The organism is Sphingobium ummariense RL-3 (assembly GCF_000447205.1).
In the GTDB taxonomy this organism is placed as follows: domain Bacteria; phylum Pseudomonadota; class Alphaproteobacteria; order Sphingomonadales; family Sphingomonadaceae; genus Sphingobium; species Sphingobium ummariense.
The window spans coordinates 57672-115342 of sequence record NZ_AUWY01000136.1 but is presented as its reverse complement, the minus strand read 5'-3'; the positions used below and the strand labels follow the sequence as shown (position 1 = coordinate 115342).

General features: G+C 63.3%; 51 protein-coding genes and 1 pseudogene (2 of these 52 cut by a window edge). 26 read left to right on the top strand and 26 right to left on the bottom strand.

The genetic code is table 11. The features are described 5' to 3' along the window. Both M529_RS47075 and M529_RS47070 read left to right on the top strand, forming a co-directional pair. Nucleotides 1-85, top strand: partial view of a sulfatase family protein gene (locus M529_RS47075; protein ID WP_021320126.1) — the final stretch only. It extends 1406 nt beyond the left edge of the window; the window shows 85 of its 1491 coding nt (coding positions 1407-1491); the start codon falls outside the window, past its left edge; the stop codon is at nt 83-85. A 100-nt stretch (nt 86-185) separates the two neighbouring features. Further along, complete coding sequence (locus M529_RS47070; RefSeq protein WP_031295837.1) at nt 186-1235, top strand: LacI family DNA-binding transcriptional regulator; 1050 nt, start codon at nt 186-188, stop codon at nt 1233-1235. A 7-nt stretch (nt 1236-1242) separates the two neighbouring features. On the opposite strand, the gene maiA is transcribed toward M529_RS47070, so the two are convergent. The 5 genes from maiA to M529_RS47045 form a co-directional block, all read right to left on the bottom strand. Then, complete coding sequence (gene maiA / locus M529_RS47065) at nt 1243-1878, bottom strand: maleylacetoacetate isomerase (protein WP_031295835.1); 636 nt, start codon at nt 1876-1878, stop codon at nt 1243-1245. Further along, nucleotides 1871-2566: a fumarylacetoacetate hydrolase family protein gene (locus M529_RS47060; RefSeq protein WP_021320123.1), complete on the bottom strand. Its 696-nt coding sequence runs from the start codon at nt 2564-2566 to the stop codon at nt 1871-1873. Before M529_RS47060 ends, maiA begins: the two co-directional genes overlap by 8 nt. Beyond that, nucleotides 2563-3627 (bottom strand): gentisate 1,2-dioxygenase, encoded by a 1065-nt coding sequence (gtdA, locus tag M529_RS47055; RefSeq protein WP_021320122.1) that lies wholly within the window; start codon nt 3625-3627, stop codon nt 2563-2565. Before gtdA ends, M529_RS47060 begins: the two co-directional genes overlap by 4 nt. A gap of 10 nt (nt 3628-3637) precedes the next feature. After that, nucleotides 3638-5332 (bottom strand): glycoside hydrolase family 3 protein, encoded by a 1695-nt coding sequence (locus M529_RS47050; protein ID WP_021320121.1) that lies wholly within the window; start codon nt 5330-5332, stop codon nt 3638-3640. A gap of 63 nt (nt 5333-5395) precedes the next feature. Further along, entirely contained in the window at nt 5396-7771 is a 2376-nt protein-coding gene (locus tag M529_RS47045; protein WP_021320120.1) for a TonB-dependent receptor, read from the bottom strand. A gap of 264 nt (nt 7772-8035) precedes the next feature. Between M529_RS47045 and M529_RS47040 the strand changes: the two genes are divergently transcribed. The 5 genes from M529_RS47040 (at nt 8036) to M529_RS47020 (ending at nt 15551) form a co-directional block, all read left to right on the top strand. Further along, a complete protein-coding gene (locus M529_RS47040; protein WP_040601417.1) occupies nt 8036-9364 on the top strand; it encodes a spinster family MFS transporter in 1329 nt (442 codons plus the stop codon). Nucleotides 9365-9390: 26 nt separating this feature from the next. Further along, complete coding sequence (locus tag M529_RS47035; RefSeq protein ID WP_021320118.1) at nt 9391-10869, top strand: sulfatase family protein; 1479 nt, start codon at nt 9391-9393, stop codon at nt 10867-10869. A 140-nt stretch (nt 10870-11009) separates the two neighbouring features. Further along, the gene (locus M529_RS47030; protein WP_040601415.1) at nt 11010-12695 is read left to right on the top strand and encodes a sulfatase family protein; all 1686 of its coding nucleotides are present in this window, start codon (nt 11010-11012) and stop codon (nt 12693-12695) included. Further along, complete coding sequence (locus M529_RS47025) at nt 12692-14587, top strand: sulfatase-like hydrolase/transferase (protein WP_021320116.1); 1896 nt, start codon at nt 12692-12694, stop codon at nt 14585-14587. The genes M529_RS47030 and M529_RS47025 overlap by 4 nt, the downstream gene beginning before the upstream one ends. Nucleotides 14588-14633: 46 nt before the next feature. Then, nucleotides 14634-15551 (top strand): formylglycine-generating enzyme family protein, encoded by a 918-nt coding sequence (locus M529_RS47020; protein ID WP_031295830.1) that lies wholly within the window; start codon nt 14634-14636, stop codon nt 15549-15551. 26 nt (nt 15552-15577) lie between these two features. On the opposite strand, the gene M529_RS47015 is transcribed toward M529_RS47020, so the two are convergent. Then, nucleotides 15578-16501, bottom strand: coding sequence for a LysR family transcriptional regulator (locus M529_RS47015; RefSeq protein ID WP_021320114.1), 924 nt, complete (start codon nt 16499-16501; stop codon nt 15578-15580). A 111-nt stretch (nt 16502-16612) separates the two neighbouring features. Here M529_RS47015 and M529_RS47010 point away from each other — a divergent pair, with 111 nt between their 5' ends. Beyond that, nucleotides 16613-17671 (top strand): aromatic ring-hydroxylating oxygenase subunit alpha, encoded by a 1059-nt coding sequence (locus tag M529_RS47010; RefSeq protein ID WP_031295828.1) that lies wholly within the window; start codon nt 16613-16615, stop codon nt 17669-17671. A 267-nt stretch (nt 17672-17938) separates the two neighbouring features. Beyond that, nucleotides 17939-18484: an aldo/keto reductase gene (locus tag M529_RS48870; protein ID WP_236617758.1), complete on the top strand. Its 546-nt coding sequence runs from the start codon at nt 17939-17941 to the stop codon at nt 18482-18484. A 13-nt stretch (nt 18485-18497) separates the two neighbouring features. Here M529_RS48870 and M529_RS47005 read toward each other — a convergent pair whose 3' ends face one another. After that, nucleotides 18498-19379, bottom strand: a complete 882-nt coding sequence (locus M529_RS47005; protein WP_021320111.1) for a helix-turn-helix domain-containing protein — start codon at nt 19377-19379, stop codon at nt 18498-18500. A gap of 110 nt (nt 19380-19489) precedes the next feature. Here M529_RS47005 and pobA point away from each other — a divergent pair, with 110 nt between their 5' ends. Continuing rightward, nucleotides 19490-20659 carry a 4-hydroxybenzoate 3-monooxygenase gene (pobA, locus tag M529_RS47000; protein WP_021320110.1) on the top strand — a complete coding sequence of 390 codons (1170 nt, stop codon included), beginning with the start codon at nt 19490-19492 and terminating at the stop codon, nt 20657-20659. Nucleotides 20660-20758: 99 nt separating this feature from the next. Then, nucleotides 20759-20911, top strand: a pseudogene (locus M529_RS50810) (IS6 family transposase); the annotation flags it as partial. Nucleotides 20912-21487: 576 nt separating this feature from the next. Here the strand turns inward: M529_RS50810 and M529_RS46995 are convergent. Genes M529_RS46995 through M529_RS46975 form a run of 5 tightly spaced genes read right to left on the bottom strand, consistent with a single transcriptional unit; the run spans nt 21488 to nt 25390 of the window. Next, nucleotides 21488-22318, bottom strand: a complete 831-nt coding sequence (locus tag M529_RS46995) for a copper resistance protein B (RefSeq protein ID WP_408021351.1) — start codon at nt 22316-22318, stop codon at nt 21488-21490. A gap of 56 nt (nt 22319-22374) precedes the next feature. Beyond that, nucleotides 22375-24114 carry a copper resistance system multicopper oxidase gene (locus tag M529_RS46990; RefSeq protein WP_021320107.1) on the bottom strand — a complete coding sequence of 580 codons (1740 nt, stop codon included), beginning with the start codon at nt 24112-24114 and terminating at the stop codon, nt 22375-22377. 6 nt (nt 24115-24120) lie between these two features. Beyond that, nucleotides 24121-24696, bottom strand: coding sequence for an RNA polymerase sigma factor (locus tag M529_RS46985; RefSeq protein ID WP_021320106.1), 576 nt, complete (start codon nt 24694-24696; stop codon nt 24121-24123). Continuing rightward, nucleotides 24693-25130 carry a periplasmic heavy metal sensor gene (locus M529_RS46980; RefSeq protein ID WP_021320105.1) on the bottom strand — a complete coding sequence of 146 codons (438 nt, stop codon included), beginning with the start codon at nt 25128-25130 and terminating at the stop codon, nt 24693-24695. Before M529_RS46980 ends, M529_RS46985 begins: the two co-directional genes overlap by 4 nt. Beyond that, the gene (locus M529_RS46975; protein WP_021320104.1) at nt 25127-25390 is read right to left on the bottom strand and encodes a hypothetical protein; all 264 of its coding nucleotides are present in this window, start codon (nt 25388-25390) and stop codon (nt 25127-25129) included. The genes M529_RS46980 and M529_RS46975 overlap by 4 nt, the downstream gene beginning before the upstream one ends. Nucleotides 25391-25526: 136 nt before the next feature. Between M529_RS46975 and copC the strand changes: the two genes are divergently transcribed. Next, on the top strand, nt 25527-25901 hold the full coding sequence (gene copC / locus M529_RS46970) for a copper homeostasis periplasmic binding protein CopC (protein ID WP_031295823.1): 375 nt from the start codon (nt 25527-25529) through the stop codon (nt 25899-25901). Nucleotides 25902-25907: 6 nt separating this feature from the next. Next, on the top strand, nt 25908-26771 hold the full coding sequence (gene copD, locus M529_RS46965; RefSeq protein ID WP_021320102.1) for a copper homeostasis membrane protein CopD: 864 nt from the start codon (nt 25908-25910) through the stop codon (nt 26769-26771). 96 nt (nt 26772-26867) lie between these two features. Here copD and M529_RS46960 read toward each other — a convergent pair whose 3' ends face one another. The 9 genes from M529_RS46960 to M529_RS46925 all read right to left on the bottom strand — a co-directional run bounded on the left by M529_RS46960 (nt 26868) and on the right by M529_RS46925 (nt 38780). Beyond that, on the bottom strand, nt 26868-30089 hold the full coding sequence (locus M529_RS46960) for an efflux RND transporter permease subunit (RefSeq protein WP_021320101.1): 3222 nt from the start codon (nt 30087-30089) through the stop codon (nt 26868-26870). Between the two features lie 3 nt (nt 30090-30092). Beyond that, nucleotides 30093-31256 carry an efflux RND transporter periplasmic adaptor subunit gene (locus M529_RS46955; protein ID WP_021320100.1) on the bottom strand — a complete coding sequence of 388 codons (1164 nt, stop codon included), beginning with the start codon at nt 31254-31256 and terminating at the stop codon, nt 30093-30095. Beyond that, nucleotides 31256-32533, bottom strand: coding sequence for a TolC family protein (locus M529_RS46950; protein ID WP_021320099.1), 1278 nt, complete (start codon nt 32531-32533; stop codon nt 31256-31258). Before M529_RS46950 ends, M529_RS46955 begins: the two co-directional genes overlap by 1 nt. Nucleotides 32534-32590: 57 nt before the next feature. After that, entirely contained in the window at nt 32591-32917 is a 327-nt protein-coding gene (locus M529_RS47930; protein ID WP_021320098.1) for a hypothetical protein, read from the bottom strand. A gap of 443 nt (nt 32918-33360) precedes the next feature. Next, nucleotides 33361-34332, bottom strand: a complete 972-nt coding sequence (locus M529_RS46945) for an AraC family transcriptional regulator (protein WP_051184120.1) — start codon at nt 34330-34332, stop codon at nt 33361-33363. A 23-nt stretch (nt 34333-34355) separates the two neighbouring features. Then, the gene (locus M529_RS46940; protein WP_021320096.1) at nt 34356-36527 is read right to left on the bottom strand and encodes a xanthine dehydrogenase family protein molybdopterin-binding subunit; all 2172 of its coding nucleotides are present in this window, start codon (nt 36525-36527) and stop codon (nt 34356-34358) included. Further along, on the bottom strand, nt 36527-37543 hold the full coding sequence (locus M529_RS46935; protein ID WP_021320095.1) for an FAD binding domain-containing protein: 1017 nt from the start codon (nt 37541-37543) through the stop codon (nt 36527-36529). Before M529_RS46935 ends, M529_RS46940 begins: the two co-directional genes overlap by 1 nt. Then, on the bottom strand, nt 37543-38196 hold the full coding sequence (locus M529_RS46930; RefSeq protein ID WP_021320094.1) for a (2Fe-2S)-binding protein: 654 nt from the start codon (nt 38194-38196) through the stop codon (nt 37543-37545). Before M529_RS46930 ends, M529_RS46935 begins: the two co-directional genes overlap by 1 nt. 176 nt (nt 38197-38372) lie before the next feature. Next, the gene (locus M529_RS46925) at nt 38373-38780 is read right to left on the bottom strand and encodes a DoxX family protein (RefSeq protein WP_021320093.1); all 408 of its coding nucleotides are present in this window, start codon (nt 38778-38780) and stop codon (nt 38373-38375) included. 227 nt (nt 38781-39007) lie between these two features. On the opposite strand from M529_RS46925, the gene M529_RS46920 reads away from it, so the two are divergent. The 3 genes from M529_RS46920 to M529_RS46910 all read left to right on the top strand — a co-directional run bounded on the left by M529_RS46920 (nt 39008) and on the right by M529_RS46910 (nt 42105). Then, entirely contained in the window at nt 39008-39913 is a 906-nt protein-coding gene (locus tag M529_RS46920; protein ID WP_031295817.1) for a LysR family transcriptional regulator, read from the top strand. A gap of 206 nt (nt 39914-40119) precedes the next feature. Then, the gene (locus M529_RS46915; protein ID WP_152522685.1) at nt 40120-40500 is read left to right on the top strand and encodes a Rossmann-fold NAD(P)-binding domain-containing protein; all 381 of its coding nucleotides are present in this window, start codon (nt 40120-40122) and stop codon (nt 40498-40500) included. 297 nt (nt 40501-40797) lie between these two features. Further along, a complete protein-coding gene (locus tag M529_RS46910) occupies nt 40798-42105 on the top strand; it encodes a mechanosensitive ion channel family protein (protein WP_236617756.1) in 1308 nt (435 codons plus the stop codon). Nucleotides 42106-42474: 369 nt separating this feature from the next. On the opposite strand, the gene M529_RS46905 is transcribed toward M529_RS46910, so the two are convergent. Next, on the bottom strand, nt 42475-43095 hold the full coding sequence (locus M529_RS46905; RefSeq protein ID WP_021320089.1) for a LysE/ArgO family amino acid transporter: 621 nt from the start codon (nt 43093-43095) through the stop codon (nt 42475-42477). A 70-nt stretch (nt 43096-43165) separates the two neighbouring features. Between M529_RS46905 and M529_RS46900 the strand changes: the two genes are divergently transcribed. Beyond that, nucleotides 43166-44056 (top strand): LysR family transcriptional regulator ArgP, encoded by an 891-nt coding sequence (locus M529_RS46900; protein ID WP_021320088.1) that lies wholly within the window; start codon nt 43166-43168, stop codon nt 44054-44056. A gap of 147 nt (nt 44057-44203) precedes the next feature. Here the strand turns inward: M529_RS46900 and M529_RS46895 are convergent, their stop codons facing one another. Further along, nucleotides 44204-44950, bottom strand: coding sequence for a class I SAM-dependent methyltransferase (locus M529_RS46895; RefSeq protein WP_021320087.1), 747 nt, complete (start codon nt 44948-44950; stop codon nt 44204-44206). A gap of 121 nt (nt 44951-45071) precedes the next feature. Here M529_RS46895 and M529_RS46890 point away from each other — a divergent pair, with 121 nt between their 5' ends. The 9 genes from M529_RS46890 (at nt 45072) to speD (ending at nt 52551) form a co-directional block, all read left to right on the top strand. Next, nucleotides 45072-45521: an Rrf2 family transcriptional regulator gene (locus M529_RS46890; protein ID WP_031295808.1), complete on the top strand. Its 450-nt coding sequence runs from the start codon at nt 45072-45074 to the stop codon at nt 45519-45521. Nucleotides 45522-45688: 167 nt separating this feature from the next. Then, nucleotides 45689-46678, top strand: coding sequence for an SPFH domain-containing protein (locus tag M529_RS46885; protein WP_021320085.1), 990 nt, complete (start codon nt 45689-45691; stop codon nt 46676-46678). 7 nt (nt 46679-46685) lie between these two features. After that, a complete protein-coding gene (locus M529_RS46880; protein WP_031295807.1) occupies nt 46686-47357 on the top strand; it encodes a DUF4178 domain-containing protein in 672 nt (223 codons plus the stop codon). Then, a complete protein-coding gene (locus tag M529_RS46875; protein WP_021320083.1) occupies nt 47347-48690 on the top strand; it encodes a DUF4178 domain-containing protein in 1344 nt (447 codons plus the stop codon). The genes M529_RS46880 and M529_RS46875 overlap by 11 nt, the downstream gene beginning before the upstream one ends. Then, nucleotides 48687-48833, top strand: a complete 147-nt coding sequence (locus M529_RS50050) for a hypothetical protein (RefSeq protein WP_021320082.1) — start codon at nt 48687-48689, stop codon at nt 48831-48833. The genes M529_RS46875 and M529_RS50050 overlap by 4 nt, the downstream gene beginning before the upstream one ends. 9 nt (nt 48834-48842) lie before the next feature. Then, nucleotides 48843-49055 carry a DUF350 domain-containing protein gene (locus M529_RS46870; protein WP_021320081.1) on the top strand — a complete coding sequence of 71 codons (213 nt, stop codon included), beginning with the start codon at nt 48843-48845 and terminating at the stop codon, nt 49053-49055. Beyond that, entirely contained in the window at nt 49048-50586 is a 1539-nt protein-coding gene (locus M529_RS46865) for a polyamine aminopropyltransferase (protein ID WP_021320080.1), read from the top strand. The genes M529_RS46870 and M529_RS46865 overlap by 8 nt, the downstream gene beginning before the upstream one ends. Then, the gene (locus M529_RS46860) at nt 50576-52171 is read left to right on the top strand and encodes an NAD(P)-binding protein (protein WP_031295804.1); all 1596 of its coding nucleotides are present in this window, start codon (nt 50576-50578) and stop codon (nt 52169-52171) included. The genes M529_RS46865 and M529_RS46860 overlap by 11 nt, the downstream gene beginning before the upstream one ends. Then, on the top strand, nt 52168-52551 hold the full coding sequence (gene speD / locus M529_RS46855) for an adenosylmethionine decarboxylase (protein ID WP_021320078.1): 384 nt from the start codon (nt 52168-52170) through the stop codon (nt 52549-52551). Before M529_RS46860 ends, speD begins: the two co-directional genes overlap by 4 nt. 512 nt (nt 52552-53063) lie before the next feature. On the opposite strand, the gene M529_RS46850 is transcribed toward speD, so the two are convergent. From M529_RS46850 to M529_RS46840, 3 genes are all read right to left on the bottom strand, one after another. Continuing rightward, nucleotides 53064-54209 carry an alkaline phosphatase gene (locus M529_RS46850; RefSeq protein ID WP_021320076.1) on the bottom strand — a complete coding sequence of 382 codons (1146 nt, stop codon included), beginning with the start codon at nt 54207-54209 and terminating at the stop codon, nt 53064-53066. A gap of 82 nt (nt 54210-54291) precedes the next feature. Next, the gene (locus M529_RS46845) at nt 54292-55536 is read right to left on the bottom strand and encodes a hypothetical protein (protein WP_021320075.1); all 1245 of its coding nucleotides are present in this window, start codon (nt 55534-55536) and stop codon (nt 54292-54294) included. A gap of 103 nt (nt 55537-55639) precedes the next feature. Beyond that, nucleotides 55640-57671, bottom strand: the 3' portion of a protein-coding gene (locus M529_RS46840; RefSeq protein WP_021320074.1) for a TonB-dependent receptor. 992 nt of this gene lie beyond the right edge of the window; only the last 2032 of its 3024 coding nucleotides appear in the window; its start codon lies off the right edge, out of view; it ends in the stop codon at nt 55640-55642.

The window sequence follows — 57671 nt, the reverse complement described above, 5'->3', positions numbered from 1 at the left end:
GGAGAATTTCCGTGTCTCCCTCGCAGGTGGCAGGCCGGTGCTGAAGCAGGAACCCGCAAAATATCGCATCCGGGGTGGCGACTGACCATTTGCATGGGTGTCCAACTGCCCCCTCCGCTTGAAGCATGGATTGTCGGCGAATGCGCCGTTATGACGATGATCGCCGACAACCAAGCAAGGACGCCATGACGACGCAGGAGAATGGCCGCAAAAGGCGGCGGGGGTCGAAAGGCCCGACCATCACCGCTGTCGCCCGCCATGCTGGCGTATCGGCGATGACCGTATCCAACGTCCTCAACAACAAAAGCTTCGTCAATCCCGCCACGCGCGAGGTGGTGCTGGAGGCGGTCAAGGCGCTCAACTATACGCCCAATAACGCCGCGCGCAGCCTGGCCGCCGCCAAGACCCTACGCATCGGATTGCTACATCGCGACATAGACAGCGCGTTGCTGAGCGCCATGCTGGTGGGCAGCCTGCGCGCGACATCGCGGCTGGGCGTGCAGCTGGTGCTGGAAATCTACGACTCTACTGATCCGATCGGTAGTATCGAAAAGGTGGCGGAGAACGGAATTGACGGGCTGCTATTGCCTCCGCCTATTTGCGAGCTGGCTAGCGCGGCTGGATTGCCGGAGCGTCATGACGTCCCGATGATAGGCCTCGCGCCGGGAAGCAATCTGCGCAACATGGATTGCGTGCGGATCGACGATGAGCGCGCATCCTATGAACTGACGCGCCTGTTACTGGACATGGGGCATCGGCGGATCGCCATGGTGACTTTGCCGACCGCTCTAGTCGCGGCATCGCGCCTCAGAGGCTATTTGCGCGCACTGGGCGACGCGGGCGTGGTAGCCGACATGGACGTGGTGTGGGAAGCGCCGCCTTCTTTTGAGGCGGGGCTGGGTCTCGCGGAGCGCGTGCTTGCCGACACGCGCAATTTCACGGCGGTAATCGCGGGCAATGACGACATGGCCGCAGCCTTCGTAAACGTCGCGCTGCGCAAGAAGATCGCAGTGCCGGATGCGCTGTCCATCACCGGATTCGACGACACCCCCATCGCCGTCAAGATCTGGCCGGCCCTCACCACCGTCCGCCAGCCGCTGGCGCTGATCGCGGAGAAGGCGACGGAACGGCTGGTCGCCATATTGCGCGACGAGGAGACGGAGCAGCCGCCCCAGGCCATCTATGTCGACTATAGCATGGTGGAGCGTCAATCGACGGGACCGGCACCGCGCTGAAAATGGATTACTCCGCGTCGGGCTGGCGCGCGGGCGTTGCGGCGGCGAAAGCCGGCAGCGCGTTGCAGGCCGCCTCGACTTCCGCGATGCGGGGAAAGTCGATGCGCGCGCCGAAACGCCGAGCGTTGCCAAGCTGCGGGATCAGGACGATATCGGCGAGCGTGACCTGATCCCCAAAGCAATAGGGTCCGTCGCGATCGACAATGAGGCGCGAGCAGGCCTCCAGCCCGCTCTCGATCACCTCGCGCGCCCACCCCTGCACCGCGTCCTCGTCCAGGCCGCGCTGCCCTAACATGCGCAGAATTTTGAGATTCTGAATGGGGTGGATGTCGCAGGCTATAGCCTGCGCGAAGCCGCGCACCCACGCGCGTTCCAACGGATCGGACGGCAGCAGCGGCGGATCGGGGTAGAGTTCGTCCAGATATTCGCAGATGGCAAGGCTTTGGGTTAACACCGCGCCGTCGACTTCAAGCGCGGGAACCAGCCCCTGCGGATTGAGCGCCAGATAGGCGTCCGACCGCTGTTCGCCCGCGCGCAGACGATAGGTGCGGTCCGACCAATCCAGGCCCTTCAGCCCCAGCGCGATCCGCACCCGCCAGGAGGCTGAGGATCGCCAGAAGCCGTGCAGGATCATGTCAGTCATGCACACTGCCCGTGATTACGACCTTTGTATCGGTGAGCCCGTCGATCGAGACGATAATCTCGTTCCCCGGCACGACCGGGCCGACGCCGGCGGGCGTGCCGGTATAGAGGAGGTCGCCCGGCTCAAGCCGATAGGCGCGTGAGAGGAAAGCGATGAGTTCGGGCACGGGATGGATGAGATCGGCAAGGTCGGCCTGCTGCTTCACTTCGCCATTGACGGTCAGGCGGATGGCTCCGGCCGACATCTCACCCGTCTCGCCGATCGGGTGGATCGTGCCGAGTGGCGAGGATTGTTCGACATTCTTGCCCGCATCCCACGGCCTTCCCTTGTCCCGCGCTTCGAGCTGAAGGTCGCGGCGGGTCATGTCCAGGCCGGTGGCATAGCCATAGATGTGCTCGGCCGCGCGATCGGCGGGAATGTCGCGGCCGCCCTTGCCGATGGCGACGACCAGTTCGGCTTCATAATGATAGTTGCTGGTCATCGCCGGGTAGGCGATGGGGCCGCTTGGCACCACGGTTTCGGCCCATTTGGTGAAATAGAAGGGCGCTTCGCGATCCACTTCCACGCCCATTTCCCTAGCATGGTCGGCATAGTTGCGCCCGATGCAGAAGACGCGGCGGACCGGGAACTGGTGGCCGTCGCTGGTGGCAGCGAGGATGGGAGCCTGAGGGTCGAACAAGAGGGTCAATGATTGCACTCCCGGTAAAGATCGAGCTTCATCTGCGAAGCCTTGTCGGAATAGCCGAATATTATCGTCTGCGAATGCGCCTGGAAGCGGTAGGGGCGCCAAGACGGGACGACAACCATGTCGCGCGCGCCCAGCCGGATTTCCTGATCGCCAAGCAGCAACGTCGCCTCTCCTTCGACCAGCACGAACACCGTGCCGTCGGTCGCCTGCCGCGTCCGCGTTTCGAACCCCGAAGGCAGCAGGCGGACGTGCGCCGACATGGTGGAGAGGATCGGGCCGCCGTCGGCGGGGTTCAGAAATTCCAGCGCATGGCCCAGATGCGGGTCGATCTCGGCGCTCGCCGCCATCGCCTCCAGCGCGGATCGCCAGTCGGTGTAGCGATAATGGAACAGCGGCCGCGTGGCCGGGCGGCGATCTGCGACGCTCCCCCGCAGCGGGCGCATATTATGGCCATAGCGTGCAAGCGTGTCGCCAGCCGGCACCGTTTCTGGATGCGCGGCGACATCGAGCCGCTCGGCGAAGCTGCAGTCGAACAGGCGCACCGTTGGAATATCGAGACCGTCGAGCCAGATCATCGGATGGCCGGTTTCGTTGCCGTGGTCGTGCCATTGACCCGCCGGCGTCAGCACGAGGTCGAAGGGCTGCATGATCGCCTTCTCCCCGTCGAGCGCAGTGAAGGCCCCGCCCCCCTCCATCACAAAGCGCAGCGCGTTCTGAGTATGACGATGGCAGGGGGCAACCTCGCCCGGCAGGATGAGCTGCAATCCGGCATAGAGGCTCGGCGTGATCGCGGAGAGGCCGGGCAACCCCGGATTTTCCATGATGAGGACGCGGCGTTCGGCCTGTTCAGCGCTGATAATGTCGCCCGCGCGCATCAAATAATCGCGCACCTCCGCATAGCCCCAGCGCCACGGCAGGGCCGGGGATTTCGGCTCGGCGAGCACAAGCGCATGCAGGCTTTCCCAGAGCGGCAGCAATCCCTTGGGCGCCATGACCGCGTAGAGCGCCTCCAGCTGCGCGCGCTGGTCGTTGGCGCCATAGCTGTCGGGGCTTGTCGTCATGGCGTTCGCCTCACCACCGCAATTGCTCATGCCCACAAAAAGGATCGACAGGACTGATGCCGGTGAACGGCGCGTCGCCCACCAGCCGGCGCACCGTCTCCCGCTGGACCGGCTCGATCGCGCTGTATGCGTTGATGCAGGTCTTCATGTGCGGCGCGTCATAGAGATAATAAGGCTGGCCGAAGGAAACTAAGGCCGTCGGGATTTCCTGAGGAAATTGCGACATCGCCTTGCGATTGGAGCCGTGCAGCTTCACGAGGTCGAGAAAAATATGCGACGCGCTAGGGGTTGCTTCCTGCCCGACGAGATAAAGGACGAGGTCCGTGTCCTCGCGAGTGGGCCATTGCTCCATGTCGAGCATCCGGGGCTCGAACCCCCGAGCGCGCAGTTCTTCGAGGACAGGCTCGTAGCTGCGCGACAAAGCTCCGTCCCAGAAGCTGAACCCTTCCTCCGCGATGATGACGACGCGCCGATGGGTGACGGGATCGAGAGGGAGGAGCGCCTGCGTGTCCTTGACCAGCGTGACGCCGTGCCCCGCCGCGTGCGTCGCGATGGCGCGATGGTCGGGCGTCTGCAAGGCGTCCCGCATCGCATCGAGCGGCAGCATCCGGTTCGCGGGGTCGACCTGGTGCAGGCCCAGCCGCGCCTTCAGCGTCAAGATGCGGGTCACTGCCTCATAGAGGCGGGATTCGGACAGGCGCCTGTTCCGCAGCCCGTCGAGCATGAAGCTATAATCGCGTTCGGGCGCGCGGCTGAACAGGAACATGTCGCAGCCATTCTCAATCACCGCCGGCACAGTTTCGGACCGCTCCATCCAGCCTGTAAGGCCGCCCATGCCCGTCGCATCCGACACGATGAGGCCCTTGAAGCCCAGTTCTTCGCGCAGCAGCCGCTGGTTCAGCAAGTGCGACACGGTGGCAGGCTGGAACGCCTCCCGCCCGGCATTGGGCATATGCGCGCGGACATAGGCGGGAAAGGCGATATGGGCGGACATGACCGTCATCACACCCTCCCCGATCAACTGACCATAGATGCGACCGAACAGCCCGTGCCATTCCTCGACCGACAGCGGATTAACGCTAGTGACGAGATGCTGGTCGCGGTCGTCGAAGCCATCGCCCGGCCAATGTTTGAGGCAGGCGGCGACGCCTTCCTCCTGTAGCGCGCGAATATAGGCGCTCGCCTGCGCCAGCACGCGCTCCGGTTGCGACCCGAAGGAACGCGTGCCGACGATCGCGCTGCGAAAGGCATGGTTGATGTCGACTACCGGACCGAACGACCAGTCATAGCCCAGCACCCGGCTTTCGCGCGCGACGAGGCGGGCGAGGGCTTCGGTCGTTGCTAGATCGTCGCAGGCGGCAATGCCCATGATGTTGGGAACGGCGGTTGCGAAAGAATAGCTGATTGTGCCGCCCTCGATATCTCCGGTGAAGATCGGCGGCACCGTAGCGGACTCGATCGTGTGGACCGTCGCATCCCGGAAGGCAGCTAGATCCGGCCGGGGAAACCGGTTGATACCGCCCGGCTTCAGCGCCAGCAGCGGTTCGAGTTCATCCCGGCTGTCCTGCACGGTCGAAAAGATGAAGAGTTGCCCGACCATCTCCTCGATGCACATGGCGTCACGCGTGCGCTCCACCCATGCGCGTGCCTGACCGTCGATCTGCAAAGGGCCCGGCGTTGGCGGCGAGGGGCAGTCGGAGAGCATGTTTTTCCTTGGATCGGAGAAAGGAAAAGGAACCGGGCGCGAGCCGCCCGGCTCCTGTCAGGATCAGAAACGGACGCTGAAGATCGCGCCGAAATAACGGCTCGAATCCTTGTTGTAAGTGCCCACCAGATCTAACGGGTTGGCGACGGTCGACATGATCGAATTGTGGCCGATATTGGTGAGATAATTTTCGTCGAACAGGTTCTTCACGAACAGCGATAGGCCATAGCGCTTGTCGGCCGTGGTGACGCCCACGGTGGCATCGACCAGCGTGTAAGCCGGTTGGACCGCCAGCGGATCCAGCTCCGAGGTGAAGTTCTGCGCGCTCGTGAAATTGACGCTGACCTGCGCGAAGGCGCTGAAGCTGTCGCCTTCATAGTCGTAGCGCGGCGTCAAGCCGATGCGCCAGTCGGGACTTGCCTGAAGCGGACGGTTACGCAGATTCTGCTGCGGCGTCATGCCCGGTGCGGTGCGGTAGCAGATGTTGACGGGTGTGCCGGTCAGGACCGGCGCGGCCGCCTGCAACTGAAGCGCGCAATTGAGGCCGTCGATGTTGATGCGCGACTGCGAATAGGTAACGGCCGCGTTGACAGAGAAAGAGTCCGAAGGCCGCATCGTCGCTTCGATTTCAAATCCACGGCTGCGGGACGAGCCCGCGTTGGTGGTCACGAACTGGATGATGCCCGTGGTCGGATCGGATCGGTTGGCCTGCACCTGAAGGTTCGAATAATCGGCCTGGAACAGCGCGGCGGACAGGCTCAGCGTGCGGTCGGCAGTGCTGCCCTTGAACCCGATTTCATAGGCGTTCACATGCTCGGGCTGGATCGCCCTTTGGTTGGCAAGGTCGCCGCCAATCTCCATTTCATATCCCAGCCCCTTATAGCCGCGCGTGTAGCTGGCATAAACTTGGGCATTGCGGCTGAATTCATATTGCAAGCCCGCCTTGCCGGTCACGGCGGTGTCATGCGCGGAGAAGCGACCGCTGTTCGGCGGGTTGCCAGGGAAGATGGCGTCACCTGCAACGATCGGAGCAATGCGGACACCGCTGTTCGTGCCCTTCTCATATTGCACGCGGATCCCGCCGATGGCTCGCAGCCCGCCGACGATGCGATAGTCGGCCTGACCGAACGCGGCGATACTGTCCTGAACCAGGCGGATCCGACTGGCCGATGATTGCCATACGATGTTCGCAGGCGCGCAGGGCTGGCCCACTATACCGGCCGTGCAGCGGGCGCGGCGGCGGTCGAAGGGACGCAGGATGTTGCTGTGCATGTAGAAGACGCCAGCGACGTAGTTGAAGGCGGAATTGCCGTTGTTGGCGATGCGCAGTTCCTGCGACCAGCCCTTCAGATCGACCTGCCCATGGTTCTGATTCCAGAAGGTGTAGGGCGCGAAGGCGGCCGTGCCGAGGAAGATAGGCGACGTCGCCGGGATGCGGTCGATCGGCTGGTTGACGTCCAGGTCGTATTTCTGAAACGCGCTGATCGACGTGATTGTGGCGCTGCCAAGATCCCAGTCTGCCTGGAGCGAGTAGGTCTGGGCCTTGCTGTTGGCGTAGGTGTTAGTGTCGTCGGCAATCTGTCGATTCTCGCGCGTAGCGTTGATCGGTCCTACCAGCGACTGAAGCACCGGGTTCCGGATCTGGATCAGCGTGGAGGCGCAGCAATCCGCATCCGTCTTGCGATATTCCCCCGCGAGCAGCAGCGTAAGATTCTCCGTGGCGTCCCATTCCAGCTTGCCGCGCACACCCCAACTCTTGGTGCCGTTGACCCACTTGTCGGTCGCGATGTTGCGGGTAATGCCCTGCACATCGCTGTAGAAACCGGACACGCGGGCGCGAAGCGTGTCGGTGATTGGCCCAGACACCGTACCGCGCGCGCGATATTCATTGTGCTCGGCGATGGTGATGTCGCCGCGCCCTTCGAAATCGCGGGAGGGACGCGCGGTCGTGACGCTGATAACGCCCGCCGACGCGTTCTTGCCGAACAGCGTGCCCTGCGGACCGCGCAGCACTTCGACCCGCTCCACATCGGCCAGTTCGGAAAAGCCCTGCGCCGAACGAACCGCGACGACGCCGTCGACGACCACCGAAACGGAAGGCTCTACGCCCTGGCCGAACAGCGCGGTGCCGACACCGCGGATACGGAAGCTTGTGTTGGTGGGGTTGGCGCCCTGTTGGAAAGACAGGGAGGGGACCGCCTGAACCAGCGAATTGGTGTCGTTGATCTGGCGCGACGCGAGCGTGTCGGCACCCACCGCAGTCACCGCCAGTGGGACGTCCTGAAGTCGTTCAGCGCGCTTCTGCGCGGTCACGACGATGTCGCCCGGCTGCGGATCGGCGACGGAGTCGTCCTGCGCGAACGCGGGCGCGACTGCGAGTGCGATGCCGAGCGCGATGATGGAGGCGGCGGTGATATGCCGATTTTGATCGATGGCCATTTCGGTCCCCTCTGGCGTTTTCTATTTGGTCGACTGAGCGCCCTCATGCGGCGCAAGCGTGATATGTAACGCTAAATCAAACCGAAGCTCGCTTGTCAATATGATATCGGCTCGCATGATATGGCTCTTGAGGAGTGGCGTTTCGATCATAATTGTCCGGCCAGCAGGCATTCGCCTCTGATGGGAGAGCCAGGCATGCCGGCGGGTGTTGACAGCACGCCTAATTCCCGCTTTGTAGCGTTAAAAGCAATGGGAGAGATCGCAATGGCAGAGTCGGCTTCGCGGGACGGGTGGCCCGCACCAAAGCAGGCCTGGTTCGCAGCGATCATGCTCGCTGCCGCCAACACCCTCGCCTTTGTCGACCGCCAAGCTCTGGCGCTCCTCGTGCAGCCGATCAAGGACGATCTTCAGGTCAGCGATACGGCCATGAGCCTGCTCTATGGCTTGAGCTTCACCATGTTCTACGTGCTGGTCGGCATCCCGGTCGCGCGGCTTGCCGACCGCGCCAACCGCCGCAACATCGTCGGTGCCGCGATCTTCATCTGGAGCTTCGCGACGGCGCTATGCGGCGTCGCACGCAGCTTTGGCACTCTGTTCGTCGCCCGCATCGGCGTGGGCGCAGGCGAAGGCGGCCTTAGCCCCGCCGCCTATTCCATATTGGCCGACTATTTCCCCAAGGAGAAGCTGCCGGCGGCCATGGGCGTCTATCAAATGGGTATCTATGTCGGTGGGGCGGCCGCGCTGCTGTTGGGCGGACTGCTCGCCACCGTCGTGCCACCGTCCAGCATCGTGATCGTCCCGATCATTGGCGCGATCAAGGGCTGGCATCTCGTCTTCCTGATGCTGGGGCTGCCGGGCTTTCTGCTGTCCGCGCTCATGCTGCTGGTACGCGAGCCGACCCGCATGGGCGAAGGCGGCCATCAGCCCAGCCCGCCCTTCTCGCAATTGTTCGCCCATGTCGGCCGCCAGTGGCAGGCCTATGTCGGGATCAGCTTCGGCTTTGCGCTCATGATCCTCGTCGGCAATGCGACCGGCGCGTGGATTCCCGCCTTCCTCGAGCGCAAGTTCGGGCTGACCACGGCGGAGATCGGCGGCCTCTACGGTTCGATCACGGCAGTCTGCGGCGTCAGCGGGACATTGATCGGCGGGTTCGCCGCCACCGCGCTGCGCCGCCGAGGGATAGCGCGCGGCAATCTCTACGCGGCGCTGTTCGGCTTCGTCAGCCTCATCCCCGTGACCACGCTGTTCCCACAGATGCCGACGGTCGCGCTGTCGCTGGCGCTGATCGGCGCGATGAACTTCCTTGCCGGATTCAATTTCGGCGGAGGCCTTGCCGCATTGCAGGAAATCACCCCGAATCGGATGCGCGCGTCCGTGTCGGCAGGCTATATGCTTATGGTGAATTTGATCGGTGCGGCGGGCGGCCCATTCGCCATCGCCCTTGTCACCGACTATTGGTATGGCGATCCGCAGGCGCTGCCTGACGCGATCACATTGGTGTGCGCTATCGCGTCGCCCCTGTCAGTGGTCGCGTTGCTGCTTGGCCTCAGAGGCTATAGCCGCGCCATCTCCTCCGCCCCTGCCGCCACCTGATTCACCGTATCGAGGAAGGCCCTGTCATGTCTCGCCGATCCCGCCGCCTCCTGTTCGCTCTGGCCGCCAGCGCCTTGTCCCTGGGCTATGCCGGCACCAATGTGGGGACGGCCGCCCCTCGCCCGTCCGCCCGAGCCATCACTCCGGTAACAGCAGCCAAGCCCAACGTAGTCGTCATCCTGGCGGACGATCTCGACTGGGCGGATGTGTCGACTTACGGCCGCCGCGATGCGCCCACCCCCAATATCGATCGCATCGCGCAAAGCGGCGTCGCCTTTTCGGACGGCTATGTTGCAGCGTCGGTCTGCGCCGTGAGCCGGGCGGCGCTGCTGACCGGGCGGATGCCGCAGCGCTTCGGCTTCACATACAACATCAATGATGAAGGCGATCGTGGTGCAGGCTTGCCGGTCGATCAGAAGACGCTGGCCGACCGGCTGCGGCCGCTGGGCTACCGCACGGCGGCGTTCGGTAAATGGCATTTGGGCGCGGAGCCGCAATTCTATCCCACGCGCCGGGGGTTCGATGAGTTTTTCGGCTTCCTCGCCGGCGAAACCAACTATGTCGATCCGGCGACGCCCGGTATCGTGACGACGCCGACGAAGGAAGATAAATATGCCATCGGCCCGCGGACCGGCAATCATGCCATGGTCGAGGGGTGGGACGCCAGGCCGGCAGACGACTTCAGCCGCTACCTCACCGACCAGATCACCGACCGCGCCGTCGACTTCATCAATCGGGTATCTCATGCGAAGGACAGGCCCTTCTTCGCTTATGTCGCCTATAATGCGCCGCACTGGCCGCTCCAAGTGCCACAGGCCTATTATGACCGGTTCTCGCACATCAAGGATCCGGTGCGTCGCACCTATGTAGCGATGATCGCGGCTATGGACGATGGTGTAGGCCGCATTCTCGACACGCTCGAGAAGCGTGGGGTACGCAATAATACTCTGGTGGTCTTCCTGTCCGACAATGGTTGTCCGCATCGCTTCGGCTTCTGCAATCCCGATCATCCATTTGGCGCAGGTAAGTTCACCTATCTGGAGGGTGGGACGCGCGTGCCGTTCATGCTGTCATGGCCCGCGGGCATGAAGACGCGCGGCCTCAGCGCCAGCCCGGTATCATCGCTCGACATCGCCGCCACGGTAATGCACGCGGCTGATCCGGCACATGCGTTGCCAGAAGAATTGGAAGGGCGAGACCTTATAGCGACGGCGCGCCGACCGCAGCCGGACCGCCTGCTGGTCTGGGGACAGGAGCCCGTCTACGCCGCTCGCCAAGGTGACAAGAAGCTGTGGCTCTCGCGCGACTGGGATCAGTCGCATCTTCATGACCTGAAGGACGACTATGCCGAAAACCGCGACCTGTCTGCCGGTGATCCGGCCAGTGCGAAACGGTTGCGCGAGGCGATCGACCGCTTCCGTACTTCTCTGCCCGCCCCCCTTTGGAAGCTGCATTCGACCCGCAAGGTGACGGTGAACGGACGCGAAACAGAGATGGTCTATTGATGACGAAGTCGCATGAGCCGACACGGCGGCGGTCGCCCCTACCGCGTACGGCTGAGAATAGGCTGCCTTCCCCGAAACGAGACCAAGAGGATTACACCGTGTCGGAAAAGAAGAAATCGCTATCCATCCTGCGCCGGGCGATGGCCGGCGCCGCTTGCATCGTCGCATGCATGGCCGCAGTCCCCGCTCCTGCCTTGGCAGCGCCGAAGGAGACCGCAGCGCCGGCCCCGCAACAGACGCGCCACCGCAACATCATCTTCGTGCTGGTTGATGACCTGCGCTACGACGGCATGGGTTTCCTTCAGCCCGGCTTGCTCAAAACACCGAACATCGATCGCATGGCGAAGGAAGGCAGTTATTTCCCCAATGCTGTCGTTACCTCATCGCTGTGCAGTCCGAGCCGCGCCACAATCCTGACGGGACAGACTGCGCGCAACCATGGTATCGTCGATAACAACGACAGCAGTGAAGCGGGCCTGACCTACTTCCCCAGCTATCTGCAGCAGGCAGGTTATAACACCGCCTTCTTCGGGAAATGGCACATGGGCAGCGAAGCTGATGGTCCCCGGCCCGGCTTTGACAAGTGGGTCAGCTTCAAGGGCCAGGGGAATTACTGGCCGGCGAAGGCGGAAAGTGCCCATAGCTCGCCCAACCTCAATGTCGATGGCAAGGCGGTACCGCAGCAAGGCTATATCACCGACGAACTGACCGACTATGCGATGAACTGGCTGCAGAAGGAGCGCGATCCGAACAAACCCTTCTTTCTCTACCTCAGTCATAAAGGCGTCCATTCGGACCCCCTGCCGCCACCTCGTTACGCCCACCAGTACGACAAGGCGAAGTTTACGTTGCCGGATAGCGCGGCGGACACGCCGCAGAACAATGAAGGCAAGCCAGTATGGGTACGTAACCAGCGCAACAGCTGGCATGGCATCGACTTCTTCTACAATGCCGACGTGCCGATGACGGAATATCTGAAATATTATTACGGCACATTGTCAGCGATCGACGATAGCCTCGGCCGCATCATGGATTATCTTCGGAAGAACAAGCTTGATAAGGACACGCTGGTCGTCTTCACTTCCGACAATGGCTACATGGTCGGCGAACATGGGTTGATCGACAAGCGCAACGCCTATCAGGCGTCGGTGCGCGTGCCACTGGTTGTTTGGGAACCCGGCACCGTCCCCGCCGGTGCGGTCAATGAAGGCCGCATCCGCAACCTCGATTTCGCGCCTACCTTCCTGGATGTCGCCGGAGCCGCGCGCCCGAAGCAATTCGAAGGCAAGAGCGCGTGGGCGCTATGGGAAGGTAAACAGGCCGTCACAGACTGGAAACCCGGCGACTTCATCTACGAATATTATTGGGAATATAATTTCCCGATGACGCCCGGCACATTCGCGATCGAGCGCGACAATGTGAAGTATATCCAATATTACGGCGTGTGGGACACGGACGAGTTGTACGACCTCAACAGGGATCCCGACGAGATGCACAATCTCGTCGATGATCCGGCTTGGGCAGCGAAAAAGCAAGAGTTGCGTGTGGCACTCTACCAGCAACTCGCCGATCGCAACGGTCGGCACAATATCCCTTATGGAGCGCGGCTCTCGATCGGCGCGGTCCGGCGCGACGTCGACGGCCAGCACGCAGCCGATTTCCCGTCCAACTGGTATGTTAAGCCCAACCCGACCGACCGGCTGGACCCCATCTTGCCCGACAGCCCAGCCAAGCTGAAGGCACAGGCCGCGGGCAAGCCGCTGGTCTACACGCCCCCCCTCAAAGAAGAGCTTACACGACAGGTTGAAGGAGCCGGCAAGCCATGACCCATGAGCTTTCCCGCCGCGTGGTTATCGGATCGGCGGCCGGTCTCGCCGCCATTGCCGGATCGCCGATCATGGCACGCCCGGCCAAGGGGGAGCGGCCGAACATCCTGTGGATCGTCAGCGAAGACAATAATCCCTATGTCGGGGCCTATGGTGACAGGATAGCGCATACGCCCACGATCGACGGGCTCGCAAAAAAGGGCCTGCTGTTCCGGCACGTCTATTCCAACGCGCCGGTATGCGCGCCATCACGCTTCGGTATCCTGACCGGCGTCTATCCCGAAAGCTGCGCGCCGGCGAACCAGATGCGCGCAGTCGCTGCATTGCCCAAAGAGTTTCGGACGTATCCCGAGTTGATGCGCGGGGCCGGTTATTTCTGCACCAACAATGCCAAGACCGACTATAATTGCGATGTCGATCCCAACGCTCTTTGGGATCGGCAAGGCAAGGAAGCGCACTGGCGGTCCCGCACCGACAAGTCACGGCCGTTCATGACGGTGTTCAACTATGAGACCACGCATGAATCCCGTCTGTTCAGGCCCACATCTGGGCGTGTGTCTCCGGAAATGGTGACGCTGCCGCCTTTCCTGCCCGACACCCCCGGCATCCGGCAGGATTTCGCCAGCTACTATAACCTCATGGAAAAGATGGACGGCCAGTTGGCCGAACGACTGGCTGAACTGGAGTCCGATGGGCTGGCCGAAGACACCATCGTTTTCCATTATTCCGATAATGGCGGCGTACTCGGTCGATCAAAGCGCTACTGTTATGACGAAGGCCTGCGGTGCGAAATGGTCGTCTATGTGCCGCCCAAATGGCGGCACCTGATGCCCGCTGCACCGGGGAGCGAAATCACGACGCCCGTCAGCTTCATTGATCTCGCCCCCACTGTTCTGTCACTGGCCGGTGTCGCGCAGCCGAAGCAGATGCGCGGCATGCCCTTCCTAGGCCCCAGCGCGCGGCCGCAGGCTGTTGCCTTCGGGATGCGCAACCGGATGGACGAGCGGATCGATTTCCAGCGCACTGTGACCGATGGCCGCTGGCGATACATCCGCAATTATATGCCGCACCGTCCTTGGGGCCAGCATCAGGCGTTCGAATGGCTGGCGCTTGGCTATCAGGAATGGGAACAGGCGCATATAGACGGCAAGCTCAACGCCGTGCAGGATCGCTTCTTTCAAACCAAACCGTTCGAGGAGCTATACGACCTTTCCTCCGATCCGCATGAGATCAAGGATCTGGCGCGCGATCCCGCACATGCCGCCACGCTTGCCAGGTTCGCCCAGATGCTCGACGAGCATATGATTGCGATCCATGACAATGGCTTCCTGCCAGAGGGTATGAAAGGCGAAGGCTGGATATCGTCGCGTGATCCGAAGGTCTACCCTCTCAAAGACGTGATGGTGCTCGCCCGCGTGGCCGCTGACGCCAAGCCGGACAATCTGCAGCAGTTGCGCAATTCGCTTGCCAGCCCAGTCGAAGTCATCCGTTATTGGGCAGCGATGGGGCTTCTCATTCAAGGCGAGGCCGGCCGCCCCGCAGAGGCAGACATGCTGATCCGACTGAAGACCGACCCTTCCCCTCATGTGCGTATTCAGCTCGCCGAAGCCTTGGCCCGGCTGGGCGAAACGACGACTTCCGTCCCGGCGCTGATTGATCTTTGCTCACCCTCGCAGCCCTGGCAGGTGCGGCTCCATGCGATCAATGCGCTGACCTTCATCGGTGACGCAGCCCAGCCAGCTTTGGACATCGCAAAGGTGGCGGAGAGCGACCCCAAGGTCTATGTTGCCAACGCAGCCAAATATCTACGGTTGAAGCTGACCGGCGAGTATCGATCGTCGACGCCCATCTTCGATCTCGAAGCGATGAGGGCAAGCGGCGGCGCCGGCTGACGCCGGTGTGAATGCAAGGACGAGCAGTTTGATCGTGAAAAACGGCATGCGATGGATCGACGGGGGGACATTCCAGATGGGATCCGACTCCTTCTATCCCGAGGAAGCGCCGGTACGCACAATTCGGGTGGACGGCTTCTGGATCGACGAGACGCCCGTCACCAACAGGGATTTCGCCGCTTTCGCCGATGCGACCGGCTATCGTAGCTTTGCTGAAATTCCTCCCGATCCCAGCGACTATCCCGGCATGGACCCGGCGCTGGCAGTTGCTGGATCGCTGCTGTTCCAGCGGACAAGCGGGCCGGTCGACCTTGGCGACTACAGCCAGTGGTGGTCATTCAGCGCCGGTACGGACTGGCGGCATCCTTTTGGTCCGGACAGCAGCGTCGAAGGTTTGGAGGATCACCCGGTCGTTCATGTGGCCTATCAGGACGCGGAAGCCTACGCCAAATGGGCTGGGAAGACGTTGCCCACCGAAGCGGAATGGGAATTTGCGGCCCGCGGCGGACTAGACGGCGCAGACTATGCCTGGGGCGATGAACTGGCACCGGGCGGCGCCATGCTCGCCAATTATTGGCAAGGCGCCTTCCCCTATGGCAACACATTGGAGGACGGTTACGAGCGCACGTCACCAGTGCGCAGCTATCCTGCCAACGGCTATGGTCTTTACGATATGATTGGCAATGTCTGGGAATGGACGGCCGACTGGTTTGGCCGGCCCAGGATCGAGCGCAAGAGCAAGGGCAGTTGTTGCGTACCTGCAAACCCGCGCGGCGCTACAAAGCGCGAAAGCTATGATCCTGCCGCTCCCGAGATCGCGATCCCGCGCAAGGTGGTGAAGGGTGGCTCGCATCTGTGCGCCGCCAATTACTGCCAGCGCTACCGGCCGGCTGCCCGTCACCCGCAATCGATCGATAGCTCCACCAGCCACATCGGATTTCGGTGCATTTCAAGATCACGTTGAAGCGGATGTCAGTTCGGTAACCCGGGTCAATCCCGATCGCCCATGGGATCACGCCCGCGAAACAAATCTGCGATCAATCGGCGCAGCCAGACCAATCCCGGATCATGATGGTTGCGCCGATGCCAGAGCTGCTGGAGCGCAATTCGCGGAGTGTCGAAGGGCGGCGTGACGAAGCGCAAGCCGCCCAGGCGCGAGAAGATGCGCCCTACCCCCCAGGGCACGGTTGCGATCATGTCAGATCGGGCGACAAGCAATGGGACAGTCATGAAATGAGGCGATCGCAAAAGGGTGCGCCTGCGCAATCCCATTGCACGCAATCGCTGCTCCAAGACTTCTTGGCTGCGCCCTTCCTGCTCGACCACAGCGTGGTCCGCGGAGAGAAAATCCTGCAGCGTCATGACCTGCGAACCGTTCTTCCAGCCCGTCCGCACCAGACAGACGAAACCCTGTTCGAAAAGCGTCTGGGTGAAGAAATTATCGCCGTCCAGCCCCTTGAAAAAGCCCAATGCAAGATCGACCGATCCGTCCGCCAGGGCTCGGCGCAGTTCGGCGGGCGGCAGACTAATGGAACGAACGCTGACGCCCGGTGCCCGCTCCTGCATTGACGTCATCAGATCGGGAAGGAAGGTCAGCTCGCCAAGGTCTGACAGGTTGAGGGTGAAACAACGTTCAGCCTGCGCCGGATCGAAAGGCGAAGCCGCGACGATTTCAGACCGGACCGAGGCCATGACATTCATCACCGGTTCCAACAGGCGTTGCGCCACAAGGGTCGGCTCCATACGCGCTCCCTGCCGTACGAACAGCTCGTCGCCGAAATGCGCTCGTAGCCGACGCAGGGCAAGGCTGACGCTCGGCTGAGACACGCCCAGAGCGCGAGCGGCGCCCGATACACTGTTCTGTGTGAACAGCGCCTCGAGAACGCGCAGCAAATTGAGATCCAGCTTTTCCATTATCGAATGATATACGGTTCATAAGCAGTATAGCCGATGATTATAGCAACGCATGCCTTTAAGGTGCAAACCATCGCCGCAGCAAAGCGGCGGAACCGCCGGGAGAGAGATATGCCTGCCTCCAACCTCCACGCTCCGTGGCCACGTAACGCATGGTATGTCGCGTGCACGCCTAACGAAGTGTCGGGCAAGGTGCTGGGACGAAGAATTTGCGGCGAGCCCATGGTCTTCTATCGCGGCGCGGATGGAGAGGTGGCTGCGCTCGAGGACTTCTGTCCGCATCGTGGCGCTCCGCTCTCGCTGGGCTTCGTGCGCGAGGGGATGCTGGTCTGCGGCTATCATGGTCTGACCATGGGCTGCACCGGTCACGCGCATAGCATGCCGGGTCAGCGCGTCCATAATTTCCCGCCGATCCGCGCTTTTCCGGTGATCGAGCGCTATGGTTTCATCTGGGTCTGGCCCGGCGATGCGGATCAGGCCGATCCGGCCAAGTTGCACCCGTTGCCTTGGGCGGAGAGCGAGGCATGGGCGTATGGCGGGGGCCTGTTCCACATCGCCTGTGACTATCGGCTGATGATAGACAATCTGATGGATCTGACCCATGAGACCTATGTCCACGCCAGTAGCATCGGACAACGAGAGATCGACGAGGCACCCGTCAAAACCTGGGTCGAGGGCGAGGAGGTCGTCACCAGCCGCATGATGGCCTCGGTCCATGCTCCGCCCTTCTGGCGCATGGCGCTGCGCTGTGCTGGATTGCCGGAGGAAGAACTGGTAGACCGCTGGCAGATTTGCCGCTTCAGCCTTCCCAGCCATGTAATGATCGAGGTTGGAGTCGCCCTACAGGGAATGGGCGGCTATGAGGCGAATGCGTCCGTCAAGGCATCAAGCATCGTAGTCGACTTTATCACACCAGAAACCGAACACAGCCACTGGTATTTCTGGGGCATGGCGCGGCAATTTGCGGTGGATGACCCAGCGGTCACCGATTCGATCCGGGAAGGTCAGCACAGGATTTTCAGCGAAGATCTGCTCATGCTCGAGCAGCAGCAGGCTAACCTGTTGCGTCATCCCGAACGAAAGTTGCTCAAGCTCAACATCGATGCCGGCGGGGTGCGGTCCCGCATGATAATCGATCGTGCGATTGCAGCAGAAGCCGGAAAAGCGTAACATCGCGGCATGGTCAGCGGCTGATTACGTCGAATATATTCCTTTGTGCCGGTGAGCAACTGGCGAGGTCTGGGAAGCGCCAATTCCCCCCAAAATGCCTTCGACCAACAGGGTGACGGCAAACGTGCTGGCGATCATTGCCACGAACCGGTCCAGCTAACCGCTGGCGGTCTGCCCCCTCCGCAATATTCGTAAGGAGGGAGAGGAACCAGGCAACGATCCGAGGGATCATCCTTCTGCCAAGCTCAGTGCATATCGCTTGATGCGTTGCTGTGCGCGCTGGACCTCGGCGCCACATTCTTCGACACAACCGCGCTTTATGGTTTTGGGGCCAATGAGGAATTGCTGGGACGCGCACTCATGCATCACCGGTCCGGATTCATCCTAGCCAGCAAGTGCGTTCTCGCCGAGATCGATGGCAAGCGCGGGCTGGATGGGTCGCCCGCCGCCATCGCCCCCGTTCTAGAAGATTCTCTCCGGTGGCTGCACACCGACCATACCGATCTCTATTATCTGCGTCGTCTGGACCCGAAGGTGCCGATCGAGGAGTCCGTCGTCGCCCCTGGCGCGCGCGATCGAAGCCGGCAAGATCGGGTAATCGGCCTTTCGGAAATGTCCGCGGCGAGTATGTCATCCCGATTCCGGGTACCGGCAGTCTCGATCATCTGGAAGAGAATATGGCGACCTTGTCCGTTTCCATATCGACGGATGCGCTGGCGCAAGCGGATGCCCTCTTCAGCCGGGACGCCATTTCCGGCCTCGCTATGCCCGGTCCGCACAGGCGCAGGTGGACACCGAAATCTGGGAAGATGAACCTCTGGATATATTATGATCGATCCGTCCGGCTTCCATCGGCGCGCCAGTCGCGGGGCGAGCGCCCCACATGGCGGGTGAAGAAACGAGAAAAATAAGCCGGATCGTCAAAGCCGATCGCGTAGGCGATTTCCGCGATCGAGAGATTGGAATAGATCAGCAGGCGCCGCGCTTCCAGCAGGGCGCGTTCATCGACCATGGCGGCCGGCGACATACCTGCGACGCTCCTGCAGGCCTGGCGTAGCGTCGTTTCGCTGACCCCCAGCGCCAGGGCGTGGGCAGCCACCGGATCCCTCTCGCGAAAGCGCTGTTCGATGCGTTCGCGCAGGCGGGCGACGAGGCGTGTCTGCCGGCCACTGGTGCCGGCGCTCGCGTCGCGGACCGCGGCATGGCGAAGCGCCTGAACCAGCAGGCCGAGAAGCAAGGCTTCGATAGCGCCGCGTTGGCCGGGGGCTGCCCAGGCGAGTTCCCTGGCCATGCGCTGGATGGTCGCCTGCGCCTCCGTAAAATCGACGGGAGGCAGGGATATGGCATGAGGACCACGGAACAGCGGTTGAAGATCGTCGTCGCGGGCGAGGAGATGCCGCAGATAGCTGTCGGAAATCGTCGTGACCCAGCCGAGCGACTCCCGAAGCCAGGTAAATCCGTGGATTATCCCGGCCGGGACGAGCAACAGGCTGGGGGCGTCGAACGACACAGTGTCGCCATCGGCACGCATGGCTCCGCCCCCTTCGCAGATCAGGATGACATGGTTGAGATCGCGATGGATGTGCGGCTGGATCGTCCATTCGCTCGGACGGGATCGGTCATCCAGGCTTTCGACATGCACGAAGCCAGGTTCCACCGCCCTTTGTGGCTCACCGTAGAGATAGAAGGTCGGAACGGCTGTGCTCATGATGCCCAAAATCTGTTGAATTATCCAATCTATATGCTGGTGCAGCCATGGCCGGCAAGCGCTGCCGGCATCAGGATGGGCCACAAGGTAAGCACGGAGAGGAGCAGGCCATGAAAACACAGATCGCCATCGTTGGGGCGGGGCCGGCAGGCCTTTTGCTGGGCCATTTGTTACGCGCCGAAGGACTGGACGTCGTCGTCGTGGAACGAGCATCGGCCGATTATGTGCTCGGGCGCATTCGCGCCGGCGTTCTCGAGCGCACGACGACAGACCTGATGGATCGGCTGGGACTGGGCGAACGGATGCACCGGGAAGGGCTGCCGCATGACGGTTTCCACCTGACGGATGGCGAACGCCTCATTCGTATCGACGTCAAGGCGCTGACCGGGCGGCAGGTGATGGTCTATGGGCAGACCGAACTGACGCGCGACCTGATGGACGCGGCGCCCGGGCGGGACCTGAAGGTGATCTACGAGGCCGGCGACGTCGCGCTCCACGATCCGGAAAGCGACGCGCCCTATCTCACCTTTACCGAAAATGGCACGGCCCGGCGGATTGACGCGCAATTCATCTGCGGATGCGATGGATATCATGGCCCTTCGCGGGCCGCCATCCCGGCGTCGGTGGGGAAGCCTTTTGAAAAAGTCTATCCTTTTGGCTGGCTTGGCATCCTGGCGAATGTACCGCCCTGCAATCATGAACTGATCTACACCAATCATGACCGCGGCTTTGCACTGGCGTCCATGCGCTCGGAGACGCGCAGCCGCTATTATATCCAAGTTCCTCTGGACGAGAAGGTCGAGGATTGGCCGGACGAGCGCCTGTGGGACGAGCTGACACTTAGACTGGGACCAGAAGTGGGCACACAGATCATGCGCGGGCCGGCGCTGGAAAAGTCGATCGCGCCGCTGCGATCCTTCGTTTTCGAACCGCTACGTCATGGCCGTCTCATGCTGGCCGGCGACAGCGCGCACATCGTGCCGCCGACCGGAGCCAAGGGGCTCAATCTTGCGGCATCCGACGTCCATTATCTGTCGGAGGCGCTGATCGGTTATTTCCGGCGCGGCGATACCGATGCAATCGCTGCCTATTCCGACCGCGCCCTGGCCCGAATCTGGAAGGCGGAACGCTTCTCCTGGCAATTGACGCGGCTCATGCATCGCTTCCCAGACAATGACGCATTCGACAGGCGGATGCAGCTGGCAGATCTGGACTATATCGCCTCCTCCGTCGCGGCGCAGACGACCATCGCTGAAAACTATGTAGGCCTGCCACTTTGACGCTGCGATTCTGTATGGTTAGGGAGAAGTAACAGTTTCGACACTACGGATAGCGGGGACGGCTCTGCCAAAGTAACTGGCGGCACGTAGATAGGCCACATGAGTCGTCCATCCCGCAGCCCGTTTCGCTACTTCAACTCGTCGCCTGAGGTCATCCGGCTCGTGGTGCTGATGTATGTGCGCTACCCGCTGTCGCTGCGGAATGTGGAGGATGTGCTGTTAGAGCGGGACATCGACATCTGCCATGAAACGGCAGCAGATCAACCGCATGAAGGGCTTTCGTCGGTTTCTGGACACGCGTCGGGCGCGTGTTCCGCCCGCCGGAGGAGCAACGGCATGGCGACAAGCGCAGAGACGATGAGCAGATCGCGCGGATGCGGCTTGAAATCCTTGCGAACTTCGGCAAGCCACGTCGTTCTCACCACCGTTCGTCCATAGAAGAGACGCGTTCGCACTTCGTCGAACTGGCCGTTGAGCGCGCCACCTCCCTACGTCACCAGCATGATCTGGCTGGTCGCATCTCCGTAGGAGAAGGTGCCATCAAGGATAAAAGCGTCCCCCCTTCCCCGTCCGCGTTTCTATGAGATCGAACCCGCCCGAGAGGGTCCATGCGTTTTCATCCTGAGCGACCGCCTGTGGCGCCTCAATCGCAAAGCACAGCGTCGCCAAGGCGACCTTCCCCATGTCCCGCGTCTGTCCCAATCTGCATCGTGGCATGATGGAAGAGTAGGGGGTGGGGCACGGCGCTATCGCGCGATGCGCCGCCTACTTCATCGTTCGAATGACAAAATTCTGCTGGCGGGCGGCAGCTTATGCCGTGGCAATCTCTCAGAACCAGAAGCGGACGCCCACGACCAGGCTGGTCGCCGACGCGCCCTCGCCCTCTTCGCGGGCGAAGCGGGCCGTGTCGCCCAATTTGCGCTCCCAATTCACCCCGACATAGGGCGCGAATTCGCGGGCAATCTCGTAGCGGAGGCGCAAGCCGAGTTCGATGTCGGACAGGCCCGACCCGATGCCGATTTCCGGCACGTCCTGCGCCGCTAGATTCACTTCCACGGCGGGTTGAAGGATCAGCCGCTGGGTGATGCGCTGGTCGTAGCTGCCCTCCAGCCGCAGATGCGCGTCGCCCTTGTGCGACAGGAAGATCTGCCCCTCGACCTCGAACCAGTAGGGGGCAAGCCCCTCGATCCCGATGGTGGCGTAGGTCCGCTCAGGCTGCGGGCGGAAATCCTGTCGCACGCCACCGACGATGTTCCACCACGGGTCGATGGCGCGGCTGTAGAGCGCCTGCACCTCGGCGCTTTCGAGTGCGCCACCGACCGCGCCTTCGCCCTCGGACTTGATCGCGAGCCGGTTGATGTCGCCGCCGATCCAGCCCTCGCCCTCCCAATGATAGCCGTCGCGGCCATCCTGCACGCGATATTCCAGCCGGTCGATCATCAACTGGGAAAAGATCATGCCGCCGCTTTCCTTGACCATTGCAGCGCGTGCGCGGGCCATGACGGCGGGATCGTAGAGGGCGTCGGCGGCGTGATCGGTCGGGACCGGTGGCGGCGTGCCCTTGGGGATGGTCTCGTCGCCGCCCATGTCATGCCTGGCATGGGGATCGGCGGCCGGAGATGTCTCGCTCTGCGGCATTTCATGTGCGCTATGGTCCATCGTCTGCGCCTGCGCCGGCAGCGCCACGGCGAGCAGGACTAGCCCAAGCATGCGCCTCATGCCGCGTCTCCCTCGTGCCGGACGGTCACGACCCGCATCATGCCCGCATGCATGTGCATCAGCATATGGCAGTGAAACGCCCAGTCGCCGATTGCGTCGGCGGTGAGGTCGAAGCTGATCTTGCCACCGGGCAGTACATTGACCGTATGTTTGCGGGGGTTTGTCGCCGCGTCCGCCCCGGTCACAAGCTGGAAGAAATGACCATGAATGTGGATGGGATGGGGCATCATCGTGTCGTTGATCAGCGTCACGCGCACCCGCTCCATATGGCGGAAAGCGATCGGCTCCGCCCCCTCCGACAGCTTCACGCCGTCGAACGACCACATATAGCGCTCCATGTTGGCGGTCAGGTGGATGTCGAGCGAACGGGTCGGCGGGCGCGTGTCGCTGTTGGGCTCCAGCGCTTTCAGGTCCGCATAGGTGAGCACGCGGTGGTCGACATCCTCAAGGCCCGTGGGCCGGTCAGCGGTTCGGTCCGCGGGCATGGCGGAGAGGGTGGCGACGCCCGGCCCCATCGGCACGTTCGGCGCGACCGAAGGGTCGAGCATCTTCATGCTATGGCCGCTCATGCTGTCATTGGCCGGCTGGCTCAGATCGATGACGCCATTCTGCCCCATGTCCATTCCGCTCATGTCCATGCCCATGTCCTTCATGGTCAGCAGCGGGCGCTGGCGCAGCGTCGGAACCGGCGCGACCAGGCCGGCCTGCGGCGCGAGCGTCGCGCGGACGAGGCCGGAACGATCGATCGCCTCCGCGATCAAACCATAGGGCTTCGCTTCGGTCGGCTGGACGATCACGTCATAGGTCTCGGCTATGCCGATCTGGAATTCGTCGGTCTCAACCGGCTGAACATGCTGGCCGTCGCATTGGACCACCGTCATGGGCAAGCCCGGTAGCCGTACGTTGAAATTGGTCATGGCGGACGCATTGACGATCCGCAGACGCACCCGCTCGCCGGGCGCGAACAGGCCGGTCCAGTTTTCCGGCGTGCCATGGCCGTTCACCAGAAAGCTGTAGGTCGAGCCAGTGACGTCGGAAATATCGGTGGGGTCCATCCGCATCTTGCCCCACTCCATCCGCTCCTTGAAGCTCTGGTCCTTGCCCGCGAGCAGCCCGGCCAGCGTCTGCTTCTGAAAATTATGATAGCCGCCCATCTGCTTGAGCCGCTTCATCAGGATATGCGGATGGACCGGCGACCAGTCGGACAGGACGATGACATGCTCCCGATCGAACCGCACCGGATCGGGGCCTGCGGGGTCAATCACGATCGGGCCGTAATGGCCCATCGCCTCCTGCATCCCCGAATGGCTGTGGTACCAGTATGTGCCCGACTGGCGGATCGGGAATTCATAGGTGAAGGTTTCTCCCGGACGGATGCCGGGAAAGCTGATCCCCGGCACGCCGTCCATCTGGAAGGGCACGATCATGCCGTGCCAGTGGATCGACGTGTCCTCCTTCAGCCGGTTGGTGACGGCCAGCTGGACTGTCTGGCCTTCCTTTAGCCGGATAAGCGGCGCGGGCACCGTGCCATTGATGGTGACGGCGTGGGCAGAGCGACCTCCGGTCGCGAAATGGCTTTCGCCGACGGTCAGCTCGATCCGTTCGCCCGACAGCACGCCCGGAGCCGGTCGCAACCCGACAGTGCCGCTTTGCGCCCAGGACGGAAAGGCGCGCGCAAGGGTCAGGGCTGCCGCCCCCCGGATGAGTGTGCGGCGGTCTAGGGCAATGCTGTTCATGCCTCGCTATACGCGCCCGTCGCCTTCATCCCTCAACATTTCGGTCAATTTTGCCCGCGCCCGATACAGGCGGGTTTCCACCGCCTTTTCGCTGATCCCCAGCAGGCGCGCGGTGTCCGCCTGCCCCATATTCTCGATCGTGCGGAGCAGCAACACTTCCTTCAGCTTCGCCGGCAGTGCCGCGATTGCAGCATTGATGCGGCTGACGGCATCTGCGGAGGCAAGCGACTCTTCCGGCGACGCGGCCATGTCCGCCACATCGATCGCGTCGTCGAGCGGCTTCGCCAGCGTGAAGAATCGGCGAACCGCGCGTCGTCGGGCCCAGTCACGGCATTTGTTGAGCGTGATCCTCGCCATCCAGGCCCGAAATGGGCGTGATCCGTCATAGCGGGCGATGGCGGCAAAGGCGGCGATGAACGCCTCCTGCGTGATGTCGAACGCTTCGTCCGCATCGCCCACATGGCCCCGCGCCAGACGCCATACAGCATCGCGATGCCGCTGCATCAGCATGGCATAGGCGGCCCCCTCCCCCGCCTGGGCACGCATGGCAAGCGACTGGTCGTCGGCATCGGCGATCGTCACCGGACGGGCTGTGTCAGCGCCTTGACGATGGCTGCATCGAACTGTGCCGCCTGGTCGGGTCGCAGGATGCCCCGCATTGCAAAGATGTGTTGCAATGTTTCCTTCTGCAACTGCCCCATCACATGATGCGACCGATCGACCGCTGCCGCGACCTGCGGCCCATAACCATGTTCGACCTCGATTGCCTTCGCGAGACGCTGGTTATCGGCGCGCATCTCCGCCTCCAATGCTTCGCGGCGCTTCGCAAAGACTGTTTCCAGCTGGTGAATGCGGGCCTCCTGCGCTGCGTCTAGCGTCAGCCGCTCGTGCAACAGCGCGTGCACCTGGCTCTCGACGCGTGGCGGCGGAGTCAGCCAGGCGCGTGCCACAAGGACAGCCGCAAACGCAGCGGCGAAAGCCACCAGCGCGACGAGGGCGTAGCGGCCCGGCGTCATTGGCCGAGCAGGCGCGAGGGCGCATACTCCGACATGCCGATCGGCAGCGGCGCGGCCTGTGCGCGCGCGCCCGGCACCAAGCTGCCCGCCCAGCCGATCCCGACCGCCAGCAGTCCGGCCAACATCAGGCTGCGGCGTGCGGTCGTGCGGTCCCGATGACGCACAACACCCCGTATGACCGCGGCGTCCATCTGCGCGAGGCGTTCATCCGAAGGCCCCGACCGCGCCGCGTCGAGCCACCGATCCAGATCCGCCATCATCCTGTCTCCATCCATTCCTGGCATACGCGCACCCGCGCCTCACCCCTCGGCGGCGTTCGTAAAAAATATGCACATGGTCCGAGGGGCAGCGCAAGATTGTGCGTAAGCTCTCATGATCAACCCGATGGAGACTTCCATGACCCGGACCTTCCTTTCCCTCGCTGCGGCCGTCGCGATAGCCCTGCCCGGCATTGCGGCCGCTCACAGCAAGCTCGTGTCGTCGAGCCCGGCCGCCAACGCAACGGTTTCCAAGCCCGTCAAGCTGAGCCTGACCTTTTCCGAAACCTTTCTCGCGCCGCTGAGTGGTGCCGATCTCGTCATGACGGCGATGCCGGGCATGGCGGATCATCCGCCCATGCCGATCAAGGGCTTCAAGACCAGCGTGGAAGGCAAGACCATGGTTCTTACCCTTCCCCGCGCGCTTCCCGCCGGGACCTACAATCTCAAATGGCATATCGTAGGCGCCGACCAGCACAAGATGGAAGGCGGCTACAGCTTCACGGTCAAGTAAGCGTTCATGACCGAGGGGGCATTTGTCGCGGCGCGGTTCGCGCTGATGGTCAACCTGACCCTGCTCATGGGCCTGCCGCTTTTTTGGTGGATCATGGGCTTGGCCGGGCGACGAAGACATGTCGTTGCCCTCGCGCTTGGCGGCTTTGTGCTCTCCGCCTTCTGGTTACTGACCAGCAGCGCGACCATGACGGGCGGGCCCGTCCTGCCCCCCGACTGGTCCGCCCTGGGCATCGTGCTGACGATGACTCCGATCGGCACTATCCTGGCGGTGCGAGCGAGCGCACTGCTTCTTGTCTTGGCCCTCGTCGCAGGCCACAAACTGAGGCTGACGGCCATTCCCGCAGCAGTGGCAGCGGCGACACTGGCCTGGACCGGCCATGCAGGCGCGACCGAGAATGTCGCAGGCCAGATCCACCGCGCCGCCGATGTCATCCATATCTGGGCGGCTGCGGCCTGGATCGGCGCCCTGGCCGTGCTTCTCCATGCCCTGCTGACCCTCCGTCCTACAACCATGAGCGTGCATCATGTGGCAGGGATGCTGTCGCGCTTCGCACTGATGGGTAGCCTGGTGGTGATTTCGCTTATTCTGAGCGGAGCGATCAATGCTGTCATGATCGTCGGATCGCGCCAGTTGCCCGCCGTCACACAGAGCCATTATGGCCTGCTGCTCGGCACGAAGTTGCTTCTGTTCGGCCTGATGCTGGCGCTTGCCGCGGTCAATCGCTGGTGGCTGAGCCCCGATCTGGAAGGGGCAATGCGACACCGGGCGATTTCCCGTCTTCGCCTGTCACTGGCGGTGGAAACGAGCGCCGCGATCGCGATTGTCGCTCTGGTCGCATGGCTGGGAACGCTCGCCCCCCTCTCCTGAATTGCTGCGGCCTGAGTGATCATGTGCCATTAGCATTTCCCATTAAGTCGGATTGGAGTGTCCGGCCCGGGCTTCGCCCCGGGGCCAGGCGAGGGTTCAGGTCAGTTGCGCGACGATGCCTTCAGCGTTCTCCCGCGGTTTGGGGGCATGCTGCTGCTGTCCGAAGCGCGCGTAGAGCGTCGGAAGCACGAACAGCGTCAGCAACGTCGCCGATATGAGACCGCCGATGACGACGGTGGCGAGCGGCTTTTGCACCTCCGCTCCCGCGCCATGCGCGAAGGCCATCGGCACGAAGCCGAGGCTGGCAACGAGCGCCGTCATCACGACCGGACGAAGGCGCTGCATCGCGCCGACACGCGCGGCTTCCTCGCGGGTCATTCCCGAGCGGATCAGCCCCTGGATCGAGCTCACCATCACTAGCCCGTTCAGGACCGCGATTCCCGACAGGGCGATGAAACCCACCGCTGCCGAGATCGAGAAATCCATTCCCCGCACGAACAGCAGCAGCACGCCCCCCACCAGCGCAAATGGCACGCCGGTGAAGACGATCGCGGCATCGCGAGCCGATCCCAAGGCGCCGTAGAGCAGTAGCAGGACCAGGATGAAGCAGGCCGGAATAACCAGCTTCAACCGCTCGCTCGCCGAGGCGAAGTTTTCGAACTGACCACCCCATTCGAGATAGGTGCCCGCCAGAAGCCGAACCCGGCTGCCGATCATGGCCTGCGCCCCCGCCACGACCGAACCGACGTCGTGTCCGCGCACATTCGCCTGAACGACGACGCGACGCTTGCCGTTCTCGCGGCTGATCTGGTTGGGACCATTGGCGATGCCTATGTCCGCGACGCTTCCGAGCGGCACATAGCCCCCACTCGCGACCGGCACCTGCACCTGCTGCAGTAGCCCCAGATCCGCGCGCTCCGCTTCCGACAGGCGGATCACGACTGGGAAGCGTCGATCACCCTCGAAGATCATGCCGGACAGGCGCCCGCCCAGCGTGGCCGTGATCGTGTCCTGCACGTCCTGCGCGGTGACACCCAATCGCGCCATCGCGTCCCGGTTGACGCGAATGTCGAGCATCGGAAGCCCTGAAGTCTGCTCGACCTTTACATCGACGGCGCCTTGCGTCTTGCGCAGGACGCCGGCGATCTGCTCGGCGGTCCGGTTCATCGCCGCGAAATCGTCGCCGAACACCTTCACCGCGATGTCGCCGCGCACGCCCGCGATCAATTCGTTGAAGCGCATCTGGATCGGTTGCGTGATCTCATATGCGTTGCCCGGAATCTTCGCGAGGTTCGCTTCGATCCGCTCGACCAGATCCTCCTTGGTGAGCTTGGAATCGGGCCACTCCTCCCGCGGCTTCAGGATCACGAACATATCGGTCGCATTGGGAGGCATCGGATCCGAGGCCAACTCAGCCGTGCCCGTCTTCGAGAAGACGAACTTCACTTCCGGCTGCTTGGACATCATCCGCTCGATCGGAACCTGCATGGCTTGGCTTTGCTGGACCGAAGTCGCAGGAATGCGCAGGGCCTGGATGAGCAGATCGCCTTCATCGAGCTGCGGCAGGAAGACTGAGCCCAGCGACATGAAAGCCAAGACGGCAACGCCGAGGCTCGCAATCCCCGTCCCGATCGTGATCGTCGGACGTTTCATCGCCCGATCGAGACCGGGCTCGTAGCGCTTCTTCAACCACGAGATGATCCGCCCATCCTTCTCCTCGACCTTCTTCGACAGCCAGACTGCGATAAGGGCCGGCACGAAGGTGAGCGAGAGGACAAAGGCGAAGGCGAGCGCGATGATGACGGTGAGCGCCATCGGCACGAAGGTCTTGCCTTCGACGCCAGTCAGCGTGAGCAGCGGCACATAGACGAGGATGATAATCGCCTGCCCGTAAACCGAGGGCTGGATCATCTCGCGCGCGGCGCTGGCGACCGTCGCCAGACGCTCCTTGATGATCAGCAGCCGCCCTTCATGATGCTGCGTTTCGGCGATGCGCCGCAGTGCGTTCTCCACGATGATGACCGCACCGTCGACGATCAGACCGAAGTCCAAAGCGCCGAGGCTCATGAGGTTGGCCGACACGCCGGCCCGCAGCATTCCGAAGCCGGTCAGCATCATCGTGATCGGGATCACCAGGGCGGCGATCAATGCTGCCCGGAAGTTGCCGAGCAGCAGGAATAGCACGACGATGACGAGCAGTGCGCCCTCCGACAGGTTCTTCGCCACCGTCTTGATCGTCGAGTTGACCAGCTCCGTGCGGTTCAACACCGGCTGGATCATTACGTCTGGCGGCAGCGAGGCATTGATCTCGCCCAAGCGCTTCTCGACCGCGGTTGCCACGGTTCGGCTATTCTCGCCGATCCGCATGATCGCGGTGCCGACCACCACTTCCGTGCCGTTCTCCGACGCCGAACCCATCCGAACCGCTTGGCCCGTACGGACCGTCGCAACCTGATGGAGCGTGATCGGCACGCCTTCCCGGGTGGCGATCACCGTCCGCTCAAGTTCGGCCGCGTTACGGATCAGCGCGTCCGAGCGAACCGCCAATCCCTCGCCGTTGCGGTTGACAAAGCCCCCACCGACGCTGGTGTTATTGCGTTCGAGCGCGGTTCCGAGATCGGTCAGGGTCAACCGCAACGCGGACAGCTTCTGAACATCAGGAACGACCAGATACTGCTTCATATAGCCGCCGATCGAGTCGATGCCGGCGAGCCCCGGCGTATTCTTGAGCAGCGGTGCGACAATCCAATCCTGCGCGGTGCGCAGATAGGTCGCCTTGTCTTCCTCGCTCATCAGCCGCTCACCCTCAGGGGTGATGTAGCTTCCGTCGGGCTGCTGGCCGGGCTCGCCCGGCTTGTGCTTGTCGTCCGCGCGATGCTGGAGGCGGACGGTGTACATATACACTTCCCCCAGCCCTGTCGCGATCGGCCCCATTTCGGGGTTCACGCCGTCGGGCAGGTTCTCCTGAACCCCCTGCAGACGCTCACCGACCTGTTGGCGGGCGAAGTAGATGTCGGTCGAATCCGAGAAGACCGCGGTGATCTGCGCAAAGCCATTGCGGCTGAGTGACCGGGTATATTCCAGCCCGGGCACGCCCGCGAGAGCGGTTTCGATCGGGAACGATACCTGCTTCTCGACCAGCTCGGGCGAGAGCGCAGGCGCGCGGACGTTGATCTGAACCTGATTGTTGGTGATGTCCGGCACCGCGTCGATCGGGAGCCGGTAGAGCGAATAGGCGCCGATGGTTGCGGCGATGGCGGTGAGCAGCAGGACGAGCCAGCGCTTCTCGACCGCCCATGTGACAATGCAGGCGATCATAGCTTAGTCCTCGTGCGTCGCTTCGCCCTTGCCGAGTTCGGCCTTGAGCGTGAAGCTGCCGGTGGTGGCGATCTGCTCGGTGCCCTTCAGGCCCGCGCGGACGATAACGGTATCTCCCGACGCATCGCCGAGGATGACCGGCGTTGCCTGGAACCCCTTCAGGGTCCGCACGAACACGACCGACTCGCCCGCACTGGTTTGAACCGCCGTTGTCGGCACGCGGATCGATGAGACGCCTTCGCTGCCGCCTAGCTGGACCACGGCGGTGACGGACTCGCCGACCCGCCACATGCCCCCGCGATTATCGAGGGTAGCGATGACAGGGACGAGCCTGGTTTGCGGATCAAGCGCCGGTGACAGGAACGTGATCCGTGCCGTCGCGTGCCGTTCCGCGGCTGTGACCGTAACGATGTTGCCGGGCTTCACCCTTCCTGCGTCGGCAGGCTGGAGATTGAACGACAAGGCCACCTGGCCGAGATTTGCGATCCGATAGAGTTCCGCGTCAGCCGCGACGGTCTGGCCGAGTATCACTGGCCGAGCGATCACCTGGCCCGAGATCGGCGCAACGATGCCCAGCCGATTCAGCCCGCCCCCGCTCACGCCCGCCGCCGAGACCTGGCTGCGCGCCTGCGCCAAGGCGATGCGAGCTTCCGTCGCCGCAGTGCGCGCCGCGATCAAATCCTGCTCTGGAGAAACGCGCTGCGAGAACAGACGCTGCTCCCGCGCAAGATTGGAATCGGCAAGCTGAAGTCGCGCCCGCGCTGCCCCGACTTCACCCTTAATCTGCGCGACCTCCCGGCTTTCGATGATCGCGATCGTCTGCCCGCGACCCACCGACTGGCCCAGATTTCGATTGAGCGCGACGACGCGTCCCGCAATAGCGGCAGACACGACCTGCGTGCCTTGCGGGTCACCTTCGATCGTGGCCGGTAATTCGAGAGTGCCTGCACCGCCCACGATTGGACGGCCGAGCTGGATACCGACAGCAGCAATTTGCTCCGTCGAGAGCGTTACCGTCCCCTTATCCGCATGATCTGAGCCCCCGGGATGCCCCGCTTCGGCACCGGCTGCTTCGTTTGCTGCCGCGCCGTTATCGGCACCATTGCCGGAACACGCGGCCAGCAGGAGCGCGAGCGACGCAGCGCCCGCCAAATGGATTTTCCGCATCACTGATTTCCCCCCGTCGTGGGCATAGACACCGGGGCGGTCAGCCGCCCCAGCCGTGCCTGTGCGTTCTGGTAGTTGGCGAGCGCATCGATCGCTGCGAGCCGGGTTTCCGCGAGCGTGCGTTCGGCATCGAGCAAGTCGAGCTGTCCGAACTTGCCCTCGCGGTAGCCGATGCGGGCGATCCGCGCCGCTTCCTGCGCAGCAGCCAGCGCTGGGCCAGCTGCCGCCCTCGCAGTGATCGCCGCGTTGGCAGCTTCGGCCTGTGCGTCGGTAATCGCCTGCTCGACATCAAGCGCCGTCACGCGGCGCAGGGCCTCGGCTTGCGTCCGTTGCGCGTGCGCCTGCGCCACGACCGCACGGCCGTTGTTGAAGATCGGGATCGGGATCGACACGCTGAACACCGCCGCAGTGTCGTTGGTTGCCTCGAAGCGACGCAGCGCCGGCCCGACATTGAGGTCGGGCACCCGGTTCGCGCGTGCGAGCCGCACGCCGGCATCGGCAACAGCGAGGTCGGCATCGGCCGCAGCCAGCGCCAGCGTGCCTGCCGCATCGACCATCGCTGTCGGCCCGATGATGGCTGCAGGCAGGCGATCGAGTAATGCCACATCGAGGGCACCGGTGATCGAGACGCCGATCCGCCGGGCAAGGTTGGCGCGCGCTGCCTCAGCAAGCCGCGCGGTTCGTTCGGCGTTCGCGTCCGCGTTGACCTTGGCGACATTCGCGCGCTGCTCTTCGAGCGGCGAGGCCCGTCCGGCCTGGACCCGCACCGATGCCGCCCGCAAGGCATCGGACGCGATGCGGACCTGATCGCGGGCCGTCGATAGCCGCCGCTCGGCTGCTATCGCCTCCACATAGAGCTGCGTCACCTGCAGGCGGACATCGGCCGCGACGATCGCCGCATGAAGCTCGGCACGCGAGATCTGCGCGTTGGCGACCGCCACGCGTGCGCCGCGCTTGCCGCCAAGTTCGATGGGTATGGCAACCCCGACCGTCGTTTCTGCGCTTTCCAGCCCGCTATACGGGCCAGTTCCGGCGATATTCTCAACTTGGCCTTGAGCGATCGGATTGGGCCGAAGCCCAGCCACGATCCGCTCGGCGCGTGCAGCCGCAATAGCGGAAGTTGCGGCCTGTGCTGCGGGGGCAGCACCACCCGCCGCTTCAACCGCCTGGTCGAGCGAGAGGACCGGCACAGGCAATGACGCCTGCATCCCGGTCTGCGCCTGCGCCATGCCGGCACAGGACGCCGCGGCCACAAAGGCCGCGAGCACTGTGTTCATTTCGATGTGCTCCTGACAGGATTCCCGATGCCGGCGTCGGCCGGCGGGCGGATACCGTCAGATGCGCGGGGGCCTCGGCAGGACGCTGCCGCGGACGCCAGCGAGAATGTCGGCGACTAGATCGCCGCGAACTCGTAGATAGGGCACACACTCCGCTGCGGGCATGGTGGCAGGTGTGCCAACATCGTGCCCGTGACAATTCGCGTGATGATGCGGGATGCCGCTGTCGCTATCGGCCGGGACTTCATCTCCGTCGCCGGGTGCATGTAACGTGAACTCGAGGCCCGCGATGCTGCCGCCCGCTGCCTCGGCGGCATGCGCCATGCTCGCCCAGCCGGTGAGGACCAGCATCAGACAAGCAAGAGAGGGGAGCAGGTTGCGCATCACCTTCCCCTATCACCTCAGGGCCGTCCTGTAACCCCGACATCGTCTGGTCATCTCGCCCGTGGTTCCATTGATCCTGGGTCGGCCTCGTCGACGGGCGTGTGGTTGAGGAGATGTCGTTTCAGGAGCCGGGGCACTGTGCCGCGCGAGCCTATCGCGTATTAGGGCGATTTCGGGTTCCTGTGCGGTCACGACATCGTTCGCAACCTTCACCATCGTCGTCGCACCTCATGGTGGAGGATCATGCCGCGCGTAAAGTCAACGTCGGCATCGCCGGTGTAGGTTTGGTTCATGCTCCGCATCATAGGTCGTGCGCAGCCAGATAAGTCGCGGAGGACGGCGAAGCCGGGCCGCCGGCTCCCGTGGCCGGCCACGCCGGCATCGAGTTCGCGCTGCTGCTCACCAACTCAAGCGCCGCGACTACCAGAAGCTGGTCGCCACATTTACTGTGGGATTGGCGTTGGCGGAAAGAAGGGCGACCGGGGCGCTGGGGCGCTCTGCTCATTCTTCGATGATCGTCCATGCTGACGCGGCGAACATCCCATAAGACGCTTGAATGCGGTGCTGAACGCGCTCTCGGATTCATAACCCAACGATGTCGCGACCGCCGAGACCGGATCGTTCGACTGCTCGAGCTTCTCGCAGGCCAGAATCATCCGCCATTTAGAGACATATTGCATGGCCGGCTCACCGAGCTGCTCCTTGAACCGCAGGGCGAAGGTCGAGCGCGACATGCCCGCGATCGCGCCGAGTTCCTGAAGTGTCCACGACCGGGCGGGATCGTCGTGGATGGCTATCAGCGCGGCGCCGAGCTGCCGGTCGGCGAGGGCGAAGAACCAGCCCCGCCGATCGGCATCGACGTCCAGGAGCGGCACGCGGAGTGCCTGCACCAGCATCAGATGGGCAAGGTGTCCGACCGCCAGCGCGTTCCCGGGCTGCCCGTGACGAAGCTCACGCATCATCTGTTCGACGCACCAGCGAAGCGCTTCCTGCGCGGGTCGCTCGCAGATATGGATGATGGGCGGCAGAAGACGGAGCAGCATGTCGACATGGCTGCCAGAAACACCAAAGCGGCTCCCGACCAGGGATAGTCCTCCGCCATCGCCGATCGTGACAACTCCGCCCCGCCGTGCCGGCGGGAAGATCTCGATCGCGGGAACGGCCGATCCATCAAGATCACTGCCCAGACGGAAGGGCCGGCCGCTTGGCAGGACGAAGCAGTCTCCTGTGCCGAGCCAGACCGGGTCATCGACGCCCTCGACGCTGAGCCAGCAGCCACCCGACACGACGGCGTAGCATTTGATCATCTTGTGCTGATCACCGAACTGTACGGCCCAGTCGCCGCCCGCATCGAACCCCGAAGAGACATGAGCCCGAGGCTTCAACAGTGAAAGGACGTCTGAAAGTGGGTCCATGGTCAATCCGGACAATAACAAAGCTATAGAAGGTGCTCGATCCTGATCGGCATGCGGCGCAGCCGTCGGCCAGTCGCGTGATAGATGGCATTGGCGACAGCGCCGGCCGCCCCGACCATCGCGACCTCTCCCAGTCCCTTCGAACCGGTGGCGTTCAACAGCGGGTCGGGACGGTCGATGAAGCTCACATCGATGTCGCCGATATCGGCGTTCACCGGCACGACATAATCCGCGAGGTCATTGTTGAGCCAGCCGCCAAAGCGCGGATCGACTTCGGTTTCCTCGCGCAGCGCCGACCCGATCGCCCACACCACGCCGCCCCGGACCTGGCTCACCGCGGTTCGCAGCGAAACCACCCGGCCGCAATCAGCGATGCTGACGACCCTCGGAACCCGGACGCGACGGGTCCGGGGCTCGACATGCACCTCGGCGAAGTGGGCGATGTAGCTGAAGGTCGTAAAGGCCGGATATTCGGGTCCCGCAAGCGCATAGCCGGCCGCGCGCAATCCCAGCAGCGCGCGCTCCTCCTGTCCCGGCGCGAGCGTGCTGACCTCGACCTCGATATAGGGGCGCCGCACTGTCGCCAGCTTCCGGTGCAGATTGCCGTCAATCTGTCTTCCCGCCAGCAGTTCCTCGATGGCTGCTTTCATCTTGGCGGCAACCGCGTCGATGGCCGGGAGGACGCTCGCGGTGCCCCAGGACCCGGCCGTCAGATGCTGCGGCACGAGCGACGTGTCACCGATCTGGAGATCAAGCTTGGCGGGATCGATGTCGAGCTGGCGCAGAAGCGCCTGCGCGATCACCGTACGGATGCCCTGCCCCATCTCGTGCGCGGAAACGGCGAAGCGTGTGCTGCCATCCGCCGAAACGCGCAGCCTGGCGATATTGGCCGAGGTGATCGCCGGATAAGCGCCGCATGCGACGCCAAAGCCGACCTGGGTACCATCGGCCAAAACCATCGAACCGGGCGCTTGGCTGCGCCGGCTCCAGCCAAACCGCTCAGCACCCTGCGCGATGCACTCGTTGAGGAAGCGCGATGAGAGTGGATGCCCTGAAACCGGGTCCACTTTGGCATCATGCGCCAGGCGAAATGCCACAGGATCCTTGCCCAGCTTGTAGGCCAGTTCGTCGACCACGCCCTCGAAAGCGAATGACGCGGGATGGGGGTGGGGCGCGCGCATGTAACCGGGAGCCTGGGTATCGATCCGGACGTTGGCTGTCGTTCCGTCATAATCCGCCACGCCGTACATTTGCGGTTGCGATTCATGATATTGCGGCGGAAATTGCCCACCCCGCGACTGCTGATGATCCGCGTCATATTCGATCGCGACCATCTTGCCACTGGCGTCGGCGCCGATCCTGATCTTGTGGCGGCTGAGCGGACGGAAGGTGGCGTTGTGGAAGACCTGGCCGCGCGGCATCACCAGCTTGACCGGGCGGCCCGTCAGCATCGCCGCGCGCGCAACCAGCGCGGTTTGCCGCTGTGCCGTGCCCTTCTGTCCGAAGCCGCCGCCGATGTAGCTGGATTTCACGTCGATGATCGCCGGATCGAGCGCCAGTGACTTGGCGGCATTCGCCTTGACCACCTGGGCGCCCTGCGTCGCCTCATAGATCGTCAGGCGCCCTCCGGACCAGACCGCCGTGGTGGACAGCGTCTCGATCGGGTTATGGTGCTGGGCCGGGCATTCATATTCCGCTTCGACGATCGTTGCCGCTCGTGCCATTGCCTCAGCTGCATTGCCGGCCTTCACCGGTTCGGAAGGCTCTCTTGCAGCGCCCTCGCTGGTGATGAGGGGCGAGAAGGAAGCCGATGGCGCGTAAGTAGCCTGTATCGCTTCTGCGCCCTGAACCGCAGCCTCGATCGACTCCGCGAGGACCAGTGCAACGGGGGCACCGCGATAGGCGATGTCAGGCACGATTGTCGGGACCGCGGGAGCGGCGGCCATGCCCGTCGCGCCCCTGGGCGGGGGTATCGGAGCGAGGAAGTCTTTGGCGGTGAGCACCCTGACGACGCCGGGAATCTTCATCGCCTCGTCGATCGCCACCGACCTCACGCGGCCTTTGGCGATCGTGGCAGGTACGCTCATGGCGTAGAGCATGTCCGGCAGTTGAATGTCGGCGGTGAACTGGGTGCGGCCGAGCACCTTGTCGCGCGCATCGAAGCGCGCCCGCTCGGCAAAGGGGGCGGCAGGCATCAGGCGCTCCTTTCCGCAGCGATCATCAAGGCGTCCGCTACGGTGCGGGCGCCAAGGTCGACCTTGAAGCCATTATGTTTGCCGGCTCGCGCGCCTTCCAGCGCGGCCCGGCCGGCAGTCAACGCGCTCTCCGGCGTCAGCCGTTGCCCAACGAGCAACTGCTCGGCTGCGCGGGCCCGCCACGGCCGGGTACCGACACCGCCGAGTGCAACATGCGCGCGGCGGACGTGATCGCCGTCCATGTCCAGCGCCACGGCGGCTGACGCCAGCGCGAACGCATAGCTCTCCCGATCGCGGATCTTGTGATAGGTGGACCTGCGGCCCGCCGGCGTTTTCGGCACAATGATCGCGGTGATGATCTCTCCGGGCTGGAGCATGAATTCCAGATGCGGGGTATCGCCCGGCAGGCGGTAAAGCTCGGCAATAGGCATGGCGCGTGAACCATCAGGCCCGGCAAGTTCGACGGTGGCATCCATTGCGGTCAGCGCGACTGGCCAGTCGCCGGGGCTGACGGCGGTGCAGGCGTCGCTCTGCCCCAACACCGCCTGCCCGCGATCAAGTCCGCCGATCGCCGCGCAGCCGCTGCCGGGCTCCCGCTTGTTGCAGGGATAAAGGCCGACCGACGATGGATTGCCGGTGCCGTTGCGGAAGTAGAGGCAGCGCGTGCGCTGGAGCAGGTTACCACCGACCGTCGCCATGTTGCGGAGCTGCTGCGACGCCGCCTTCCAGAGCGATTCCGCGAGCACGGGATAGTCGCGGAGCAGTGTCTTGTCGGTGGCGACCGCGCTCATCCGGGCGAGTGCGCCGAAACGCAACTGATCGCGACCCGTCTCGATTGCGTCGAGCCCCTCGATGGCGCTGACATCGATCAGATGACGCGGCCGGACGATGTCCAGCTTCATCACGTCGTAGAGCGACGTGCCTCCCGCGATATAGCTGGCATCGGGGCCGGCCTGACGGAATGCGGCGATCGCCTCGGCGACCGTCCTGGGCATGGTGTATGTGAACGGTTGCATCAGGCTCTCCGCATCTTCGATGCAGCGTCCTCGATCGCCGCGACGATCCCGACATAGGCGCCACAGCGGCAGATATTGCCGCTCATATACTCGCGGATGCGCTCCTTCGAGGTCGCGTTGCCCTCGTTCACCAATGCGACGGCGGCCATGATCTGGCCCGGCGTGCAATAGCCGCACTGGAGCGCGTCATGATCGATGAAGGCCTGCTGCATGGGATGGAGGCCTTCTCCGTCAGAAAGACCTTCGATCGTTATGACCTCCCGCCCCTGCGCTTTGGCGGCGAGCGTGAGGCATGAGGCGACGCGTCGTCCGTCAAGATGGACGGTGCACGCGCCGCATTGACCATGATCGCAGCCTTTCTTGGCGCCGGTGAGCGCAAGCCTTTCGCGCAGGAAATCGAGTAAGGAACTGCGAGCATCGACCCTGAACTCGACCACCTTGCCGTTCACGGACGTGCTGAGCAGAACTGAGTGGGCGGGCTCCACCGCCACACCTGCGACCATCGGCGCTGTCGGCTGCGCTTCTGCCGGTCCTTCGAACGTCAGCGGGAGCACGGCTAGCGCCGCTCCGCCTTTCAGCGCGCTGCGTCGCGACACATTCTGGCGGGCATCGACCTTCGCCGCCTGGTCTTCGTCATCCGCATAATTTGTCATGCACGAGTCTCCATCGGCGTACCCTAACATGGGTCCAGTCCAATTTACTTTCGTGATCGTCCGGGATTCCTTCGTAAAGGTCCCGATTACGAGCAATCGCGCCGGCTTCCCGGGATTCTCGGCCCGTTGTCTCGATCTATGCTATCTTGAACTCCTTTACAGTTGACCATCCGTCCTCAGAGTTCGCGCCCCAGACGCGTGTCGACAGACCAGGCGACCGCACCGTTCATGGAGATGAGCAGGGCAATGAAGCCGAGGATGATCGGATATTCGATGCCGCGATCGATCCAGGGATAGGTCGGGCCAAGCGCAAAGCAGATCGCCGCCATCTGGATCGCGAGCATCGGCGCGAAAAATCGCGTCGCAAAACCGACCGCGGTCGACAGTCCGCCGATCGTCTCGAGCAAGGCGACGAACAAGGCAAGCTGCGGGGCAAAGGGCAGGCCCAGCGCATTCTCGATCAGATTGGTTGATCCCGCCATCGGGTTCGCCATGGAGCCATGCGCGCTGCCAGTCAGTTTCGGCAAGCCGTGCGTCACGATCGTAAGGCCGAAGGCTATCCGCAGAAGGACGTAGCTGGTCACGCGCCCCCGAGTGTAAAAATCGGCGAGAGACGGGACGAGTAATCGTGGCGCCTCCGTTGTCGCGCGGATTGATAAGTCCGTCATATCCACCTCCTCGGCTTGTTTCATTGAAAACAACAATATCGTGCGGTCGGGTCAACTCAAGCAGGCGCCGGGTGAATTCACCATTCCATCATTGACAACAATGATTGGTTGATGAGCGACGCGTAACAGCGCATCAGATGGCCATGGACCGCTTCGAAACCATGCGACTCTTTGTGCGGATCGTGGAGCGAGGAAATTTCGCGAGTGCCGCCAGGGATTTGCGACTTCCTCGCGCCACGGTGACCAGAGCCATCCAGCAGCTGGAAGTTCACCTTGGCACGCGCCTGCTTGAGCGCACAACCCGCGCCGTCCGGCCAACGGAGGACGGCAATATCTACTACGGGCGATGCGTCCAGCTTCTGGCCGATCTCGACGAGGTAGAGAGTAGGTTTCGGCCTGCTGAACCCAAGGGGCCCTTGTGCGTGGATATGCAGGGAACGCTGGCCCGGTTCTTCGTTTTGCCGGCGCTCCCCGATTTCATTCGCCAGCATCCGGCCATCGAGATCCGGCTGAGCGAGACGGATCGCATGGTCGATCTCGTAGAGGAAGGCATCGACTGCGTATTGCGCGCCGGCGTCCTGCCGGATTCCTCGCTGGTGGGCCGAAAGGTGGCGGAATCGGAACAGGCGACATTGGCGAGCCCTGCCTATTTCGAACGGTTCGGCGTTCCATCGGCCGTGGACGATCTCAGCGGCCACCGCATGGTTGCCTACGCCGCTTCCGCCTCCGGCCAACCTTACGCTCTCGACTTCATGGTCGACGGAGAAACACGAGAGGTGCTGTTGCCGTTTGATGTTACTGTGCGTGGGGCTGAAATCTACACTGCGGCGGGCGTTGCTGGTCTCGGGCTCATCCAGGTTCCCCGGTACCGCGTGCAGCACCAGATCGAATCAGGTGAGCTTGTTCCGGTGCTGCAGGATAATCTGCCGCCCCCTATGCCGATCTCCGTGCTTCATCCCGGCCACCGCAACATATCGCCCCGGACAAGGGTGTTCGCTGACTGGCTGACGGCGTTATTTGAAGGACTTCAGGCGAGCGGGCGGCTTTAGGCCGGCTCAGCATGCGTGTTTGCTGCGATGGCGCATCAGACATCACTGAGGCCAACTTCGGACGATCGCAAAGATGATACGGATCCTGTAGCACAGAACGTCCCGAATTAATCTCCTGGCTTGGCAAGACAGTCAGGAGGGGTCGGCAGGTCATTCACCGCCCCCTTGGCCATTGGCTGTCAAACCCAAGAACCATGGAGTTGACCATGATCGTAGTTACAGCCCCGGCGGGCGATATCGGGGGGCAGGTCGTCGACCTGCTCCAGCAAGCCGGAGCGCCGCTGCGCCTGATTGCCCGCGATCCCGCGAAGCTCTCCCAGGACGTTCGGAATAAGGCGGAAGTCCTCGCCGGCTCGCCTGGGGATGCCGACGTGATCGATCGGGCTGCCGCCTGTCCATCTCCCAGCCACGCGCAATGTCCCACCTTTCGTCGTCTTATGATGATCGCTGCGGACCTGCACGAAAGGCGAAACGCGAAGGCTGACAAGGATGGGACCTTACTACGCAAAGATCACCAGCATAGCCGACATTCGACCGTGCAAAACGGCTCCCTGAAACCTGCCCTTCGTTCATCCGGCCGTCGCTGACAGCTATAGACCGACGTTAGGACAAACCCCTCGTTCAGGAGGACGATAGCGAATGACCGGTTTCCGATGAAGCGGCCATTCACGCGGCGACGGGCTGTATCCGGAGAAGGAGCAAAGTCCGGGCCGATCACATGTCAGCACCTATGCATTTCCAATTCCGGTGCGACCCGCGTTAGATCATTCCCTTGTCCAACCTAGCCGGCGCTTCAAATTTGAGGGCTGACCGGCGCTCGAAGGCAAGGTAGCCAGTGTTCGGGTTCCGGCGAACGGCGGTAATTGCATCCATTGGAGATCGTGTTGGATCATAGCGAGTGGTGGCAGACCTACATGGATCGATGGTCGGCAATGCCGTTCCATGATCTGATAGCTGCGGCAGCGATCCTTGGTACCGCGCTGTTGCTGGGATTAATCGCAGCACGCCTTGCTTGCCGATATGTCCTCCCAGCCCTTAGTCCCAAGCATGCGTCAGGCATCTCGTCTCGGCTGGCGCCGCTGACGCGAGCCGGGGTAGCCGCGCTCGTCCTGACGGCTTTTCTCGGCATCGGTGGGATGGGACCGGGGGCCGATCTTCTCCTTGCCGCTGGCCTCGGGATTGCAGTTGCCGCGCTGGCGTACGGAATTTGCCGGTTGTTGGGGGTACGAAGCGGACCTGGCATCCTGATTGCCACTACAGCGCTGTTCATCGTGTTGGCGAGCCGACTGGGTGGTCTGGCTCCGCTCATTGAGGGACTGGACGGAGCCAGCATCGGGATCGGCGCGCGGCGCATCTCGCTGCTCGACATCGTCAAGACTGTGGGGTTGTCTCTCCTGCTGTTCGTGGCAGCACGCGCACTCCTGCGCTGGGTCCTGGGCTGGATCGGACAGGTCAGTCTTCTAGATGCCGCGCAACGCGTGCTGTTCCAGAAGCTCGCTCAGATCGCGGTTGTCACGGTCGCCATTTTCCTCGGCATTGACCTTCTCGGCATCGACCTGACGGCGCTGGCGGTGTTCTCGGGTGCGTTCGGTCTCGCTGTCGGCTTCGGTCTGCAGAAGACGCTGGGTAATCTCATTGCTGGCCTCATCCTGCTGCTTGATCGATCGATTAAGCCAGGGGACGTCATCGCAGTCGGAGACACTTTCGGGTGGGTCAACAAGATTGGGGTCCGGGCCGTCTCGGTCCTGACCCGAGACGGCAAGGAGCACCTGATCCCGAACGAACTGCTGATGACCGAGCAGGTCGAGAACTGGTCGTTCTCAAGCCGAGACGTCAGGGTTCATGTCGGTTTTCGCGTCTCGTTCGACTGCGATCTACGGCTCGCGCAGCGGCTCGCGGTCGAGGCTGCGTCCATCTCGCCACGCGTGCTTAAAGAGCCGGCGCCCGTATGCTGGATCAAGGCGTTCGGCGACAACGGGGTCGAATTCGATCTGCGGATCTGGATCGACAGTCCCGAGTCAGGGGTCGGTAACGTCACGAGCGACGTGTTTTTTCGCATCTGGGATCTGTTCAAGGAACATGGCGTCACCATGCCGGTGCCTCAGCGTGATCTCCGCTTTCGCAAGCCGCTTGTGGCGCAGGTGACGACATCGGAGCCGCAGCAGGCTGATGTCCCGGACCCGACCCAATAGCTCGGTGAAGACCATGCAGCGCGGCGCACGCGGACGGGCATGCGCGCATCATTCGATATCCTCTTCGTCTTGCGCTGACGTCGGAGACGTCGTCCGGTCTGCATCAAGTTATGGTCGAGTGCCAATAAGCGAACTTTGCCGTCCCGACGACTGCTTCTGTCTGGAGCTGACGCTCTTAGGCTGTAAGTGGGACGCCTGAAGTTGGTCGGCCTTTCCATCCTCATACGAATGGTCAGCGGTCCTTCCGATCCCACGGTGCGTGGTAGTGATACCGGACCGTCACCTTCGAAACCTCCTTCATCTGTGACCATAGGCAAGGAAGCGTCCTGTCGAGGTGTATCACCATTACCGGCAGAAACGCTGTGCGCTTCATGGGAACGCCCTCGCGATGAGCAATGCCGCCAAGGTCAGCATGACGATGCCGACGACCGCATCCAGCACGCGCCACGCCGCCGGGCGCTCGAACAAGGGCGTCAGCAGACGGGCGCCGTAACCAAGGGCTGCAAACCAGCCGATGCTGGCACTCGCAGCCCCCAGGACGAATATCGGCCGCAGCGCCGCCGGCTGGGCTGATCCCGCCGCCCCCATCAGCAGAACCGTATCGAGATAGACGTGCGGATTGAGGAGGGTGAAGGCGGCGGTAGCGCCGATTGCCCGGCCCAGCGTGATCCCGCCTTGCGCCGTCACGGTGATCGCCTCGGGCGCCATCATGCGCTGGAACGCCCTGAGGCCATACCAGCCCAGGAACAGCGCGCCGCCGATGGACAGGAGGAGGGTCAGTTGCGGCATCGCGCCCAGAAGCGCGCCGACACCGCCGACGCCGGCCGCGATGAGGATGGCATCCACGCCGCCGCAGAACAGCACGATCGGCCCGACATGCTCGCGCTTCAGCCCTTGGCGCAGGACGAAGAGATTTTGCGCGCCAATGGCCATAATGAGCGCGGCTGACATGGCAAAGCCTGTGATGAAGGTGGGAAGAGCATTTGTCATCCGGCAGCCTATGGCGTGGCGCCCTACATTAGGAAAACTTGTTCTACTAATCCTTATGAAGTAAATCTTCATGATGCTCGATTATCCCGCCCTTGCCGCCGTGGCCGCCGTCATGCGGGAAGGCAGCTTTGAACGCGCGGCCGAACGGCTGGGCGTCACACCCTCGGCCATATCGCAGCGGGTGAAGGCGCTGGAGGAGCGGCTCGGCACGATCCTGGTCGTCCGGGGACAACCCTGCACGGCCACCAGCCTTGGTCGGCGGCTGTGCGCCCATGTCGATCAGGTCCAGCTTCTGGAGGCGGATCTCGCGTCGTCCCTATATGGGGCCGAAACGCCCGTCACGCTCAAGGTCGCAGTGAATTCCGACAGCATGGCAAGCTGGTTTCCGGAAGCGGCAGCCGAGTTCGCCCGCAACAGCGGTTGTATGCTGGAATTCATCCTGGAGGATGAGGCGCATACCGCCGACCGCCTGCGATCGGGCGAAGTGGTGGCAGCGGTTTCGGCAGACCCGAGCGCGGTGCAGGGATGCCGGACCATCGAACTAGGCGAGATCGATTATCTGGCCTGCTCCAGTCCGGCCTTCATCGCCCGCCATTTTCCGGACGGCGTGACTGCACAGGCCCTGAACCAAGCCCCTTGCCTACGCTTCGACCGAAGGGACGGATTGCAGGCCCGGTGGGCACGTGAAAGGCATGGGATTGATCTCGACCCGCCAACCCATTGGGTGCCATCGACGCTGGGCTTTCTCCACTTCGCGCTGGAGGGCATGGCCTGGGGCATGCAACCGGTGGTGCTGGCACGCGGTCCCATCGAACGGGGGCAGCTTGCCGAGCTCAGCCCCAGCACGTCCATCCGAGTCACCCTCTATTGGACCGTGGCACGGCTTCAGGCTTCCGCGCTGAAGACGCTGACGGATGCGGTCCGGCGCGTTGCGCGATCAAGACTGATCCAACCGGATTGATGATGATCGCGATGCCTCGGTGCAGCGGACGGTCCGCAATTGAGCGTCGAGAATTAGAAACTGAACGGAACCAAAGGGTCGAGTGTATTGCTCTTCGATTGAACAGCCGTCAGACGGTCCATGGGCAGGCGATATTATTTAAGCGCGCTAGCGTCGAGCCACCCCGATCAGAGCCGTTGACGGAACCGGCAGGACCGGGGCCCCTTTTGCCATCCGCCGGACTTCGGCCACAACGTCTGCCTTTTCCTCGTCGCTAAGGCTGGTCCAGTCGGGCGACATGCCGAACAAGGTGTCGGGGTCGTCGAGGTCTGCGACGTCAAGTTCATAGCTATGGGTTACGGGCTCGATGCTCGGATCGCGATAGCCGGCGGCAATCATCTCGCGGGCGAAGTCGTCTGGATCGCTCAGCGCGCCCACCGCCTCCGGCATGGCCATGCTGTCGCGACCGGGAAACAGGTCACGCCTGATATGGCCGAGCAGCAGGAAGGTCGCTGCGCCCCGCTCTTGCCAAGTCGCGACGACGCCATGCCCGCCTGGACGGGTGACCCGCGCCATTTCAGCCAGTCCCTTGCGCCAGTGGGGGAACATGATGACGCCGAAAATCGAAAAGACGGCGTCGAAAGCCCCATCTGGCAATGCGAGAGCCTGCCCGTCCATCACGCGGACCTCGACATTGGGAATCCCCGCCGCGGCGATACGGGCGACCATGGCTGGCGAGAAATCGGTCGCCAGCACTTGCGCGCCTGTCCGCGCGGCCACCAGTGCGAGTGCTCCAGTGCCGGCTGCGACGTCGAGGATACGGCTGCCAGGCTCGAGCGATATTCGGGCGAGCGCCGCCTCGGCATAGCGCGCAGTAAAAGGATGGCCAGTCCTCTCGTAATGCTGCGCAGCCATATCCCAATGGTTTGGGTCCTCAAATTCTCGCATTTCAAACGCTCCACGACTCACGTAACATTATAAGTATCGTGAAACATCATGCTTGCCAATCCGGGCGGGCACGTAAAAGGATCGGGCTGTGCGCAACGACAGTCGCCTCTCGCGGATGCTTCATGTGCTGCTCCATATGGCGCGGCATGAAGGCGCGATGACGTCCGAGAAAATCGCCGCAATGCTGGGCACCAATCCGGTCGTGGTTCGCCGTACCATGGCGGGTTTGCGGGACGCAGGCTATGTGCGCTCCGAAAAGGGGCACGGTGGCGGCTGGATCATCGCGGCGGATCTAGAGACGGTTTCGCTCCTTGATGTGCATCGGGCGGTGGGCGGCCCCCGCATCTTCGCTATCGGCAATGAGCATTCCTATCCCGATTGCGCGGTCGAGAAGGTCGTCAATGAGGCGTTGGAGGATGCGCTGACAGAGGCGGAAGCACTGTTGGTCGATCGACTGGGGGCAGTGAAACTCGCTGAACTGGCTCGGAGCTTCGATGCGCGCTGTGCAGCGGAAAGAGACGGCGCGTCTTTAGGATGATCGGCTACCCTTCAATAAGCGGACGTTCCGCTCTGGGGATGCAGAATTTGATGCTCAACGGCCGATAAGGGTCGCTCCCCGTCAGAGTACGAACTATCCCCACCGTTTGAATTGGCTTGTCCCGCGACCGTGGTGATCTAAACTGCAGTGGCGCACAGGGGAGCGATATGGGCATATTGGATTTTCTCTCGAAGCAGTTCGTCGATGTGATCGACTGGGTCGAGGAACCCGGCCAGCTTGGCTGGCGCGTTCCGCTCGTCGATCGGGAAATCCAGAACGGCGCGCAACTCACGGTGCGCGAGGGGCAGATCGCCGCCTTCTTCAACGAAGGGCGGATCGCCGACATGTTCGGTCCCGGCCTCTATACGCTCGATACGTCCACCCTGCCGTTGCTGACGGCGATCATGAATTGGGACAAGAGCTTCAAATCGCCTTTCAAGTCCGACGTCTATTTCTTCTCCGAGAAGGAGCAGATCGGCCTGAAATGGGGTACTGCGCAGCCGGTGACACTGCGCGATCCCGAACTCGGGCCGCTGCGAGTCCGCGCCTTCGGCAGCTACAGCTTCCGCATCAGGGAAGTCGCGCCCTTTGCTTCCCGCATCATGGGTACGCTGGGACAGGTGACGGTCGCCGACATCGAGCCGCAGCTTCGCGCCGCGATCCAGACCGCGCTGGCGACGGGCGTCGCAGGCGGCGGAACGGCTTTCCTGGACCTTGCTGCCAGCCAGAGCGCCTTGTCCGATGCGCTGAAGGCGGCTGTTGCTCCTGCCTTCGCGCAATGGGGCCTGTCGGTCGAAAGCTTCTTCGTTGAGAGCCTGTCCCTGCCCGAGGAGGTCCAGAAGCATCTGGACAAGGCAAGCTCGATGCGCGTGCTTGGCGATCTTGACCGCTATGCCAAGTTCCAGGCGGCCGAGGCGATCGAGACGGCGGCGTCGCAGTCGGGCGGTGTCGCGGGCATAGGCGCGGGCGCTGCGGCGGGGCTTGCGATAGGGCAGACTATGGCAGGCGCGCTGGGCGGGTCGGCGAGCACACCCTCCGCCCCTGCGGAGGACGCCTTCGCGCTTATCGAGAAGTTGCACAAGCTGCTGGAGATGGGGGCGCTCACCCAGGCGGAGTTCGACGCGAAGAAGGCGGAACTGCTGGGCCGCATCCGTTAACGCCTCCATGCAATCGGTCGCCTGTCCCACTTGCGGCGCGGAAGTCACCTTCCGCTCGCCGGCGTTGCCCGTACGAGTGTGCGACTATTGTCGCACATTGGTGGTCCGCTACAGCCAGACCGCCCAGGGCATGGGAACGGCGGCGGTGCTGCCTTTCGACATCAGCCCGATCCAGATCGGGACTGAAGGCCAATGCTTCGACCAGTCGTTCTCCATCATCGGCCGGGTGCGATGGGCCTGGGAAGATGGCGCCTGGAACGAGTGGCTGATGCTGATGGCCGATGGCAGCCATGCCTGGCTGGGCGAGGCGATGGGCCAGTTCATGGCGCTGCGGGAAGTCGAACTGGCGGGATCGCTGCCACAGGTAATCCGCCGCTTGATGAACGACACGCAGGTCAGGCCGGGCGAGAGCGGCAATATCGCCGGTCATTCCTATGAGGTCGCCGATGTGCGCACGGTCCATTGCATCGGCTGCGAAGGCGAATTGCCCTTCACCGCACCCTCCGGCTGGAAGGCGCTGAGCGTCGATTTCCGCAATCGGGATGGGCGCTGCGCGTCCTTTCAGAAGGATCGGCACGGTCCATCCCTCTATGTCGGCCATTATGTAACCCTGGCTTCGCTCCAACCCCGTAATCTGCGGCCGCTGCCCGGATGGAGTCTGCCTGCCGATGCCGCCTGAAGACAGCAGCGTGCGCACCTTGTCCTGTCCGACCTGCGGCGGGACGATCGCGATGCGTGCTGCCGGCTATACGGTGACGCTCGCCTGCGAATATTGTGGCACGTTGATCGACGCGACCAACCCCGATGCGCGGATCATCACCCGATACCATGAAATGCAGGCGTCGCTCGATATTCCGCTGGGCACGCGCGGCACGCTGCGCGGCGTGGAATGGGAGGCGATCGGCTGGTTACAACGGACGGACGGATGGGCCGCCTGGGAAGAATATCTGCTGTTCAACCCTTATGCCGGCTATCGGTGGCTGATCGCGCAGAACGGTCGATGGAGCCTGGGCACCATGCTGACGGCGGCGCCGCAGCGTGATGGACCGGATTACATCGTCGCGGGCAGGCGCTTCAGTCCATTCTATAGCGGCAGCACCGCGCGGGTGACCCGGGTCGCAGGGGAATTCTACTGGCGGGTAAAGGTGGGGGAGGAAGTGCGCGCCACCGATTATGTCCGCCCCGGCTTCATGCTGAGCCTGGAGCAGGATGATCGCGAGAAGAGCTGGACTGTCAGCGAACTCCTGACCGGGCGCGAGATATGTGCGGCTTTCGACGTCGCTTCCCCGCCGGCCTGGTTGCCGGGAATGACCCCTCTGGCCCACCAGCCATCGCCCTTTGCCCGGCGACTGAAGGAGTGGTGGCCGGTCGCCGCCCTGTCCTTCATGGCTCTGCTCGTCCTGCTGACCCTGTTTGGCGGCACCATGCAGCCGCAAAGTTTCAGCCTTTCGGTGACGCCCGATGGGCCATCGGTATCGCAGACCTTCGGCCCGATCGAATTGCCGTTCGGGCGACAGGCGATGACGGTGCAGGCGATGACGCCCAACGTCGATCAGGGCTGGGTCGACATCGACATTTCCTTCGTCAATCGCAGGACGCAGGACAGCTATGACGCCTATGCCCTTAACGAACATTATTCGGGTCAGGATTCGGATGGCTACTGGTCCGAAGGGTCGCCGTTGCAGACCTTGAAAATCGCGAGCCTGCCCGCAGGCACCTACGACCTGGTCGTCGACGCACGGGCGCACCATTGGGGCAGTACGGGCAACTGGGGCTGGGACGCATCGAGCGGGACCTACAAAACCGAAGGGCTTCCTCCGGTCGAAGTCATACTGACGGTGGCGCGTGGGGCGCGCTTCGCCTCCAACTTCTGGTTGGCGGTGCTGTTGATATTATCGCCGCCGGTGCTGATGCTGATCCTGCACATCATGTTCGAAAATGCGCGGCTGGCGCAGAAGGACGGTGAGCCAGCCGATGCCGACGACTGGCTGCAGGGAATGCAGGCGCCATGAGCCGCGGCACTTTCCTCTATGCGCTCTGGTGCCTTGGCGTGCTGGGCCTCTATCTGGCCGCGGCATCGCAGGGCTATTCACCTTTCGCTGACGGCGGGCGGACGGCGGGGGCCGCCCGTGCCTATGGTCCAACGCATAAATAGGAGACGTCGATGGTCACCTCCATTCCGATCTTGCTCAATTCCCTTCTCTACGCCGGGGTCGGCATCGCCGTCTTTGTCGCAGGCTTCATCATCCTGGATCTGCTCACGCCCGGCAAATTGTGGGAGGAGATACGCGACAAGCAGAATGTCGCGGTCGCCCAATTCGCGGGCGCGATCGCCATTGCCTTGGGTATCATCGTCGCTGCCGCCATTCATGGCTGACACGTCGTCGGTTCCAACCGAGCGCAGGCGCACAGCGCTGGTCGGGCTGCTGCTGGCCAGCGTCTTTGCCGTTGCGACCTGTGGTCTCATCTACGAACTGCTTGCCGGGACCATAGCCAGCTATTTGCTGGGTGACAGCGTCACGCAATTCTCGACCATTATCGGCACCTATCTCTTTGCCATGGGGATGGGCAGCTGGTGCTCACGCTATGTGAAGCGCAACGAACTGCGCCTGTTCATCCGGGTCGAGATATTGGTCGCCTTGCTGGGCGGCTGGTCGGCGGCCGGACTGTTCCTGCTCTTCCCTCTGGTGGAGCAGTTCCGGCCGATCCTCTACGGCCTCGTCTTCGTCATCGGCTTCCTGGTGGGCCTCGAAATCCCGCTGCTGATGCGTATCCTGCGCGATCGCTTCGACTTCAGCGAAACGGTGTCGAACGTTCTGACCTTCGACTATGTCGGGGCGCTGGCCGCCTCTCTGCTGTTCCCGCTGCTGCTGGTGCCTCATTTGGGGCTGATCCGTACAGGGCTGATGTTCGGCTTGCTCAATGTCGGCGTGGCGCTGCTCCTGTTGCTGCTCGTGCCTGCCCGCGCCAGGCTGATGCGCGAGCGCATCCTTGCGCTGATCGTCATGGCCAGCCTGATCGCGGGTTTCCTGCTGGCCGATCGCATCCAGCGCTGGTCGGAGATCGCCGCTTATGGCGAACGCGTCATCTATGCGACGTCGAGCCCTTATCAGCGGCTGGCGCTGACCCGGCATGACGACGACATCCGTCTCTATCTCAACGGTAATCTGCAATTCTCCTCGCGCGACGAATATCGCTACCACGAAGCGCTGGTGCATCCGGCGATGGGCCGGGTAGCCCGCCCGGCGCATGTGCTTATCCTGGGTGGTGGCGACGGGCTTGCGGCGCGTGAGGTGTTTCGCCATCCGCAGGTGCGCAGCGTCACGCTGGTCGATCTCGATCCCGCGATGACCCGCCTGTTCAGCCAGACCGGCCTCTTGCGTTCGCTGAACGGTGGCGCGCTGACCGACAAGCGCATGCATGTCGTCAATGCCGACGCCTTTCGCTGGGTGCGGGAGGCGAAAGCACAGTTCGACGTCATCATCGTCGACTTCCCCGATCCGGTCGATTTCTCGGTGGGCAAGCTCTACACCGAAACCTTCTATCGCATGCTGCGCCCGCATCTGGCGCCTGGCGGCATTGCGGTGATTCAGAGCACTTCGCCGCTGGTAGCGCCTGCTGCCTTCTGGACGGTGGCGCAGACGCTGGAAGCGGCCGGTTTCCAGACCCGTCCCTATCATGTCTATGTGCCGAGCTTTGGTGAATGGGGCTTCATCCTGGCAGGATTGACCGATCCGGGAACCACGACCCGCCTGCTGCCCAGCAACCGCTTCCTGTCCGACGCAGCTGCGCGACAAGCGCTGTTCTTCCCGCCCGATATGGCCCGACGCCGGGTGCCGGTGAACCGGCTCGACAATCAAGCGCTGGTGCGCAGCTTTGCGGAGGAATGGGCGCGCTATGAAGGCTGATCGGCGCTCGATGTTGAAGGGAAGCGTAGCGGCGGCCACTGCGCTGGCTCTGCCCGGTTGCGAAACTCCGACATCAGGCACTAGCGGTGGAGCGGACATGGCGCTTGGCCACCGGCTGCGCGACCGCGCTTTCCCCGAACCTGAGCGGGAGGAGCATGTGCCCTTACTGATCGCGGGCGGCGGCGTTGCCGGTCTGTCCGCGGGCTGGCGGCTACGAGAGGCAGGCTATCACGATTTCCGCTTGATTGAACTGGAGCGGCAACCCGGGGGCAACGCCCGTGGCTGGCGCAACGCGGTGTCGGCCTATCCGCTGGGCGCCCATTATCTCCCCATTCCAAATCAGGAGGCCCGCGGGCTGCGCCATATGCTGCGGCAGTTCGGCATCATTATAGGCGATCGGAATGGGAAGCCGGTCTATGATCCGCTGCAACTCTGCGCCGACTTGCAGGAGCGCTTGCTCTGGCAGGGCAAATGGCAGGAAGGGTTGGTACCGAAAACCGGCCTGTCAGTGAAGGACAAGGCCGACCTCGTCGCATTCGACCGTGCCATGGCCGATTTCTCGCGCCGGCGCGATGCGCAGGGGCGGCCCGCCTTCGCCATTCCCATCGCCTATAGCGCGCAAGATGCCGACCTGCTGGCGCTCGACCGGATCAGCTTTGCGCAATGGCTCGATGAAAGAGGCTGGACCTCGCCAGTGTTGCGCGCCCATGTCCGCTACGCCTGCCGGGACGATTACGGCACCGAACCGGCCGAGGTGTCGGCGTGGGCCGGCATCCACTATTTCGCCAGCCGGCGCGGCTTCACCGCAGATGGCGCAGGCGACAATGAACTGACCTGGCCGGAAGGCAATGGACGCCTCACCCGTCTGATGGCCGAGCGGCTAGGGAACCGCATCCTTACGGGGCAGGTCGCTTTCCGCGCCCAGGCTGATAAGGCCGGCGCAGCCGTCGATGTCTTCAACGCTGCGCAGGGCACCAGCGTCCGCTACCGCGCCGATGCCGTCATCCTTGCCATGCCGCACTTCATCGCCAGCCGCCTGCTCGGCGAAAAGCCCGATCCCGCCCATAGCTATGCTCCCTGGCTTGTCGCCAACGTCACTGTCGATCGCGTGCCGGCTGGAAAAGGAAGCGGGTTGGCGTGGGACAATGTCTCGGCAAGCAGCGCCTCGCTCGGCTATGTCGTTGCCACCCATCAGAGCGCTTCGCGCGAAGGCCCGACGGTGCTGACCTGGTATTTGGCCCTGTCCGACATGTCGCCTATCTACGGCCGTCGCCTCCTGGTCGAGCGCTCCGACGCGGAGTGGCGACGGATGGTGCGCGACGATCTGCTGGGCATGAACCCCGATCTTGACGGCGCGATCCGGTCGATCGACCTGTGGAAATGGGGGCATGCCATGATCCGGCCGACGCCTGGCTTCCTGTGGCGGGTCGTGCCGGCCCAACGGGCTGCGATCCGGCCGCCTTTCTTCCGCGCCCATTCGGACATGAGCGGCCTGTCGCTGTTCGAGGAAGCGCATTATCAAGGCATGGCAGCTGCGGAAGCCGCCTTGTCGTCGCTCGGCCATGCTCACGAGACCCTCTTATGATCCCGCCCTCGACATATGATGGCAGACACCTGCTGGCGGACTTCTATGGATGCCCGGTGCTGAACGATGCTGCCTTGATAGAGATCGCCCTGCGCAGCGCGGCGGAGAGCGCCGGGGCGACGGTGATCGGTCTTCACCTCCATCATTTCGGGGAAGAGCAGGGTGTCACCGGTGTGGTCCTGCTCGCGGAATCCCATATGTCGATCCACACATGGCCCGAACATGGCTATGCGGCTGCCGATATCTTCCTGTGTGGCGCCCGTCATGATCCAGCGGCAGCGCTGGCGTCATTGTCCGAGCATCTGGCACCCGAGCGGATGGTCAAGACGGAGGTGAAAAGAGGTGAACTGGCGCCACCGGGAGCACATCATCGTCGATGACCGCACTCGTGAATGTCTCTTCTGGAGAGCTCCATCGAGGCCGTGAATGGCGGCTAAGGATCGGAATTGGCACAGGCCTCTGGTACGTTGCCCGCGGGCTGGCGCTTGAGAAACCGCGCTACAAACATTTGCTGACGGTTCAAGGGTGCCGACCCGGCCGGTGGCGGAGTTCGGCCAGCCGCCGCCAGCATCGCGCTCCGTGTGAACGCGGGCCAGTTCGGCAGTTGGTGGATATATGTCTCAGCGCACCATTGCGCCCAAGCGACCGTTGCCGACCGGCAACCATCGCCCCAGCGTTCAGCAGGCGGATCAAACCAGATGCGGTGATCGTAGCCGATCGTCTTGTCTATGGCCGCCGAGGACATTGTTTTAAGAGCGGGGTAGGCAACCGCTAACCCCTGACGCTGGTGGACGGCTATCTGCCGGTGCCGGACAAGCCCGGGATCGGCATCTCGGTGAACGACGCGGCGCTGAGCGAGCGTACCGATCCCGAATTCAAGCCACTCTAATGGTCAGTCGGCCTTCCAACCGAAAGCCGACATCATGACGTTGAACAGCCAAGTGTTAGGGAAGAAGCCCTTCACGCGTTCCGCCCCGGGGCCGCTGGCCGCCGCGACGACCTCTTCCCCGGCATGGGCGCCCTTGCCGTCGGCGACGATCACGCCGGTTCCGGGCGCCGACTGGTCGGCAGAAACCTGCTCGGCAAGCGGGCGATCGCGTGTGCCCGACAGCAGTTTCAGATTATAGGAATGGTCGGCGACGAACAGGATCAGCGTATCCTTGCCCACGCGCTCGCTGACCTTGCGGATCATGTCGTCCATCTCGATGACGTGCCGCAGCCCGTCCTGGAGCTTGTTGGTGTGCATGTCCCACTCCACCATCAGGAAATAGCCCTTCGGGTTGCGACTGAGGCTGGAGATGGCGGCCTCGACGGTCGGGATGGCGGCATAATCCTCGTCGCGGATGATCGCGGCGCGGCGCGTATCCGGCTTCAGCACGGACGGATCGTCGCTGAAGGTATAGCCCGCGGCCTCGAAGGCCTGGGCCGCCGTCCTTCCCGTGCCGGCAAACGCGGCATCGGCGGCCGCGCGGTCCTTGCCGATGACGATATCGACGCCGTCGCCATAGCGGGGCGCCAGCAATTGCCGGAAGATATCGTCCTTCTCGGACCGCTTGCCGACATGGGCATAGCAGGCGGCCGGCGTCGCATCCCAGATCGGCATGTTGGTGATGACGCCGGTGGAAAGCCCGCGCTGCTCGGCATATTCCAGGATCGTCTTCAGCGGCGTCACCGTCGTCCCGTCGGCGGACGGCAGGACGGAATTCATGCCGCTGTTGGTCTTGTGGCCCGTGACGATCGCGGTCATGCCCGCCGCGGAGTCCGTCACCCAGCGGTTGAGCGCCGAGGTGTCCGACAGGCCGATATGGGGCATGGACTGCAGAAACAGCGATTGCGGGCGATCATGCGCATAGATGCCCGCCGCGTTCAGCGTCGGCAGGCCGCCCGCGTCGCCGATGAACAGGATCACGTTGCGCGCCGGGCGTGCTTCGGCGGGGGTCGCAGCGACGAGCGACAGCATCGCCAGCGCAAGCAACGCAGCAACTCGCCCGCCCTTGCGATTGCGGGACGCGCGGAAATGTTCGATCGATCGGGACATGGGCTTGCTACCTCGGGAGCGTTGGAGTCTTCGGGGCCTAACGGCGGACTGTTGCAGATCCGGGTCGCAGGCCCGATGCGGTTCAGGGGATGAAAGGGGTGCTGAGCAGCGTGCCGCTCGCATCCGACAGCGGCACACCCATGTCGGTTTCCGTGCCGAGGCCGAAATAAAATCGCCCGCGGAAAACGGCGAACGACCGCGCGAAAGTGGGTGCGTCAAAGCTCAGCAGCAGCTTCCCCTTGCCCAGGTCGCGCTCGAAGCGGGTAACCGAAATGCGGAACCGGTCCGGCGCCTCCCGCCTTGCGGACAGGCAGTAGAGGCGGCCGTCCCTGACGAGGATGTCCCAGGGCTGCTCGTCTGCCGGCAGGGCCAGGCGGCGGGCCTTTTCCGGCGAGGTCGCCGCGAAGAGGCCGATCGGTAGCCATTGGTGGTCATTATGCTGCCATCCGCCGATATAGACCGTCTCCTGGCCGATCCGGGCCCAGCGTTCGACCAGCCCCGTCCGGGTGCCGTCCGCCGGGACGCCGGGGAACAGCGCCGGCATTCCGAAAGCCACGGGCTGAAAGCCGTTCCGGGCAGAATCAAAGCGGAAGAGCGTCGCCATCCGCAGGCCGTCCTCCCCCTCGCCCACTCTCAACGGCGCGGTCGTGCTGGCGTAGAGCGCGTCGCCGATCTCCAGCAGGGTCCAGAACCGGCCCACGACGACGGTCTGGTGCCCCAGCACGGTGGCGTTCCTGCCCGCCGGGGAGAAGGAAGGCGCCAGCGCGGGATTGGGAAGCAGCGCCGCGGGTTTCCACGTCGCCGCGTCGTCGTCCGATATCCAGGCGGAAATGGACTGGTCGAACGCGCCGCCCACGGCGACCAACCGCCCAGCATAGGCGCGGATGTCGTAGACGTGGATGCCGTGCGGCACCGTCCGAAGCTTGGTCCAGCGGCCATCGGCACGGCGATAGAGATTGCCGTAGGACCAGTCGTCGCGGCTGTCGTGCCCGGGGACGATCAGGCTCCCGCCCGTCGGGTAGAAGTGGGTGATCTGCTCCTCGTTGACGGTATATTCCTCGGCAAAGGCCTGTCCGTCGTAGGAGATGACCGGAACCGGCCCGGAATTGGAGGATGGCCCGCCATTCGCGCTGTTGCCCGCACCCAGAAAGAGCCGGTCCTCGAACACCTCCATGGTCCAGATGTTGCGGGCATAGGGCGCATCGGGCCAACGCCGCCGGAACGGCGTTCCCACAACCTGTGGCTGTACCGTCCGCTGAGCAAACGCCGCGTGGAAGGGAAGGACAGAGGTCAGCGCAACGGCGGCCAGGAATTCTCTACGCTTCATGGGTCATCTCCGGTCCGACACGAGCGGACAAACATGAGGAAAGTCGATGGACGCGAAGGCCGGCGGCGGGCGCCCCGGAAGGGGCACCCGCCGCCGCCGCTCGCTAGAATTTGAAGCGAACCCCGGCCCGGAAGGCGCGGCCCAGGTCGGAATAGGCGCGGTTATATCCGAACTGCGCGGTGCTGAACCCCGGGCCATCGGCGGATGCGATCGGCGCGCGATTGGCGATGTTGGTGACCACGAAGAAGCCCTCCACGCCTTCGACGATTTCATGGCTCGCCGACGCATCGACCCAGAAGGCACCTTCGACATGGTTGTTGTTGATCGTGTTGTTTCCGCCGGGGCAGTTGGTGCTGCATTCGACGAAGCTGGTATCGCGGACGCCGGCGCTGATGCCGCGGCCGGTCAGCGATACGGTGAGCGGTCCATTGCGGTAGGATAGATCGGCCAGATAGCGATATCTCGGCGCCCCGCCTTCCCGAAGGGCGGAGTCGAAAATCCCGGTCAGCCCGCTTTCGCTGCCGTTCTTGAGGTTGAGGGTGAAGAGTCCGCGGAACGACAGCGTGCCCGAACCCAGCGACGCCGCCACATCGGCCATGCGAAGCCGGTAGCTCGCCTCGAAATCAATGCCCCGCGCCCAGAAGAGGTCGAGATTGACGGGGCGCGTATAGACGTAGCGGATCTTTCCATTGTCGCCGCGCACGATGTTGTCGCAGAGATCCTGGATACCGTTGAAGCACTGGTCGACCGTCGAGCTGCCGGACACCGAGGTGATGGCGTCGCGGATTTTTACGTCCCAATAGTCCGCCGACAGCGACAGGCCGGGGATGAAGCGGGGCGTCAGGACGGCGCCGAAGGTGATCGTGTTCGCCTTTTCCGGGCGGATCGTCGGGTTACCGGTGGTGATCAGCTGCGTCGTATAGGCCTCGCCGCCCAGGAACGGGTCGGAGATGACGGACGACCCGGTGGAACCCGCGGCGAACAGCTCCGACAGGTTGCCCGCCCGGATGTCGCGTGAGCGGGTGAAGCGCAGTTTCACATCCTCGGTCGGCTCGAACGTGACGCCGCCTTTCCAGGTGGTGACGAATCCCGACGAGCTGTAGTCGGTGCCGCGAACCGCGCCGTTGAAATCCAGCGACTTGAAGATCGTGTCCTTGACCAGCGGGACGACGACTTCCAGAAACCCCTCGGTCACGTCCATCGAGCCCACGATCGGCTTGTAGTTGCCGTTGGCGAAGCCGTTGACCAGGCCCAACGGGTCGGCCGTGCCATAGGCCTTGTCCTTGCGGTATTCGAAGCCGGTGGCGATGGACACAGGGCCAGCCCATGTCGAGAAGGGTTCTCCCCGGAGCGTGCCCGCCACGCCGTCCTGGCGTATGGTCTGGCGCACCCAGTCGGTCCCCATAAGATAGTCGATCGCGGCTTGGTTGTTCACCCCGGTGCCGAGCCGGTTGTAGGGCACGCAGCCGTTGCCCGGGTTCGTCAGCGTCGACCGGCAGACGACGACGCCGTTCGGACCGCGGACGGCGTCCATGGCCATGTTGAACTCGGCGCTCTTGGGCACCATGAAGTCCTGACCGATCTTGCTGATGCTGCGATAGGCCGAGACTTCCCAGGTGAAGCCCTTTCCGAAGAGGTCGAGCGATCCGTTGGCGCCGACGAGATACTGGTAGAGCGAGTGATTGCTCTCATAATTCTTGTTGCCGAAGTCCCAGTTGGACGATCCGACATTCAGCGTGGTGAGGCCGAGCTGGTCCATGCGCTGGGCGACGCTGGCGGGCAGGAAGGCGTTGTCGCGGCTGATATTGGCGGTCGTGATGGTCGGCGCGGCGACCGATGTCACATTCGAACGCGTGAAGATGAACTGGCCGTAGAGCTGGATGGAATCGGTCAGATCGAAGCTGGTGCGCGCGAAGGCGCTCTGCCGCGAATTCCCGTTGAGGAAGGACTGGGTGTTCTTCGACCAGTCGGTATATTTCCAGTCGCCGCCGACGAAGGTCGAAGAGGTCAGCAGCGATCCGAAATTGATCTGCGCGGGCGTGCCGTTCTGTCCGAAATACACGCCGCGCAACGGGCCGGACGTCACGATACCGCCCGGCGCGATCGCGCTGTAGCCGACATGCTCCAGCGAAAGG

Bases quoted from the DNA above. Each gene is read 5' to 3' on its own strand.
- M529_RS46990 (WP_021320107.1), bottom strand. From the start codon at position 24,114: ATGAACAGCATTGCCCTAGACCGCCGCACACTCATCCGGGGGGCGGCA.
- M529_RS47030 (WP_040601415.1), top strand. From the start codon at position 11,010: ATGGCCGGCGCCGCTTGCATCGTCGCATGCATGGCCGCAGTCCCCGCT.
- M529_RS46955 (WP_021320100.1), bottom strand. From the start codon at position 31,256: ATGCGGAAAATCCATTTGGCGGGCGCTGCGTCGCTCGCGCTCCTGCTG.
- M529_RS46960 (WP_021320101.1), bottom strand. From the start codon at position 30,089: ATGATCGCCTGCATTGTCACATGGGCGGTCGAGAAGCGCTGGCTCGTC.
- M529_RS47040 (WP_040601417.1), top strand. From the start codon at position 8,036: ATGGCAGAGTCGGCTTCGCGGGACGGGTGGCCCGCACCAAAGCAGGCC.
- M529_RS46905 (WP_021320089.1), bottom strand. From the start codon at position 43,095: ATGACAAATGCTCTTCCCACCTTCATCACAGGCTTTGCCATGTCAGCC.
- M529_RS47050 (WP_021320121.1), bottom strand. From the start codon at position 5,332: ATGCTCTCCGACTGCCCCTCGCCGCCAACGCCGGGCCCTTTGCAGATC.
- M529_RS46880 (WP_031295807.1), top strand. From the start codon at position 46,686: ATGCAATCGGTCGCCTGTCCCACTTGCGGCGCGGAAGTCACCTTCCGC.
- M529_RS46920 (WP_031295817.1), top strand. From the start codon at position 39,008: ATGGACCGCTTCGAAACCATGCGACTCTTTGTGCGGATCGTGGAGCGA.
- M529_RS46945 (WP_051184120.1), bottom strand. From the start codon at position 34,332: ATGGACCCACTTTCAGACGTCCTTTCACTGTTGAAGCCTCGGGCTCAT.
- M529_RS50050 (WP_021320082.1), top strand. From the start codon at position 48,687: ATGAGCCGCGGCACTTTCCTCTATGCGCTCTGGTGCCTTGGCGTGCTG.
- M529_RS46850 (WP_021320076.1), bottom strand. From the start codon at position 54,209: ATGTCCCGATCGATCGAACATTTCCGCGCGTCCCGCAATCGCAAGGGC.
- M529_RS47015 (WP_021320114.1), bottom strand. From the start codon at position 16,501: ATGGAAAAGCTGGATCTCAATTTGCTGCGCGTTCTCGAGGCGCTGTTC.
- M529_RS46930 (WP_021320094.1), bottom strand. From the start codon at position 38,196: ATGACAAATTATGCGGATGACGAAGACCAGGCGGCGAAGGTCGATGCC.
- M529_RS47035 (WP_021320118.1), top strand. From the start codon at position 9,391: ATGTCTCGCCGATCCCGCCGCCTCCTGTTCGCTCTGGCCGCCAGCGCC.
- M529_RS46865 (WP_021320080.1), top strand. From the start codon at position 49,048: ATGGCTGACACGTCGTCGGTTCCAACCGAGCGCAGGCGCACAGCGCTG.
- copC (WP_031295823.1), top strand. From the start codon at position 25,527: ATGACCCGGACCTTCCTTTCCCTCGCTGCGGCCGTCGCGATAGCCCTG.
- M529_RS47005 (WP_021320111.1), bottom strand. From the start codon at position 19,379: ATGAGCACAGCCGTTCCGACCTTCTATCTCTACGGTGAGCCACAAAGG.
- M529_RS47020 (WP_031295830.1), top strand. From the start codon at position 14,634: ATGCGATGGATCGACGGGGGGACATTCCAGATGGGATCCGACTCCTTC.
- M529_RS46980 (WP_021320105.1), bottom strand. From the start codon at position 25,130: ATGACGCCGGGCCGCTACGCCCTCGTCGCGCTGGTGGCTTTCGCCGCT.
- M529_RS46845 (WP_021320075.1), bottom strand. From the start codon at position 55,536: ATGAAGCGTAGAGAATTCCTGGCCGCCGTTGCGCTGACCTCTGTCCTT.
- M529_RS46915 (WP_152522685.1), top strand. From the start codon at position 40,120: ATGATCGTAGTTACAGCCCCGGCGGGCGATATCGGGGGGCAGGTCGTC.
- M529_RS46935 (WP_021320095.1), bottom strand. From the start codon at position 37,543: ATGCAACCGTTCACATACACCATGCCCAGGACGGTCGCCGAGGCGATC.
- speD (WP_021320078.1), top strand. From the start codon at position 52,168: ATGATCCCGCCCTCGACATATGATGGCAGACACCTGCTGGCGGACTTC.
- M529_RS46900 (WP_021320088.1), top strand. From the start codon at position 43,166: ATGATGCTCGATTATCCCGCCCTTGCCGCCGTGGCCGCCGTCATGCGG.
- copD (WP_021320102.1), top strand. From the start codon at position 25,908: ATGACCGAGGGGGCATTTGTCGCGGCGCGGTTCGCGCTGATGGTCAAC.
- M529_RS46950 (WP_021320099.1), bottom strand. From the start codon at position 32,533: ATGAACACAGTGCTCGCGGCCTTTGTGGCCGCGGCGTCCTGTGCCGGC.
- M529_RS47930 (WP_021320098.1), bottom strand. From the start codon at position 32,917: ATGCGCAACCTGCTCCCCTCTCTTGCTTGTCTGATGCTGGTCCTCACC.
- M529_RS47025 (WP_021320116.1), top strand. From the start codon at position 12,692: ATGACCCATGAGCTTTCCCGCCGCGTGGTTATCGGATCGGCGGCCGGT.
- M529_RS47010 (WP_031295828.1), top strand. From the start codon at position 16,613: ATGCCTGCCTCCAACCTCCACGCTCCGTGGCCACGTAACGCATGGTAT.
- M529_RS46875 (WP_021320083.1), top strand. From the start codon at position 47,347: ATGCCGCCTGAAGACAGCAGCGTGCGCACCTTGTCCTGTCCGACCTGC.
- maiA (WP_031295835.1), bottom strand. From the start codon at position 1,878: ATGACTGACATGATCCTGCACGGCTTCTGGCGATCCTCAGCCTCCTGG.
- M529_RS46885 (WP_021320085.1), top strand. From the start codon at position 45,689: ATGGGCATATTGGATTTTCTCTCGAAGCAGTTCGTCGATGTGATCGAC.
- gtdA (WP_021320122.1), bottom strand. From the start codon at position 3,627: ATGACGACAAGCCCCGACAGCTATGGCGCCAACGACCAGCGCGCGCAG.
- M529_RS46940 (WP_021320096.1), bottom strand. From the start codon at position 36,527: ATGCCTGCCGCCCCCTTTGCCGAGCGGGCGCGCTTCGATGCGCGCGAC.
- M529_RS47070 (WP_031295837.1), top strand. From the start codon at position 186: ATGACGACGCAGGAGAATGGCCGCAAAAGGCGGCGGGGGTCGAAAGGC.
- M529_RS46870 (WP_021320081.1), top strand. From the start codon at position 48,843: ATGGTCACCTCCATTCCGATCTTGCTCAATTCCCTTCTCTACGCCGGG.
- M529_RS47045 (WP_021320120.1), bottom strand. From the start codon at position 7,771: ATGGCCATCGATCAAAATCGGCATATCACCGCCGCCTCCATCATCGCG.
- M529_RS46860 (WP_031295804.1), top strand. From the start codon at position 50,576: ATGAAGGCTGATCGGCGCTCGATGTTGAAGGGAAGCGTAGCGGCGGCC.
- M529_RS46895 (WP_021320087.1), bottom strand. From the start codon at position 44,950: ATGGCTGCGCAGCATTACGAGAGGACTGGCCATCCTTTTACTGCGCGC.
- M529_RS46975 (WP_021320104.1), bottom strand. From the start codon at position 25,390: ATGATGGCGGATCTGGATCGGTGGCTCGACGCGGCGCGGTCGGGGCCT.
- pobA (WP_021320110.1), top strand. From the start codon at position 19,490: ATGAAAACACAGATCGCCATCGTTGGGGCGGGGCCGGCAGGCCTTTTG.
- M529_RS46995 (WP_408021351.1), bottom strand. From the start codon at position 22,318: ATGGACCATAGCGCACATGAAATGCCGCAGAGCGAGACATCTCCGGCC.